General features: G+C 74.0%; 56 protein-coding genes and 3 pseudogenes. 23 read left to right on the forward strand and 36 right to left on the reverse strand.

Translation table 11 applies throughout. The features are described from left to right. The 3 genes and pseudogenes from ABZV78_RS14105 to ABZV78_RS14115 all read left to right on the forward strand — a co-directional run. The coding region (locus tag ABZV78_RS14105) for a hypothetical protein (protein WP_355638522.1) at nt 1–210 on the forward strand (210 nt) is incomplete at its 5' end. Nucleotides 211–224: 14 nt separating this feature from the next. Further along, nucleotides 225–515, forward strand: coding sequence for a BON domain-containing protein (locus tag ABZV78_RS14110; protein WP_355638524.1), 291 nt, complete (start codon nt 225–227; stop codon nt 513–515). Nucleotides 516–646: 131 nt separating this feature from the next. Continuing rightward, nucleotides 647–2103, forward strand: a pseudogene (locus tag ABZV78_RS14115) (cellulase family glycosylhydrolase). Between the two features lie 42 nt (nt 2104–2145). On the opposite strand, the gene ABZV78_RS14120 reads toward ABZV78_RS14115, so the two are convergent. Beyond that, nucleotides 2146–3048: a diiron oxygenase gene (locus ABZV78_RS14120; protein WP_355638526.1), complete on the reverse strand. Its 903-nt coding sequence runs from the start codon at nt 3046–3048 to the stop codon at nt 2146–2148. Nucleotides 3049–3097: 49 nt separating this feature from the next. On the opposite strand from ABZV78_RS14120, the gene ABZV78_RS14125 reads away from it, so the two are divergent. The 4 genes from ABZV78_RS14125 to ABZV78_RS14140 all read left to right on the forward strand — a co-directional run bounded on the left by ABZV78_RS14125 (nt 3098) and on the right by ABZV78_RS14140 (nt 5590). Continuing rightward, nucleotides 3098–3814: a TetR/AcrR family transcriptional regulator gene (locus ABZV78_RS14125; RefSeq protein WP_355638528.1), complete on the forward strand. Its 717-nt coding sequence runs from the start codon at nt 3098–3100 to the stop codon at nt 3812–3814. Further along, the gene (locus ABZV78_RS14130) at nt 3811–4086 is read left to right on the forward strand and encodes a DUF4873 domain-containing protein (protein WP_355638530.1); all 276 of its coding nucleotides are present in this window, start codon (nt 3811–3813) and stop codon (nt 4084–4086) included. The genes ABZV78_RS14125 and ABZV78_RS14130 overlap by 4 nt, the downstream gene beginning before the upstream one ends. A gap of 20 nt (nt 4087–4106) precedes the next feature. Beyond that, a complete protein-coding gene (locus ABZV78_RS14135; protein ID WP_355638532.1) occupies nt 4107–4742 on the forward strand; it encodes an ElyC/SanA/YdcF family protein in 636 nt (211 codons plus the stop codon). 83 nt (nt 4743–4825) lie between these two features. Further along, on the forward strand, nt 4826–5590 hold the full coding sequence (locus tag ABZV78_RS14140) for a glycosyltransferase family 2 protein (RefSeq protein ID WP_355638534.1): 765 nt from the start codon (nt 4826–4828) through the stop codon (nt 5588–5590). Here the strand turns inward: ABZV78_RS14140 and ABZV78_RS14145 are convergent. Continuing rightward, nucleotides 5550–6323 carry an SDR family oxidoreductase gene (locus tag ABZV78_RS14145; protein ID WP_355638536.1) on the reverse strand — a complete coding sequence of 258 codons (774 nt, stop codon included), beginning with the start codon at nt 6321–6323 and terminating at the stop codon, nt 5550–5552. The genes ABZV78_RS14140 and ABZV78_RS14145 overlap by 41 nt on opposite strands. Nucleotides 6324–6326: 3 nt before the next feature. Then, on the reverse strand, nt 6327–6449 hold the full coding sequence (locus tag ABZV78_RS14150; RefSeq protein WP_355638538.1) for a 50S ribosomal protein L36: 123 nt from the start codon (nt 6447–6449) through the stop codon (nt 6327–6329). Between the two features lie 440 nt (nt 6450–6889). On the opposite strand from ABZV78_RS14150, the gene ABZV78_RS14155 reads away from it, so the two are divergent. After that, entirely contained in the window at nt 6890–7453 is a 564-nt protein-coding gene (locus ABZV78_RS14155; RefSeq protein WP_355638540.1) for a GNAT family protein, read from the forward strand. Between the two features lie 62 nt (nt 7454–7515). Here the strand turns inward: ABZV78_RS14155 and ABZV78_RS14160 are convergent, their stop codons facing one another. Both ABZV78_RS14160 and ABZV78_RS14165 read right to left on the reverse strand, forming a co-directional pair. After that, a complete protein-coding gene (locus ABZV78_RS14160) occupies nt 7516–8055 on the reverse strand; it encodes a GNAT family N-acetyltransferase (protein WP_355638542.1) in 540 nt (179 codons plus the stop codon). A gap of 146 nt (nt 8056–8201) precedes the next feature. Next, nucleotides 8202–9185 carry an NAD(P)-dependent alcohol dehydrogenase gene (locus tag ABZV78_RS14165; protein WP_355638544.1) on the reverse strand — a complete coding sequence of 328 codons (984 nt, stop codon included), beginning with the start codon at nt 9183–9185 and terminating at the stop codon, nt 8202–8204. 65 nt (nt 9186–9250) lie between these two features. Here ABZV78_RS14165 and ABZV78_RS14170 point away from each other — a divergent pair. Then, nucleotides 9251–9349 (forward strand): annotated as a pseudogene (locus tag ABZV78_RS14170) (TetR/AcrR family transcriptional regulator); the annotation flags it as partial. Between the two features lie 21 nt (nt 9350–9370). Here the strand turns inward: ABZV78_RS14170 and ABZV78_RS14175 are convergent. Beyond that, nucleotides 9371–10261 (reverse strand): winged helix-turn-helix transcriptional regulator, encoded by an 891-nt coding sequence (locus ABZV78_RS14175; RefSeq protein ID WP_355638546.1) that lies wholly within the window; start codon nt 10259–10261, stop codon nt 9371–9373. Nucleotides 10262–10344: 83 nt separating this feature from the next. Here ABZV78_RS14175 and ABZV78_RS14180 point away from each other — a divergent pair, with 83 nt between their 5' ends. Next, nucleotides 10345–11607: an MFS transporter gene (locus ABZV78_RS14180; RefSeq protein WP_355638548.1), complete on the forward strand. Its 1263-nt coding sequence runs from the start codon at nt 10345–10347 to the stop codon at nt 11605–11607. Nucleotides 11608–11614: 7 nt separating this feature from the next. On the opposite strand, the gene ABZV78_RS14185 is transcribed toward ABZV78_RS14180, so the two are convergent. Beyond that, on the reverse strand, nt 11615–11986 hold the full coding sequence (locus ABZV78_RS14185) for a helix-turn-helix domain-containing protein (protein ID WP_355638550.1): 372 nt from the start codon (nt 11984–11986) through the stop codon (nt 11615–11617). 54 nt (nt 11987–12040) lie between these two features. Here ABZV78_RS14185 and ABZV78_RS14190 point away from each other — a divergent pair, with 54 nt between their 5' ends. After that, nucleotides 12041–12886, forward strand: a complete 846-nt coding sequence (locus ABZV78_RS14190) for an MBL fold metallo-hydrolase (RefSeq protein WP_355638552.1) — start codon at nt 12041–12043, stop codon at nt 12884–12886. A gap of 59 nt (nt 12887–12945) precedes the next feature. Here the strand turns inward: ABZV78_RS14190 and ABZV78_RS14195 are convergent, their stop codons facing one another. From ABZV78_RS14195 to ABZV78_RS14210, 4 genes are all read right to left on the reverse strand, one after another. Further along, entirely contained in the window at nt 12946–14019 is a 1074-nt protein-coding gene (locus ABZV78_RS14195; protein WP_355638554.1) for a DUF4037 domain-containing protein, read from the reverse strand. Between the two features lie 67 nt (nt 14020–14086). Continuing rightward, a complete protein-coding gene (locus ABZV78_RS14200; RefSeq protein ID WP_355638556.1) occupies nt 14087–14596 on the reverse strand; it encodes a hypothetical protein in 510 nt (169 codons plus the stop codon). A gap of 44 nt (nt 14597–14640) precedes the next feature. Continuing rightward, nucleotides 14641–15498, reverse strand: coding sequence for a haloalkane dehalogenase (locus ABZV78_RS14205; protein WP_355638557.1), 858 nt, complete (start codon nt 15496–15498; stop codon nt 14641–14643). A 17-nt stretch (nt 15499–15515) separates the two neighbouring features. Next, complete coding sequence (locus ABZV78_RS14210; protein ID WP_355638559.1) at nt 15516–15977, reverse strand: MarR family transcriptional regulator; 462 nt, start codon at nt 15975–15977, stop codon at nt 15516–15518. 90 nt (nt 15978–16067) lie between these two features. Between ABZV78_RS14210 and ABZV78_RS14215 the strand changes: the two genes are divergently transcribed. Further along, on the forward strand, nt 16068–16991 hold the full coding sequence (locus tag ABZV78_RS14215) for a 5'-3' exonuclease (protein ID WP_355638561.1): 924 nt from the start codon (nt 16068–16070) through the stop codon (nt 16989–16991). 10 nt (nt 16992–17001) lie between these two features. Here the strand turns inward: ABZV78_RS14215 and ABZV78_RS14220 are convergent, their stop codons facing one another. Both ABZV78_RS14220 and ABZV78_RS14225 read right to left on the reverse strand, forming a co-directional pair. Beyond that, a complete protein-coding gene (locus ABZV78_RS14220) occupies nt 17002–17886 on the reverse strand; it encodes an MHYT domain-containing protein (protein ID WP_355638563.1) in 885 nt (294 codons plus the stop codon). 136 nt (nt 17887–18022) lie between these two features. After that, nucleotides 18023–20824 carry a DEAD/DEAH box helicase gene (locus tag ABZV78_RS14225; protein WP_355638565.1) on the reverse strand — a complete coding sequence of 934 codons (2802 nt, stop codon included), beginning with the start codon at nt 20822–20824 and terminating at the stop codon, nt 18023–18025. Nucleotides 20825–20901: 77 nt separating this feature from the next. On the opposite strand from ABZV78_RS14225, the gene ABZV78_RS14230 reads away from it, so the two are divergent. Next, the gene (locus ABZV78_RS14230) at nt 20902–21675 is read left to right on the forward strand and encodes an HAD-IA family hydrolase (protein WP_355638567.1); all 774 of its coding nucleotides are present in this window, start codon (nt 20902–20904) and stop codon (nt 21673–21675) included. Between the two features lie 90 nt (nt 21676–21765). After that, complete coding sequence (locus ABZV78_RS14235) at nt 21766–22731, forward strand: EamA family transporter (protein WP_355638569.1); 966 nt, start codon at nt 21766–21768, stop codon at nt 22729–22731. Here the strand turns inward: ABZV78_RS14235 and ABZV78_RS14240 are convergent. The 3 genes from ABZV78_RS14240 to ABZV78_RS14250 all read right to left on the reverse strand — a co-directional run bounded on the left by ABZV78_RS14240 (nt 22694) and on the right by ABZV78_RS14250 (nt 25564). Beyond that, the gene (locus ABZV78_RS14240; RefSeq protein WP_355638571.1) at nt 22694–23620 is read right to left on the reverse strand and encodes a diacylglycerol kinase; all 927 of its coding nucleotides are present in this window, start codon (nt 23618–23620) and stop codon (nt 22694–22696) included. The genes ABZV78_RS14235 and ABZV78_RS14240 overlap by 38 nt on opposite strands. 60 nt (nt 23621–23680) lie before the next feature. Next, nucleotides 23681–24724, reverse strand: a complete 1044-nt coding sequence (locus ABZV78_RS14245; protein ID WP_355638573.1) for a zinc-dependent alcohol dehydrogenase family protein — start codon at nt 24722–24724, stop codon at nt 23681–23683. A 138-nt stretch (nt 24725–24862) separates the two neighbouring features. After that, entirely contained in the window at nt 24863–25564 is a 702-nt protein-coding gene (locus ABZV78_RS14250) for a hypothetical protein (protein WP_355638575.1), read from the reverse strand. 192 nt (nt 25565–25756) lie between these two features. Here ABZV78_RS14250 and ABZV78_RS14255 point away from each other — a divergent pair, with 192 nt between their 5' ends. Then, entirely contained in the window at nt 25757–26305 is a 549-nt protein-coding gene (locus tag ABZV78_RS14255) for a hypothetical protein (RefSeq protein ID WP_355638577.1), read from the forward strand. A gap of 5 nt (nt 26306–26310) precedes the next feature. Here the strand turns inward: ABZV78_RS14255 and ABZV78_RS14260 are convergent, their stop codons facing one another. Together ABZV78_RS14260 and ABZV78_RS14265 are read right to left on the reverse strand one after the other, a co-directional pair. After that, nucleotides 26311–28362 carry a glycogen debranching N-terminal domain-containing protein gene (locus ABZV78_RS14260; RefSeq protein ID WP_355638579.1) on the reverse strand — a complete coding sequence of 684 codons (2052 nt, stop codon included), beginning with the start codon at nt 28360–28362 and terminating at the stop codon, nt 26311–26313. Further along, complete coding sequence (locus tag ABZV78_RS14265; RefSeq protein WP_355638580.1) at nt 28359–28736, reverse strand: SCP2 sterol-binding domain-containing protein; 378 nt, start codon at nt 28734–28736, stop codon at nt 28359–28361. Before ABZV78_RS14265 ends, ABZV78_RS14260 begins: the two co-directional genes overlap by 4 nt. Nucleotides 28737–28900: 164 nt before the next feature. On the opposite strand from ABZV78_RS14265, the gene ABZV78_RS14270 reads away from it, so the two are divergent. Further along, nucleotides 28901–29785, forward strand: coding sequence for an ABC transporter substrate-binding protein (locus ABZV78_RS14270; protein WP_355638582.1), 885 nt, complete (start codon nt 28901–28903; stop codon nt 29783–29785). Between the two features lie 25 nt (nt 29786–29810). Here ABZV78_RS14270 and ABZV78_RS14275 read toward each other — a convergent pair whose 3' ends face one another. The 6 genes from ABZV78_RS14275 to ABZV78_RS14300 all read right to left on the reverse strand — a co-directional run bounded on the left by ABZV78_RS14275 (nt 29811) and on the right by ABZV78_RS14300 (nt 34034). After that, the gene (locus tag ABZV78_RS14275) at nt 29811–30206 is read right to left on the reverse strand and encodes a hypothetical protein (protein WP_355638583.1); all 396 of its coding nucleotides are present in this window, start codon (nt 30204–30206) and stop codon (nt 29811–29813) included. Between the two features lie 104 nt (nt 30207–30310). Then, on the reverse strand, nt 30311–31264 hold the full coding sequence (tatC, locus tag ABZV78_RS14280) for a twin-arginine translocase subunit TatC (protein ID WP_355638585.1): 954 nt from the start codon (nt 31262–31264) through the stop codon (nt 30311–30313). A 20-nt stretch (nt 31265–31284) separates the two neighbouring features. Beyond that, nucleotides 31285–31557, reverse strand: coding sequence for a Sec-independent protein translocase subunit TatA (gene tatA / locus ABZV78_RS14285; RefSeq protein WP_355638587.1), 273 nt, complete (start codon nt 31555–31557; stop codon nt 31285–31287). Between the two features lie 215 nt (nt 31558–31772). Next, nucleotides 31773–32021, reverse strand: a complete 249-nt coding sequence (locus tag ABZV78_RS14290; protein WP_355638588.1) for a hypothetical protein — start codon at nt 32019–32021, stop codon at nt 31773–31775. Nucleotides 32022–32031: 10 nt separating this feature from the next. Next, a complete protein-coding gene (locus ABZV78_RS14295) occupies nt 32032–33039 on the reverse strand; it encodes a YafY family protein (RefSeq protein WP_355638590.1) in 1008 nt (335 codons plus the stop codon). Next, nucleotides 33036–34034, reverse strand: coding sequence for a WYL domain-containing protein (locus tag ABZV78_RS14300; protein WP_355638591.1), 999 nt, complete (start codon nt 34032–34034; stop codon nt 33036–33038). Before ABZV78_RS14300 ends, ABZV78_RS14295 begins: the two co-directional genes overlap by 4 nt. 148 nt (nt 34035–34182) lie before the next feature. Here ABZV78_RS14300 and ABZV78_RS14305 point away from each other — a divergent pair, with 148 nt between their 5' ends. Beyond that, a complete protein-coding gene (locus ABZV78_RS14305) occupies nt 34183–35190 on the forward strand; it encodes a cation diffusion facilitator family transporter (RefSeq protein ID WP_355638593.1) in 1008 nt (335 codons plus the stop codon). Nucleotides 35191–35248: 58 nt separating this feature from the next. Next, nucleotides 35249–36334, forward strand: a complete 1086-nt coding sequence (locus tag ABZV78_RS14310) for a DUF3866 family protein (protein WP_355638595.1) — start codon at nt 35249–35251, stop codon at nt 36332–36334. A gap of 88 nt (nt 36335–36422) precedes the next feature. Here the strand turns inward: ABZV78_RS14310 and ABZV78_RS14315 are convergent, their stop codons facing one another. Together ABZV78_RS14315 and pafA are read right to left on the reverse strand one after the other, a co-directional pair. After that, a complete protein-coding gene (locus ABZV78_RS14315) occupies nt 36423–36644 on the reverse strand; it encodes a hypothetical protein (protein ID WP_355638597.1) in 222 nt (73 codons plus the stop codon). Between the two features lie 62 nt (nt 36645–36706). Then, nucleotides 36707–38065, reverse strand: coding sequence for a Pup--protein ligase (pafA, locus tag ABZV78_RS14320; protein WP_355638599.1), 1359 nt, complete (start codon nt 38063–38065; stop codon nt 36707–36709). A gap of 118 nt (nt 38066–38183) precedes the next feature. Between pafA and rfbB the strand changes: the two genes are divergently transcribed. Continuing rightward, a complete protein-coding gene (gene rfbB, locus ABZV78_RS14325; RefSeq protein ID WP_355638600.1) occupies nt 38184–39161 on the forward strand; it encodes a dTDP-glucose 4,6-dehydratase in 978 nt (325 codons plus the stop codon). Between the two features lie 21 nt (nt 39162–39182). Here rfbB and prcA read toward each other — a convergent pair whose 3' ends face one another. The 6 genes from prcA to arc all read right to left on the reverse strand — a co-directional run bounded on the left by prcA (nt 39183) and on the right by arc (nt 46190). After that, nucleotides 39183–40019 carry a proteasome subunit alpha gene (gene prcA / locus ABZV78_RS14330; protein ID WP_355638601.1) on the reverse strand — a complete coding sequence of 279 codons (837 nt, stop codon included), beginning with the start codon at nt 40017–40019 and terminating at the stop codon, nt 39183–39185. A gap of 63 nt (nt 40020–40082) precedes the next feature. Next, entirely contained in the window at nt 40083–40922 is an 840-nt protein-coding gene (gene prcB / locus ABZV78_RS14335; RefSeq protein WP_355638602.1) for a proteasome subunit beta, read from the reverse strand. Nucleotides 40923–41062: 140 nt separating this feature from the next. Continuing rightward, nucleotides 41063–42211, reverse strand: coding sequence for a transposase (locus ABZV78_RS14340; protein ID WP_355638604.1), 1149 nt, complete (start codon nt 42209–42211; stop codon nt 41063–41065). 185 nt (nt 42212–42396) lie between these two features. Beyond that, nucleotides 42397–42603, reverse strand: coding sequence for a ubiquitin-like protein Pup (locus ABZV78_RS14345; protein ID WP_046562769.1), 207 nt, complete (start codon nt 42601–42603; stop codon nt 42397–42399). A 107-nt stretch (nt 42604–42710) separates the two neighbouring features. Beyond that, on the reverse strand, nt 42711–44228 hold the full coding sequence (gene dop / locus ABZV78_RS14350; RefSeq protein ID WP_355638606.1) for a depupylase/deamidase Dop: 1518 nt from the start codon (nt 44226–44228) through the stop codon (nt 42711–42713). Between the two features lie 180 nt (nt 44229–44408). Continuing rightward, on the reverse strand, nt 44409–46190 hold the full coding sequence (gene arc, locus ABZV78_RS14355; RefSeq protein ID WP_355638608.1) for a proteasome ATPase: 1782 nt from the start codon (nt 46188–46190) through the stop codon (nt 44409–44411). A gap of 177 nt (nt 46191–46367) precedes the next feature. On the opposite strand from arc, the gene ABZV78_RS14360 reads away from it, so the two are divergent. Then, nucleotides 46368–46661 (forward strand): ferredoxin, encoded by a 294-nt coding sequence (locus tag ABZV78_RS14360; protein ID WP_355638610.1) that lies wholly within the window; start codon nt 46368–46370, stop codon nt 46659–46661. Between the two features lie 51 nt (nt 46662–46712). Here ABZV78_RS14360 and ABZV78_RS14365 read toward each other — a convergent pair whose 3' ends face one another. The 3 genes from ABZV78_RS14365 to ABZV78_RS14375 all read right to left on the reverse strand — a co-directional run bounded on the left by ABZV78_RS14365 (nt 46713) and on the right by ABZV78_RS14375 (nt 49464). Further along, the gene (locus ABZV78_RS14365; protein ID WP_355638612.1) at nt 46713–47285 is read right to left on the reverse strand and encodes a hypothetical protein; all 573 of its coding nucleotides are present in this window, start codon (nt 47283–47285) and stop codon (nt 46713–46715) included. Between the two features lie 167 nt (nt 47286–47452). Beyond that, a complete protein-coding gene (locus ABZV78_RS14370) occupies nt 47453–48409 on the reverse strand; it encodes a tRNA (adenine-N1)-methyltransferase (protein ID WP_355638614.1) in 957 nt (318 codons plus the stop codon). Further along, complete coding sequence (locus tag ABZV78_RS14375) at nt 48406–49464, reverse strand: M50 family metallopeptidase (RefSeq protein ID WP_355638622.1); 1059 nt, start codon at nt 49462–49464, stop codon at nt 48406–48408. Before ABZV78_RS14375 ends, ABZV78_RS14370 begins: the two co-directional genes overlap by 4 nt. A gap of 165 nt (nt 49465–49629) precedes the next feature. Here ABZV78_RS14375 and ABZV78_RS14380 point away from each other — a divergent pair, with 165 nt between their 5' ends. The 3 genes from ABZV78_RS14380 to ABZV78_RS14390 all read left to right on the forward strand — a co-directional run bounded on the left by ABZV78_RS14380 (nt 49630) and on the right by ABZV78_RS14390 (nt 52518). After that, nucleotides 49630–50535, forward strand: a complete 906-nt coding sequence (locus ABZV78_RS14380; protein WP_355638616.1) for a PD-(D/E)XK nuclease family protein — start codon at nt 49630–49632, stop codon at nt 50533–50535. 77 nt (nt 50536–50612) lie between these two features. Next, nucleotides 50613–51806 (forward strand): sensor histidine kinase, encoded by a 1194-nt coding sequence (locus tag ABZV78_RS14385; protein WP_355638618.1) that lies wholly within the window; start codon nt 50613–50615, stop codon nt 51804–51806. Nucleotides 51807–51834: 28 nt separating this feature from the next. Beyond that, the gene (locus ABZV78_RS14390; protein WP_355638620.1) at nt 51835–52518 is read left to right on the forward strand and encodes a response regulator transcription factor; all 684 of its coding nucleotides are present in this window, start codon (nt 51835–51837) and stop codon (nt 52516–52518) included. Between the two features lie 5 nt (nt 52519–52523). Here the strand turns inward: ABZV78_RS14390 and ABZV78_RS14395 are convergent. Further along, nucleotides 52524–53092, reverse strand: a pseudogene (locus ABZV78_RS14395) (amylo-alpha-1,6-glucosidase); the annotation flags it as partial.

A 53092-nucleotide genomic window follows, 5' to 3' on the forward strand; every position in this document is an offset into this window, starting at 1 on the left:
TGGCAGGCCGACGTGAACGCCGCGATCAACATCCTGCACCGAGCCGGCGACCCCGACATCGCCCTGCACACCCCGCACCACAAGGTGAAGCAGATCCTGCAGGACAGGACCGATCGCCACCGGACCAGACTGCCGGTCCAGGACTCCAGCCCAGCCACCACCGGGCGGAGAGCGAACCATCCGAACCGCTCAACGATGAGCAACAAGTAGGAAGCAGCCCGCAGATGGTGATGTCCTGGCCGTACCCCGACTTCCCGGCCGCCGGGGACGGGCCCGCGCCGGACGGCGCGGACGTGCGGCTCGCCGCGCTCGTGGCGCAGCGGTTGAGCATCGACTGGACCACCCGGCGGCAGCAGATCACCGTGACGGTGCAGAACCGGGTGGTGATCCTGGCCGGGATGGTGGCGGACCCGGAGACCCGCCGGGTGGCCGGCGAGCTGGCCTGGGACGTGTCCGGGGTGTTCGACGTCTGCAACGCGCTGCGGCTGCGCCCCGGGCGGCGCCGCGACCGCTGAGCGGTTGCATTGATCAGCGTCCACCTCTATCCTCGGCGTGGGAGCGCTCCCGAGGCTGCCGCGTCGGACTTTCCGGGCGAGTTCACGACGGGCACCGTCCAACCTCCACCCACCAGATCGGACGATCCCGCATGTTCTCGATCCCCCGCCCGTCCCGGCGGCACCTCCTCGTGGGCGGCGCCGTCGGCGCGCTCGCCCTGGCCGCGACGGCAGTCCTGCCGTCGACGAACGCGATGGCGGCGACCGGCTGCGCCGTCACCTACACCACCAACTCCTGGCAGGGCGGCTTCACCGCCACCGTCACCGTGCGGAACCTCGGTGACCCGGTGACCAACTGGACCCTGGGCTTCGGCTTTCCCGACGCCGGGCAGCGGGTCGTCCAGGGCTGGTCGGCGACCTGGCAGCAGAGCGGCAGCGCGGTCACCGCACAGAGCATGAGCTACAACGGCTCCCTCGGCACCGGAGCGAGCACCACCATCGGCTTCAACGGCTCCTGGACCGGCGCCAACCCGGCCCCGACGGCGTTCACCCTCAACGGCACGGCCTGCACCGGCGGGACCACCACGCCCACCACGCCGCCACCGACCACCACTCCCCCGCCCACCACCCCGCCCCCGACCACCCCGCCCCCGACCACCCCGCCGCCCACCGGCACCACCCCCGTGGCGATCAACGGCCAGCTCCGGGTCTGCGGGGTAAACCTCTGCAACCGGTACGGCCGGCCGATCCAGCTGCGCGGCATGGTTCCCACGGATTGCAGTGGTTCGCCAACTGCTACAACGACTCCTCGCTCGACGCGCTGGCCGACGACTGGCGGGCCGACCTGTTCCGCATCTCGATGTACGTGCAGGAGCAGGGCTACGAGACCAACCCGACCGGCTTCACCAACCAGGTCAACACCCTGGTGGACAAGGCGAGCGCGCGCGGCCTGTACGCGCTGATCGACTTCCACACGCTGACCCCGGGCGACCCGATGTACAACCTGGAGCGGGCGAAGACCTTCTTCGCCGCGGTCTCGGCCCGCAACGCCGCGAAGACCAACGTGATCTACGAGATCACCAACGAGCCGAACGGCGTGAGCTGGTCGACCATCAGGAACTACGCCGAGCAGGTCATTCCCGTGATCCGGGCGAACGACCCGGACGCCGTGGTCGTCGTCGGCACCCGGGGCTGGTCGTCGCTGGGCGTGTCGGAGGGTGGCAACTCCGACGAGATCGTCAACAACCCGGTCCGGGCCGACAACATCATGTACACGTTCCACTTCTACGCCGCGTCTAAGGACAACTACCGCAACGAGGTGCAGCGGGCGGCCACCCGGCTGCCGCTGTTCGTCACCGAGTTCGGCACGGTGACCTACACCGGTGACGGCGCGGTCGACACGGCCAGCAGCACCGCATGGCTCGACCTGCTCGACCGGCTGAAGATCAGCTACGCCAACTGGACGTACTCCGACGCGAGCGAGGGCAGCGCGGCGTTCCGGCCGGGCACCTGCTCCGGCGGCAGCTACGCCGGCACGTCCGTGCTCACCGACTCCGGCAACTTCATGCGCAACCGCATCCGCACCCCGGACAACTTCCCCACGTCCTGACCGGCGCGACCGGCGGCGGCTCCCCGGGCGGGCCGCCGTCGGTCAGTCCCCCAGGAGGCCGGAGCGGCTCCAGAGCAGCCGGCCCGGCCCGGCGATCAGCCCCAACGCGGTCAGGTGCTCGGCGATGCGCTGGGCGGACCAGCGCAGGGTGGCCTGCCAGTGCGGGTTGGCCCGGGCCGCAGCCCGTCCGACCGCCGGCGGGATGCCGACCGCCGCGTACGCCCGGGGGTGGACCAGGCGGCGGGTGATCGAGTACGCGGCCCGCCCGATCACCAGCCGCGCGTAGGCCAGCGCGACAGGGCCGGCCGTCTCGACCTGACGGGCCAGCTCGTCCCGGGCGAAACGCACGTGCCGGGCCTCCTCGACCACGTGGATCCGGGACACCATCCGGATCAGCGGCTGGATCGACTCGTCGGCCATGGCCTCCCGCTGGAACGCGTCGAGGATCTCCTCGGCGATGAGGATGGCCGCGTACATCCGCGGGCCGGTGGCGGTGGCCTTGAGCCAGCGCCCGAGCAGGTGGTCGAACGGGTCGGCCCGGTAGACCGGGCAGCCCATACCCTCGATGAGCCGGCCGAACATGATGGAGTGACGGCACTCGTCGGCGACCTCGGTGAGCGCGTACTGGGCGTGCCGGCTGGTCGGGTCGGCGTCGTAGTAGTGCCGGATGAGCATCTGCATGAGGATCGTCTCGAACCACAGTCCGGCGCTCGCCGCGCTGGCCACCTCGTGCTTGGTCAGCTCGATCCGCTGCTCCTCGCTCAACCCCTCCCACAGCGGCGTGCCGTAGAGGCTGCTGCGCTGCGGCGGCATCCAGTAGGCCCCCGGGACGGGCGGCGCCGACCAGTCGATGTCGACGACGGGGTCGTAGCTCGTGCGCACCGAGGCGGCGAGCAGGCGGGTGGCCACCGCCTCGCGCGGGAATCCGGCCGGCGTCCCCTCCATGGCCCCTCCACAGTTGACGTAACTTCGAGTAACTGTTACGAGTGGTAGCATGCGACGCACTTCCAGGGATGTCAATGCCCCGGACGCCCCGCCCGAGCCGCCACCGGCCCGGCGTGCGGACCGGCGGGACCGCTGGGCGGGCCACCGCGAGCAGCGGCGGCAGGAGCTGATCGGGGCCGCCGTGCAGGCGCTGCTGCGGCACGGCCCGACGGTCGACATGGACCAGGTGGCCGCCACGGCCGGGGTCAGCAAGCCGGTGCTCTACCGCTACTTCGCCGACAAGGCGCAGCTCTGGCTGGCCGTCAGCGAGGTGGTGGCGGCCCGGGTCGTCGACGCCGTCGCCCCCGCCGTCGAGCGGGTCCGCGAGGAGCGCGCGCTGGTCGAGGCGACCATCGACGCCTACCTGAGCGTCATCGAGTCCGAGCCGACGCTCTACCGGTTCCTGCTGCACGAGTCCGGACATCCCGGCATCCAGCAGGTGGTGGCCGGCACCAGCCGGCAGGTGGCCACCGGCCTGGCCCGGGTCATCGGCGACCGGCTGCGCGCGCTCGGGCTCGACGCCGGTCCCGCCGAACCCTGGGCGTACGGGCTGGTCGGATTCGTGCAGGCGGTCGGCGACTGGTGGGCCACGCACGGCCAGCCGATCCGCCGGGCCGCCCTCACCGACTACCTGACCACCCTGCTCTGGAGTGGCATCGAGGGAGTGCGGCGCGGCGCCGACCTGCCCCACGAGCTGACCCGCGCGCACGAGCGGATCGCGCCGTGAGCTGGCAGGGGCCGGCGGAGATCGCCGGCACGGAGGTCCGGCTGCACGCCGGCGGGCGCTGGGAGCCGGTCGACGGGCGCTACCACTGGGCCGGGCGGATCGAGCCGGAGCCCCGGCTGCTGCGGCTGCTCCGCTCCGGCCGCCGCGACGTGGAGGTGCGGATCGGCGAGCGGGTCGCCCGGGGCCGGCTCGCCGAGGCCGACCCGTGGGGCGGGGTACGGATCACCGGCGTGGGCGAGCCGCCCTGGCCACCCGGTGTGGACGAGGACTGAGCCGGCGTACCGTCGGTGGGATGACGCCGACCGCCACCGTGCTGCTGGTGTTCGGCCGCGGGGTGGTCGCGGACGACGACGGCTACCGGCTCAGCGCGGAGAGCGCCGCCCGGGCCCGGGCCGCCATCGGGTACGTCCACGCGCACGCGGCCGAGTTCCGGCGGGCCGCCGGGGCGCGGGTGGTGTTCACCGGCGGCTGGCCGCACGGCCCCGCCGGGGCGCCGGGCCCGCCGGCCGGGTGCCGGGAGGGCGAGCTGATGCTGGCCCTGGCCCGCGCCGCCGGCCTCGACGGATACGCCCGGCTGCACGCCGAGACCCGGTCGCGGACCACCCTGCAGAACCTGGCGCACACCGTCCAGGACGGACTGCTCGCCGGGCCGGCCCACACCCCGGCCCGGCCGCTTGGGCTGGTCTCCCACCCGTGGCACCTGCCCCGGATCCGCTTCCTCGCCGGCAAGGTCCTCGGGCTCTCCGGCGCGGCGCTGGTGGACGTGCCGGTGACCGGGCCCGACCCGGTGCCCGCCGGCCGCGAGCGGGCGACCCGGGCGGTCAGCCGGCTGTGTTACCTCGGTCTGCGCACGCCGGAGTCGTTGCTGCGCCGGGAACGTGGCCTGGCCCGCTCGGCGGAGCGCGTGGCCGGCCTGTTCCGGCGCTGACCGGATTCGCCGGCCCGCGCGAGGGGTAAGGACGGTCGTCGATCGGCTCCGGCGGGCGGGGCCGGGTCACCCCGGGAGGTTCCGTGATCGTGCTGGTGCCGGTGTACCGACCCAAGGACCGCCTGCCGCGGCTCGTCGACGACCTGGCCGCCGCGCTGCCCGCGGCGCACGTGGTGGTCGTCGACGACGGCAGCGGCCCGACCGCGGCCGAGGTGCTCGCGGCGGCCCGGGACCGGGGCGCCACCGTGCTGCGCCGCCGGATCAACCGGGGCAAGGGAATCGTGCTGAAGACCGGCTTCCGGTACGCCGCGATCCACCACCCGGGGCGCGACGTGGTGTGCGTGGACGCCGACGGGCAACACCTGATCCCCGACGTGGTGCGGGTCGCCGACCGGATGCGCGACACCGGCACGCTAACGCTGGGCGTGCGCCGGTTCGACGGCGAGGTGCCGCTGCGCAGCCGGTTCGGCAACGCGGCGACCCGCGCCGCGTTCCACCTCGCCACCGGCCGGCGCGTCGAGGACACCCAGACCGGCCTGCGGGCGTACCCGGCGGCGCTGCTCGGCTGGCTCGGGACCGTTCCGGGCGAGCGGTTCGAGTACGAGATGAACGTGCTGCTCCACGCGGCCCGGGCGGGAGGGCCAATCACGCAGGTCGGCATCGCCACCCGCTACCAGGCCGGCAACGCCTCGTCGCACTTCTCGTCGCTGACCGACTCGGCCCGGATCTACCGGCCGCTGGTCCGGTTCGCCGCCGCCCGGCTGTTCGCGGCGGACCGCCACTCCGGTGACCCGGCGCCGGACGTGGTCACGTCGTCGCATCCCAGACCTGCGACTCGAACTCCCTGAGCTGTGGCCGGAGCTCCTCCGGGTAGGCCGTCCGGAACGGATGCCGGTCGGCGGGGATCACCTTGACCAGCTCGTCGACCATCTCCCGCGGGTCGCGCTGGTGCTCCAGGTAGTCGCCGAAGTCGGGCCGGTCGAGCAGGGCGGTCGAGGGGTCCCACCACTGGAACATCGCCTCGACCCCGGTGTCGTTGTACCCGGTCCGGTAGGGGCCGGGGTTGACGACGGCGACCCGGACCCCGCGCGGCTCCAGCTCGCCCTTCATGGCCCAGGCCAGCGCCTCGATGGCGTGCTTGGTGGCGGCGTAGACGCCGATCCAGGGCCGGGTCCGGATCCCCACCGCGGAGGACACCCAGACGACCTTGCCCGCGCCGCGCTCCAGCATGGGCGGCACCAGGTCCTGCGTGAGGTGCAGGTGCCCGAAGACATTCACCTCGAAGGACCGGCGGACCCGGTCCATCGGGATCTCCACCACCGCCCCCGCCTCCTGGACGCCGGCGTTGAGCACCAGGACGTCCACCCGGTGGCGCCGGGCGTACGCCCGGTCGGCCGGGTCGGTGACGTCGAGCTTGATCGCGTCGATGGTCACCCCGGCGCGGTCCGCCTCGGCGCGCAGCTCGCGTACCTGCGACCAGATCTCGGCGCCGGCGATGACGTGGTGGCCGGCCCGGGCCAGGCCGAGCGCGGCACCCCGACCGAGGCCGCTGCCGGCCCCGGTGATCAGGATGTCGGCCACCCGTCAGCCCTGCCGGGCCTTCTGTCGGGGATCCGCCTTGTTGAGCACGAAGATCTTGCCCCGGCGGCGTACCACGATCGAGTTGGCCTTGCGCTTCAGCGCGCGCAGGGAGCTTCGGACCTTCATCCCGTTCCTCCGTTCCCGCTGGTTCCGTTCCGGCTCGCGTACCCGTCGGGGCCAGGGTCATGCGCGGGAGCCGTGGTGGGGACGCCGCGCACGGCGGGTGCGCCCGCGGCGTGCTCGCCGGCGAGGCGCCTTCGACGGCGCCCTCGGAGACGAGATAGACGACCGCGAATCGATGCGGTCCGAGTCGGAGTCTAGGTCGCGGGGGCGGGGCCGACAACAACTTCCGGAAATGGTCGGGCCGGGTGCCGGCCCGGATCCGGTCAGGCCGGGAACAGATCGGCGAGGAAGCCCTCGGCATCGACGTCCGGTGCGGCGGGCGCCCGGCGCAGCGGGGCGTCCACGTGGGACCGCGGTCGTGCCCACCACCGGTCGGGATCACCTCGCGCCGGCACGGGGGGCTACAGTACATAACAAACGTTCGGTACGCACACTGGAGCGACATGTTCTCCCTTCCCCTCACCGACCGCGCCGCCCTGCACCCGCTCGCGCCGTGGCAGGCGGCGGAGTTCGCCGACTTCGTGGCGCGCACCCGCACCCACCTCGCGCCCTGGCTGCCCTGGGCGCACACCGTCACCGACACCGACTCCGCCCGCGCCTTCCTCCAGCGCTACGCCGACGCCCAGGCCCGCGACGCCGGCTCGATCCACGGCCTCCGGCTGGACGGGAAGCTGGTCGGCGGCACCCTGTTCCGCACCTTCGACGCCACGGCCGGGGTGTGCGAGATCGGGGTCTGGCTCGCACCGGAGGCCGAGGGGCACGGGCTGGTGACCCGGGCCGCCGAGCAGATGATCGACTGGGCGCTCGGCGAGCGCGGCCTGGCCCGGGTGGAATGGCGGACCGTGCCGCACAACGCGCGCAGCCGGGCGGTGGCGCGGCGGCTCGGCATGACCCGGGAGGGCGTGCTGCGCGGCGCGTTCCCCTTCCTCGGCGAGCGGCTCGACATCGAGGTCTGGTCGCTGCTCGCCACCGAGTGGCGAACCGCCCGGACGCCCACCGACGCCTAGCGCGGTGACCACACAGGTTCGCCGGGTTGGATGCCGCGAAGTTGGTGCCGTCGAGCACGAGGTCAAGCAGACGGCGTGACCGGGGACCGCATGCCGAGCCACTGCTCGGCGTCCCAGGCCTGGAACCGCTCCACCTCGGTGAACCCCAGCTTCGCCGCGAGGCGCATCGAGCCGACGTTGGCGGTCTGGGTGGTGAGCACCACCGGCTCGCCGGGAAGGACGCCGTCGAACCAGTCGAGTGCCGCCGCGCACGCCTCGGCGGCGTACCCGAACCCCCACGCCCGCGGCAGGAACAGGTAGCCGAGATCGGCCTTCCCCACGGCAGCCGGGCGACGGTGCCCCGTCGCTCTCCTGAGCAGGATCTGGCCGATCATCGCCCCGTCGAGATCGACGACGAAACTCCCGGGCCACCGCTCGGGCGCCCCGGGCATCTCGCGCTCAAGCTCGTCACGCGGGCGGGGGCCGCCGAGGTAGGTGTGCACCTCTGGCGACGCCATCAGCTCGATGAACGCCGCACGGTCCCGGGCCTCGGACTCACGGAGCACGAGCCTCGCGGTCCGGATCGGCTCAGGCGGCCAGGCGACGGGTCCGAGCTCGGTCATGTCGGCCAGCTAATCAGCCGACTCGGCAGCGATCAAGACTCGCGGACCGGTCAATCCACCGGCCCGGGCCCGCCGACTCGGCGAACCTGTGTGGTCACCGCACCAGGCGCGGCCCAGCCGATCAGGTAGGGATGGTGGCGAGCACGTCAGACGGTGATGACGACTTTCGCCCGCGCGTGCTCACCTTCGAGGTACCGGATCGCCTGGGGCACCTCGTGGAGCGGATAGGTCCGGTCGATGACCGGGGTGAGGCGGCCGGCCTCGGCGTGGGCGCGGAGCGTGTCGAGGTGCTGCCGACCGGGTGCCGCCGCGAGTGTGACGATGCGGTGTCGGACGAAGGGTGCCAGCAGCCGCCCGCGCGCGATGAGCCAGACCGGTCCGACGAGGCTGCCGCCGCGGTACACGCCCCCGCCCGAGAGCACCAGCGTCCCGGTCGGGGTCAGCACCCGCCGGAGCGCGGTGAGTGAGCGGTTGCCGACCAGGTCGAACACGACGTCGTGAGGGCGGGGGTCGCGGGCGAAGTCGTCGCGGGTGTAGTCGACGACGTGGTCGGCGCCGAGCGAGCGGACCAGGTCCACGTTGCGGGTGCTGCACACCCCGGTCACCGTCGCGCCGAGTGCCTTGGCCAACTGGACCGCGAGGGTGCCGACGCCGCCGGAGGCGCCGTTGACGAGAACGCGGTGGCCGGGCACCACCCGCCCGACGTCACGCAGTCCCATGAGCGCGGTGATACCGGCCAGCGGAAGGGCGGCCGCCTGCTGCGGCGTCAGGTTCGCCGGCTTCGCCGCGACCAGTGCCTCGGGCACGCACACGTACTCGGCGAACGCGCCGTTGGCCTCGCCGAGGTCGCCGAAGACGGCGTCGCCCGGGCGCACCTGTCGAACGTCGGCGCCAACGGCCTCGACCCGGCCGGCGAAGTCCCGGCCACGGACGCGCGCCCGGGGCCCAGGCCGGCCCATCGCCAACCGCGCCAGCCATGGATCGCCGCGCATGGCATGCCAGTCGTACGCGTTGAGCGCGGCGGCCTCCACCCGCACGAGCACCTCGTTGGCGGCCGGCACCGGCGTGTCGATCTCCGCGAGCGTGAGCGTTTCCGGCGGGCCGTATCGGTCCTGGACGATCGCCTTCATCTTTCCTCCCGGTGTACGGCGTACACCTCACGATAGGTGTACGCCGTACACCCGTCAAGGGCGTCATGGGTGTCGTGCCGATGGCCCTCTACAAGCACCTGTCCGACAAGGACGAACCGCTCGACGGCATGACCGACGTGGTCGTCGGCGAGATCGATCCACCGCCGTCGTGATCGGGCGTACGGCTAAGCCGCCCCGGCGGCGGTGCGGCGGCGCACCTCGGCCAGCATCTCGTCGACCGAGCCGGCCGGGTCGGTGACCGGGAACTGCACCGCGCGCACCACCGCCTCCGGGTCCAGCAGCAGGGTGAGCCGCTTGAACCGGGCCACGCCGCCGGTCCGGAAGGTGGGCAGCAGCAGGCCGGCGGCGAGCCGGCCGTCCTCGTCGGAGAGCAGCGGGTACGGCAGCCGGGCGTGCGCGGCGAAGGCGGCGAGCTGGTCGGGGCGCTGGGTGCTCACCCCCCGCACCTCCGCCCCGGCCGCGCGGAACAGCGGGTGCCGGTCGGCGTACGTGCGCGACTCCAGCGTGCACCCGACGGCCCCGGGGATCTCGCCCCAGTCCGGCGGCAAGGCGGGGGCCTCCGGCGCGAACGCTCCGGGGAAGAGGTAGAGCACGGTCCACCGCCCGGGCGCCGCCGGCGGCTCCGCGCCGCCGTCGTGCCGGGGCAGGGTCATCGGGGGTACGCGCCGGCCGACCAGCCGGTGCACCCGACGTGCCTCGGCGGAGTCCTCGTCGGCGGTCGCGGTCAGCGCGCCGTCGCCCATCACGTGCCGGGTGCCCCAGTCCTGGAGGGCGACCAGCACCGGCAGCAGCGCCTCCCCCTTGGCCGTGAGCAGGTAGTCGTGCCGCGGGGGGTGCGCCGAGTAGGGCTCGCGGCGCAGCACGCCGTGCGCGACCAGCCCGGCGAGCCGCTCGGTGAGCGCCCGCCGGCTGACGCCCAGCTCGCGCTGCAACCCGTCGAACCGGGTCGTGCCGCCGGCGATCTCACGCACGATCAGGACCGTCCACCAGTCACCCAGCACGCCGAGCGCCTGCGCGATGCCGCAGTCGGCGTCGCCGAGGTCCGCCCGTCTCACATCCCACCTCCCGCTCGCTCAGCGACCTCGACTATAGTCCGTTCCAGATTGGAACTCACTGGCTCGGATCGGGGGTTGGCGGCATGTCCGTCGGGCAGGGGGCCGGAGTGTTCTGGCGCTGGTGGGCCGCCGGCACCACCAGCTCGGTGGGGTCGGCGGTCGGTGCCGTCGCGTTGCCGCTCACCGCGCTGACCGTGCTGGACGCGTCCGCGTTCGAGATGGGCCTGGTCGCCGCCGCCAGCTACGTCGCCTGGCTGGTGATCGGGCTGCCCGCCGGCGTGATCGTGCAGCGGCTGCCGCTGCGCGGCGCGCAGGTCGGCGCCGACCTGGCGCGGGCCCTCGCGGTGGCCTCCGTGCCGCTCGCCTGGTGGTGGGGCCGGCTCACGGTGGCCCAGCTGGTCGTCGTGGCGCTGGTGGTCAGCTTCGCCAACGTGCTGTTCGACGTCGCCAACGCCACCTTCCTGCCGGCCATCGTCGGCCGCGACCAGCTGCACGCCCGCAACAGCCTCACCTCGGCCACCCACGCCGCCACCCAGCTCAGCGGCCCGTCCCTGGGCGGCGTGGCGGTGCAGGCCCTCGGCGCGGTGCCGGCCGTGCTGGTCGACGCGGCCAGCTACCTGGTCTCCGCGGCGCTGCTCGGGTCGCTGCCCGCTCGCCGGGTCGACGCCCCGGACCACTGGCCCCCGGTCCGCGCCATGATCGGCGAGGGCTGGCGGTACGTCACCCGCCACCCGGTGATGGGACCGGCCATGTGGACGGCCACCGCGGTCAACTTCGTCTGCGGAGCGCAGCTCGCCGTCTACCCGCTCTACCTGGTCCGGGAACTGCACGCCCCGGCCGCGTTGGTCGGCGTGCTGCTCGCGGTCGAGGGCGTCGGTTCGCTGGTCGGCGCGGCCCTGACCCCGTGGATCACCGGGCGGTGGGGCACCGCCCGGTCGCTGGTCGTCGCCAGCCTGGTGGCGGTCGGTGGCGCGTTCCTGGTGCCGCTGGGCGCGGGCTGGCCGGCGTACCTCGCGTTCGCGGCCGGCAACGTGGTCTTCGCCGGTGGCGTGGTGGTGCTCAGCGTGACCACCCGCACCTACCGGCAGACCGCCAGTCCGCCCGACCTGCTCTCCCGGGTGATGGCCACGGTCCGTTTCGTCTCCTGGGGCGCCATCCCGGTGGGCGGGCTGCTCGCCGGGGCGCTCGCCGGGCTGGCCGGTGCCCGGGTCACCCTGTTCTGCTTCGCGACGGCCACCGTGCTGGCTCCCCTGGCCCTGCTGCTGTCCCCGGTACGCCGCCTGCGCGACCTGACCGACCTGCGGGTCGGCGAGCCGATCGCCCCGGAGACCGTCGCCGCGCGGTGACCCCCCGCTACCCGACCTCCGCCGCACCCCAGTCCCACATGGCCCGGAGCACCGGCAGCAGCGTCCGGCGCCGCTCGGTGAGCGTGTAGGTCACCCGGGGCGGCCAGGACGCGGTCCGTTGGCGGGCGACCACACCGGCCGCGGTCAGCTGGACCAGGCGATCGGTCAGCACCTTGTCCGACAGCGCCGGCAACGCGTGCGCCAGGTCGCTGAACGAGTGCGGACCCCGGGCGACCGCGCCGATCACCAGGGCGGTCCAGCGGCCGCGCAGCGCGGCCAGGGTGACCTCCAGCGGGCAGGACGGATCGGGTCGGGCGTCCGGGCCGGAACAGAGCCGGCGCAGGTCCACCCCGTCGTGGCCAACCGTTTGGTGAGTCACGAGACCGCCTCCTAGCGTTCGGCACGGCCGTTCGTCGCCAGCTCAGGGGGAACCATGCGCATCCACCATCTCAACTGCGGCTCCATGCGGGAGGTCGCCCCGCCGTCCGATCCGGACGGCGCGCTCCGGCCGTTGCCCGCAGTCTGCCACTGCCTGCTCGTCGAGACCGACTCCGCCGGCCTGGTGCTCGTCGAGACCGGTTACGGCACGCTCGACGTCCGGGACCCGCAGCGGCGGCTCGGGCCGGACTTCCTGGCGTGGGCCCAGCCCGTCCTCGACCCGGAGGAGACCGCGGTCCACCAGCTCCAGCGGCTCGGATACGCGCCGGACGACGTACGCCACGTCGTGGTGACCCACCTGCACCGGGACCACACCGGCGGGCTGGCCGACTTCCCGCACGCGCGGGTGCACCTGCACGAGGCCGAACACCGCGCCGCCACGGTCGTCGGCCACGACCGTTACCTGCCGGCGCACTGGGCGCACGACCCGAGCTGGGTCACCTACTCCGGCGACGACGGGGAGCGCTGGCTGGGATTCGACGGGGTCCAGCAGCTCGCCGGCCTGCCGCCGGAGGTCCTGCTGGTGCCGCTGGCCGGGCACACCCCGGGACACGTCGCCGTGGCGGTGCGACGCCCCACCGGCGCCGGCTCGGCGTGGCTGCTCCACGCCGGTGACACCTACTTCTACCGCGGGGAGGTCCAGCCGGGGCTGCCGCCGACCCCGCCGGCGTTCGACGCCCTGCAGGCGTCCGTCGAGACGGACCGTCCGCTGCGGCTGCGCAACGTGGACCGGCTCCGGGCCCTCCTCGCCGAGCAGCCGGACCAGGTCGACGTCATCTCCGCGCACGATCCGTGGGAGTTCGCGCGGCACCGGCAGGACGCTCCGGCGAGCCTCGCCTGACGGCCGGGCGGCCGGCGGCGGATCCGGCGCGGGTTCGTCGCCGGCCGGACCGTCGGCGCTCAGTCCGGGAGGACGGCCGCGGCGACCCGACGGGCCCGCGCCGGGCGGGTGAGCACGTCGACGTTGTCGAGGTACTGGTCCACCGCGCCGACCGGCGGGCGGGCGCGCAGCGCCGGGTCGGCGATCGCGGCGCGCAGGGCGGTGGTGAACCGCTCGGCGTGCAGGACCAGGAACGGCCGGTCGTGGAACCGCCGGGCGGCCGGGTCGACCGGCGCGGCCAGTCCGGTGTCGTTGGTCCAGGCCGCCACAATCTCCAGCGCCCGGACGAGCCCGGCCTGCCGCCGGGGCCACCCGTCCGGCCCGAGGGCGGTGGTCAGCGCGTCCACCACCGGCGCCGCGGCCGGCAGCGCGGCGAAGACCGAGCCGAGCCATTTCGCGTACGGGGGCCAGCGGCGGTGCAGCAGCAGGCCGAGGCGCATCAGGTCACGGGCCAGCCCGGCGGCCACCACCCGGCTGCCCAGCTCGTCGCCGACCTCGGCGCAGCGGCCGGCCAGGTGCTCGGCCTGGCCGATCCGCTGCCATCCGGCCGCCAGCACGTGCCGCCAGACATCCTCCGGGTACCAGGCCAGCCGGGCCCGGACGGCGGTGAGCGCCCCGTCCAGCCCGTCGTGGAACACCGCCCCGCCGGTCAGCTCGGCGAGCCGCTGGGTGGGCGCGGCGAGCCAGTCGGCCACCGTCATCCCGGCCTGCGGATCCCCGCCCAGCCGGTCGCGCAGCCACGCCCCCAGCTCGTCGACGCTCACCCCGTTCCGCTCCCCGTCTGCGCGGGCCACGCCGAGCCGGACCGTCGGGCCGCCGGTGAACCGGGTCGGCCAGCCGAGGAACTCGGTCGGCAGCTCCGCGTCGAGGACGGCCCGCACGGGCGCCACCTCGTCCGCCGCGGCGACGAAGAGCTGGGTGCGCGGCCCCCAGTCGTGGTCGGTCGACCGGGGCGTGTCCAGGCCGAGCAGCTCCGAGCCACCGTCGAGCAGCCCGGCCGCGTAGCGCAGGCCGGGCAGCCGGCGGGCCAGCAGCGGGGCGACCACCTCGTCGTGGAACTGGTGCGCCAGGGTCAGGCCGGGTACGAACGTCACCCCGCCAGTCTGCGCACCGTACGCCCACCGCGCCCCCCGGTTTCGGCCCGACGGCGACGTCCGACGGTCAGTCCCACCAACTGGCGACCGCGAGCCGGCGACGCGCCGCCGCCAGGTAGAACTCCCGCAGCGCCAGGAGTTGGCCGCGCAGGTACGCCCGCGGGTCCCTGTCGACCGTCGGCAGCCCGAGGCGAGCCGTCGCCACGGCGGGCTCGGCCGGCACGGCAGCCAGCACGACCGCCGGGTCCGCCGCCGCGAGCAGCGCGGACACCTCGGCGACACCATCGGGATCCAGCGAGGTGACCGGCTGCTCCCACACTGCGTCAGGCCAGTCGCGGTACGCCGGACTGATCTCCGCGTCGCCGTCGAGCGCCCGGCGAAGCGCGGCGACGGTCGCCGGGCCGGCCGCGCTCAGTTCGGCGGCGCGGCGTAGCGCAGCCGGCGACCAGCCGAGGTCCAGGTGATCCGCCGCCGGCAGCAGCCGGAACGAGCAGAGCCGGTCCAGCTCCTCGGTGGAACGGCGGCAGGAGGTGAGCTGGTCGGCGGAGAGTCGCGCGAGCTGCTGAGTGACGGCCACGCCCTCCACTCTTCCCGCCGCCACCGTCGCCCACCGCCCCCGGGTCAGCGGAGGTGGTGGCGGTCCGCCCAGGGGGAGACGGCGGCGGCGATCTCGTCGGGGCGGTCCTCCGGCGCGTGGTGCCCGGCCGGCCCGCAGGCGACCGTCTCCAGCGCCGCCATGTTCCGCGCGCACCACTCGGCCAGCTCCGGGGTGATCAGCAGGGTCGGTGAGCCCTCGAAGGTCAGCAGCAGCTTCGGCACCTCGGCGCTGGCGGCCAGCCACCGGTCGTACGCCTCGATCCGGGCGACCAGCTCGGCCGGCTCGCCACCGAGCGGCATCTGCCGCGCCCAGGCCAGCAGCGGCCGCCGGCTCTCCCGGGTCGGGTAGGGCGCCAGGTAGGTCTTCAGGTCCTCCTCGCCGACCGGCTGGAGGACCCCGCCGGTGAACGCCTGTCGGACCAGCAGGTCCTGGTCGAGCACGAGCTGCTCGCCGACGCCCGGCGTGCGGATCGCCTCGGAGCGGGCCCGGGCCTGCGGCGAGAGGTCACTCCACGCCATGGGCTTGACCATGGTCTCCAGGAACGCCACGCCGCGCACCCGGTCGGGGTGCCGGGCCGCCCAGTCGAAGGCGAGCGCGCCGCCCCAGTCGTGGCCGACCAGAACCACCCGGTCCAGGTCGAGGGCGTCGAACCAGGCGTCCAGGTAGCGGGCGTGGTCGGCGAAGAGGTAGGGCGAGTCGGGCTTGCCGGAGCGGCCCATGCCGATCAGGTCGGGCGCGAGCAGCCGGCCCGCGCCGATCCCGGGCAGCACGTTGCGCCAGGTGTGTGACGAGCCGGGGTTGCCGTGCAGGAACACGAACGCCGGCCCGGCGCCGCTCTCCTCGTGGTGGATGGTCGAGTCCAGTACGCGCGTCTCGGGCATGTCCCGGCGCTCCTTCGTCAGTCGGGTGGGTCGAGCGGGGTCTCCAGCAGGGTGGTCAGCTCGCGGACGAACCCGGCCGTACGCGGGTCGTCCCGGCCGCCGAGCGGGGCGAGCAGCCGGTCGAGCAGGGCCTGGACGGTGTCGATCGCCGGGCGGACCGCCTCGCGGCCCCGGTCGGTCAGGGTGAGCCGGACGGCGCGGGTGTCGGCCGGGTCGCGCTCGCGCCGGACCAGCCCGTCGGCCTCCAGGGACCGGGCCAGCTTCGACACGTAGAGCGGCTCCAGGCCGGTGTGGTCGGCCAGCTCGCGCTGGCTCGGGTGCAGGCCGGCGCGGCGCATCCCGTGCAGCGAGGAGAGCAGCACGTACTGCGCGTGGGTGAGGCCGAGCGGCGCGAGCGCCCGGTCGACCGCCACCCGCCAGCGCATCGCCAGCCGCCACACCAGGTGGCCGGGGCTGGGGCCGATCGGCGTTCCACTCATGCCGGAAACAATACATGTACATGATGTACATGGCTAGTATCTTGCCGGCGCGTCCCCCACCTCGTCGGTGGGCTGTGCCAGGCTGTCGGCGTGGCACACCGACCCCCGATCCTGCTGATCGACTCCCCGAGCCTCTACTTCCGCGCCTACTTCGGCATCCCCGAATCGGCGGCGAAGACGGACGACGGCCAGCCGGTCAACGCCGTCCGCGGCTTCCTCGACATGCTGGCCCAACTGGTCCGCACCCGGCGGCCGGACCGGATGGTCTGCGCGCTCGACCACGACTGGCGACCGGCGTGGCGGGTGGAGCTGCTGCCGTCGTACAAGGCGCACCGGGTGGCGCCGCAGGGCGGCGAGGTGGTGCCGGACACCCTCTCCCCGCAGGTGCCGATGATCCTCGAGGTGCTCGACGCGCTCGGCATTCCGGCGGTCGGCGCCACCGGCTACGAGGCCGACGACGTGCTCGGCACCCTCTCGGTGACCCAGCCCGGCCCGGCAGAGGTGGTCTCGGGCGACCGCGACCTGTTCCAGCTCGTCGACGACGCCCGCCAGGTGCGCCTGCTCTACGTCGGCCGGGGCGTGGCCAAGCTCGACGACTGCGACGACGCCGCGGTCCGCGCCCGCTACGGCGTCCCCGCCGACCGCTACGCCGACTTCGCCGCGCTGCGCGGCGACCCCAGCGACGGCCTGCCCGGGGTGCCCGGGGTGGGCGAGAAGACCGCCGCCCGCCTCATCGAGCGCTACGACGGCCTGCCCGGCATCCTCGCCGCGCTGGACGACCCCGGCTCCGGCTTCGCCCCCGGGCTGCGCACCAAGCTCAACGCGGCCCGGGACTACCTGGCCGTCGCGCCCAAGGTGGTCCGGGTGGCCACCGACGTGCCGCTGCCCGAGCTGGCCACCGCGTTGCCGACCGCGCCGGCCGACCCGGACCGGCTGCTGGAGCTGGCCCAGCGATGGAACCTGGCCGGCTCGTGCCGGCGCCTGGTGGACGCGCTCGCCACCGCCCGCGCCTGACCGAAGGCGGTCAGCGGCGGCCGGCGTCCCGGCGGGACGGGAACGGGGTGCCCGGCTGGCCGAGGGTGGACCGGCCGCGCAGGCCCACCGGGTCCGGAGCCGGCTCGGCCGCCGCGACCGGCGCCGCGTCGTCCCACCGCGCGTCCAGGAAGGCGGTCCCGACCCGGTCGTCCTCGGTGGGCGCGGCGAGCAGCGCGTAGACCAGGCCCACCACGCCGAAGATCACGGCCAGGATGATCGGCACGAGCAGGCTGCTCACCTCGGCGCCGGCCAGGTCGCCGCGCGGCTGGTGCGGATGCACCGACAGCGCGCTCATCCCGGTGAAGTGCATCCCGTTCACGGCGATGCCCATGACCAGCGCGGAGGCGGCGATGGCCACGCCCCGGCGGACGGTCATCGACAGCCAGAGCGCCACGCTGGCGGCGACCACCGCGATGACCACCGACAGCGCCACCCGGACCCGGTCGTAGCCGAGGGTGCCGTCGAGCCGCATGGCGGCCATGCCGGTGTAGTGCATGGCGGCCACCCCGAGGCCGGTGAACAGGCCGCCGGCGAGCAGCCGGGCGGCGGACAGCCGGCCGGTGCCCACGACGGCCAGGCCGATGCCGACCGCGGCCATCGCGATCGCGGTGCTGGCGGCGGTCAGCGGCACGTCGTAGCGGATCCGGGTGCCCGCGACGGCGAAGCCGAGCATCGCCATGAAGTGCATGGCCCAGATCGCCGTACCGCCCAGCGCCCAGGCGGCGAGGAAGCCCCACCAGACCCGCTGGCCCGCCCCGGTCGCGGTCCGGATCCGCCCGGCGCAGACCAGGCCGAGTACCGAGCCGAGCACGGACAGTGCATAACTGAGCGCGGGGGTGATCCACCCGTACTCAAAGTGACTTATCTCCGCCATGGCGGCCTTCCCTCAATGAGTCATCGGCGCGTACCCAACGCCCATCATCCATGATCGGACAAGCCGTGAGCAGGCATGACAGCAACGCGACAGAGCGAGGCGTCGTCCGCCGGGGGGCAACTACCGTCCGTGATGGTCAGGCGGCGGCGTGGTACGCCAGCACGCCCCGGTTGACCGCCGCGATCGCCTGCCGCGCGGTGGAGCGCAGCTCGCTGGAGGCGCCGCCGGAGTCGGCGAGCTGGCCGAGCAGGTCGACCACCTGGCGGGCCCAGCGGACGAAGTCGCCGGCCGGCATCTCGCCGTCGATCTGGTGCCCGCTGGCGAGCACCTTCGCGAGGGCCTCGCCGCGCGCCCAGCGGTAGATCGGCCAGGCGAAGCCAAGGTCGGGCTCGCGGGTGACCGCCAGGCCGCGGGACGCCTCGTCCGCCTCGATGTCGCCCCACAGCTTCAGCGTCTCGTCGACCGCGTCGACCACCGCGCCGCGCGGCAGGGAGGCCCGCTCGTCGACGTCCCGGCGGGCCTCGAAGACCACCACCGAGACGGCGGCGGCCAGTTCGGCCGGGGAGAGCCCGTCCCACACCCTGCGGCGCAGGCACTCGGCGACCAGCAGGTCGGCCTCGGTCCAGATCCGGCCGAGCATCCGGCCGGCGTCGGTCACCTCGCCGTCGGCGGAGAGGTAACCGCGCGCGGTCAGCAGCGCGACAATCCGGTCGAAGGTGCGGGCCAGCGAACCGGTCCGCCCGGCCACCCGCTGCCGCAGCTCCTCGGTGTCGCGCTCCAGGCGGCGGCGCCGCTCGGCCCAGCGGGCGTGCTCCTCCCGGTCGGGGCAGGCGTGGCAGGGGTGCCGGCGCAGCTCGGTGCGGAGCTGGCTGAGCCGGTGGTCCTCGCCGACCGCCTGCCGGGAGCGCCCACCACGGCGGCCGCCGTGCCGGTCCAGCCCGATGTCGCTGACCTCGGCGGCCAGGTCACGCCGGGCCCCCGGCGAGCGGTGGTTGAAGTGCTTGGGCACCCGGATCCGGGCGAGCACCTCGGCCGGGGTGGTGAAGTCGCCGGGGCTGACCCGCCCGGCCCACCGGTCCTGGGTGAGCACCAGCGGGCGGGGCTCGCCGAAACCGCCGGTGGCCGGGTCGAGCACCACCGCGAGGCCGGCCCGCCGGCCGGACGGCACCCGGATCACGTCGCCCACCCGCAGCCGCTCCAGCGAGGCGACGGCCGCCGCCTTGCGCTGGGTCTGCCCCTGCCGGGCGATGGCCCGCTCCCGGTCGGCGATGGCCACCCGCAGGGCGAAGTATTCGTCGAAGTCGCCCTGGTGGCAGGCCGCCTCCGCGCCGTACGCCTCGATGGTCTCGGTGTTGCGCTGCACCTGCCGGGCCAGGCCGACCACCGACCGGTCCGCCTGGAACTGCGCGAACGAGGACTCCAGCAGGGCCCGGGCCGGCTCCGCGCCGACGGTGCCGACCAGGTTGACCGCCATGTTGTAGGAGGGCCGGAAGCTGGACCGCAGCGGGTAGGTGCGGGTGGAGGCGAGGCCGGCGACGTGCCGGGGGTCGGTCTCCGGCGACCAGACCACCACGGCGTGCCCCTCGACGTCGATGCCGCGCCGGCCGGCCCGCCCGGTGAGCTGCGTGTATTCCCCCGGGGTGAGGTCGACGTGCGCCTCGCCGTTGAACTTGACCAGCCGCTCCAGCACCACGCAGCGGGCCGGCATGTTGATGCCCAGGGCGAGGGTCTCGGTGGCGAAGACCGCCTTGACCAGGCCGCGGACGAACAGCTCCTCGACGACCTCCTTGAACGCGGGCAGCATGCCGGCGTGGTGGGCGGCGAGCCCGCGCTCCAACCCGTCGAGCCACTCCCAGTAGCCCAGCACGGTCAGGTCCTCGCCGGGGATGGCGGTGATCCGCGACTCGACCACCTGGCGGATCTCGGCGCGCTCCTCGGGCGAGGTCAGCCGCAGCCCGGCCGCGAGGCACTGCTGGACGGCCGCCTGGCAGCCGGCCCGGCTGAAGATGAACAGGATCGCCGGGAGCAGGTTCTCCCGGTCCAGCCGCTCGACGATGTCGGGGCGCATCGGGCCGCGCCAGCGGGGGCCGCGCCGGCCCGCGCCGGGTCCGGCGCTGCGCCCCTCCCCCAGCTCCAGCCGGCGGACCGTGTCCCGGGTGTAGCGCAGCAGCTCGGGGTGGACGTCGTGCTTGCGGGCCGCGTCGGCGTCGTGGAACAGGTCGAACATCCGCTTGCCGACCAGCATGTGCTGCCAGAGCGGCACCGGGCGGTGCTCGCTGACCACCACGGCGGTCTCTCCGCGCACGGTGACGAGCCAGTCGGCGAACTCCTCGGCGTTGGAGACCGTAGCCGAGAGCGACACGAGGGTGACCGAGGCGGGCAGGTGGATGATCACCTCTTCCCAGACGCCGCCACGGAACCGGTCGGCCAGGTAGTGCACCTCGTCCATCACCACGTAGGCCAGGCCCTCGAGGGTGGCCGAGCCGGCGTAGAGCATGTTTCGCAGCACCTCGGTGGTCATCACCACCACGGGCGCGTCGCCGTTGATCGCGTTGTCGCCGGTGAGCAGGCCGACCTGCTCGGCGCCGTAGCGGTCGACCAGGTCGTGGTACTTCTGGTTGGACAGCGCCTTGATCGGCGTGGTGTAGAAGCACTTGCGCCGGGTGGTCGGCCCCCCGCCGCCGTCGGCCGCCGCCGGCTTCCCGGGCGTGCCCCGCAGGGCCAGGTGTACGGCGAACTCGCCCACCACGGTCTTGCCGGCGCCGGTGGGCGCGCAGACCAGCACGCCGCTGCCCCGCTCCAGGGCCTCGCACGCCTCGCGCTGGAAGTCGTCGAGGTCGAACCCCAGATCGCGGGCGAATTCGTCCAGGGCCGGGAAGGCGGAGGCCTGCGCGGCCCGGCGGCGCGCCGCGGCGTACCGCTCGGCGGGGCTCGACATGTCCTCAAGATTAATCGGTGCGACCGACGGCCACCGGCCAAGGCCGTCCGGCAGGTGGGTCGGAGCGGGTCGGTAGGGTGCACGACGTGCCGGATCATGCCGAACCGCCCCGAGTCTCGAGCGGCGCCGACGACGCCGTCCGCCCGAGCCCGTCCCGTCGCCCCGTGGAGGCGGTGCTCTTCGACTTCCACGGCACCCTCGCCCAGGTGGAGGAGCCCCGAGAGTGGGTACTCGCCGCCGGGGCGGCCTGCGGGGTCGAGCTGGACCGGGTCCGGGCCACGGCGCTGGCCGACCGGCTGCTCACCGCCGGCCGGGCGGGCGGGCCGCTGCCGGCCCGGGTGCCGCCCCGGCTGGCCGAGCTCTGGGCCGACCGGGATCTCTACCCGCACGCCCACCGGGGCGCCTACACGGGGCTGGCCGAGACGGTGGACGCCGGCATCGACGGGTTCGCCGACGCGCTCTACGAGCGGCTGCTCGTCCCGGAGGGCTGGGTGCCCTACCCGGACACCGAGCCGGTGCTGGGCGCGCTCCGGGACGCCGGGGTGAAGGTCGCGGTGGTCAGCAACATCGGTTTCGACCTCCGGCCGCTGTTCGCCGCCTGGAAGCTGGACGGCCTGATCGACGCCTGGGCCCTGTCGTACGAGGTGGGGCGCTGCAAGCCGGACCCGGGCATCTTCCTGCGGGCGTGCGGGATGCTCGGCGTCGACCCGGAGCGCACGCTCATGGTGGGCGACAGCCCCGCCGACGCGGGGGCGGCGGCGGCCGGCTGCGAGGTGCTGGTGCTGCCCTGCGCCGACCCGGGCCGGCCGAACGGGCTGGGCGCCGTGCTCGACCTGGCCCTCCGCAACTGACCGCACCGGTCGGCGACGGCCGGAGCGGCACGCCCGGACACCGGGCGGCCCGGCGGCACCACCGCTGACCAGCGGCGCTAGCGTAACGGCATGACGTCCGACCGCTCCTTTCGTCCCCGGCTGACCGGACGGCTCTCCGGCGGCCGGCTCGGCGCGGTCGGGCTGGTGCTCGGCGGGGCGCTGTCGGTGCAGTTCGGCTCGGCGGTGGCCGCGCTGCTGTTCCCGCGTACCGGGGTGGCCGGGGCGGTCACCCTGCGGCTGACCATCGGCGCGCTGCTGATGCTGGTCGTGTGTCGCCCGCGGCTGCGCGGGCACGGTCGGGGCGACTGGGCGGCCGTGGTCGCCTTCGGGTTGGCCCTGGCCGGCATGAACTCGATCTTCTACCAGGCGATCGAGCGGATCCCGCTCGGACCGGCGGTGACCCTGGAGGTGCTCGGCCCGCTGGCGCTGTCCGTGGTCACCGCCCGCCGGCTGGCCGCCTGGTGCTGGGCCGGGCTGGCGCTGGCCGGGGTGGCCCTGCTCGGCCAGGGCGGGTTCGACCGGCTGGATCCGGTCGGCGCCGGGCTGGCGCTGGTCGCGGGCGCGCTGTGGGCGGCGTACATCGTCTGCTCGGCCCGGGTCGGCGGGCGGTTCCCCCGGGCCGACGGGCTGGCCCTGGCGCTCGCGGTGGCCGCGCTGGTCACCCTGCCGATCGGGCTGGTCGGCTCGGGCGGCCGGTTGTGGCACCCGGCGGTGCTGGGGCTCGGCACCGGGCTGGCCCTGCTCGCCTCGGTGCTGCCGTACACGCTGGAGCTGCTGGCGCTGCGGCGGCTGCCCACGGCGACCTTCGCCGTGCTCATGAGCCTCGGGCCGGCGATCGCCGCGCTGGCCGGGTGGCTGGTGCTCGGCCAGGCGCTGCACCCGGTGGAGGTGCTCGCCATCGCCCTGGTGATCGCCGCGAGCATCGGCGCGGTACGGGCCGGCGCCCCGGCCGCCACGCCGCCGCCGGCCGGGCCGGGCGCCGAGGGCGGCGCGCTGGTCAGCGCAGCAGCCGCACCGCCGCCGGCACCGCGCTGACCCGCACCGGGAGGTCGAACGCCCGCTCCCCGTCGACGTACGTGGTGATGCCCTCGGCGTCCAGTTCGACGGTGCGGGCCCGGTAGCTGCGGACCAGCGGGTGGGTGACGTGGGTGCCCTGGTAGATGCGGGGCTTGACCCGCATCAGCGTGCGCCGGTCGAAGCGGCCGCCCACCACGACGTCCAGCAGGCCGTCGGTCGGGTCGGCGTCCGGGCAGATCCGCATGCCGCCGCCGTAGCTGGCCCCGTTGCCGACCGCGACCAGCACCGCGTCCACCTCCTGCTCCACGCCGTCGAGGCGCAGCCGGTAGCGGCGCGGCCGCAGCCGGGCCAGCTCGACCAGGATGGCCAGGTCGTAGCGGCGCGGGCCGCGGGGCCAGCGCATCCGGTTGGCCCGCTCGTTGACGATCGCGTCGAAGCCGGCGGCCAGCACGGCGCCGTACCAGCGGTCGCCGCCCCCGGGGGTGGTCAGCCGGGCCAGGTCGACCGGGCGGGTGCGGCCGGCGCGCAGCGCGTCGGCGATCACCTCGACCGCGGCGAGGGGGTCGGCCGGGAAGCCGGTGTCCACGGCGAAGTCGTTGCCGGTGCCGGCGGGGACCGGTCCGAACGGCACCGTCGTGCCGGCCACCGCCTGCAACGCCCGGTGCACGGTGCCGTCCCCGCCGACGGCGACGAGCGCCCCGGCGCCGTCGGCGACCGCGGCGCGGCACGCCGCCTCCGCCTCCTCCGGGCTACCCGCCCGCAGCAGCTCGACCGGCCGGCCGGCGTCGCCCAGCCGCTCCAGCAGCCGGGGCAGCAGGCCACGGTGCCGCCCCCGGCCGGCGGTCGGGTTGGCGAGCACGGCCACCGGGCCGGGCGGGACAAGATCGTGCGCGGTCACGGCGAGCACCGTACGGCACGAGCCACGCCGCTCACCAGGGGCGACACCCCTACTCGCGGCCGGCGCGGCTCAGAAGGTGATGCGCACCTTCAGCGCGGTCCGTTCGTCCATGGCCCGGTAGCCGTCCGGCACCCCGTCGAGGGTCACCGACCGGTCGAAGACCGGGGACGGGTCGATGGTGCCCGCCAGCACGTCGGCCAGCAGTTCCGGGATGTACGCCCGGGCCGGCGCGACGCCGCCGGCGAGGGTCACGTTGCGGTGGAACATCTGCCGGATGTCCACGCCGGCGCTGCCGCCGTGCGGGACGCCCACGTAGCCGACCGCGCCGCCGTCGCGGGCGATGGAGATCGCGGTCCGCATCGACTCCTCGGTGCCGACCGCCTCCAGCACGGCGTGCGCGCCCTGCCCCTTGGTCAGCTCCCGCACCGCGGCGATCGCCGCCTCGCCCCGCTCGGCGACCACGTCGGTGGCCCCGAAGGAACGGGCGATGTCGGTGCGGTCGGTGTGCCGGCCCAGCGCGATGATCTGCTCCGCGCCGAGCCGCTTCGCGGCGAGCACCCCGCAGAGCCCGACCGCGCCGTCACCGACCACGGCGACGGTGGCGCCGGGGCGGACCCGGGCGGCGAGGGCGGCGTGGTGGCCGGTGGCCAGCACGTCGGAGAGCGCCAGCAGCGCGGTGAGCAGCCGCTCGTCACCAGCCGCCTCGGCGGGCAGCTTCACCAGGGTGCCGTCGGCGTGCGGGACCCGGACGGCCTCCCCCTGGCCGCCGTCGGAGCCGACGGAACCCCAGAAGCCGCCGTGCGGGCAGGAGGTGTGCAGCCCCTCGCGGCAGAAGTCGCAGGTGCCGTCGGACCAGACGAACGGCGCCACCACCAGGTCGCCGACCCGCACCGAGCCGACCTCGGCGCCGACGGCCTCGACCACGCCGAGGAACTCGTGCCCGATGCGCTGCCCCGGCTCCCGCTGGGCGACCCCCCGGTACGCCCACAGGTCGCTGCCGCAGATGCAGGCCAGCACGGTGCGGACGACGGCGTCGGTGGGGTTGCGGACGGCGGCGTCCGGCACCTCCTCGACCCGGACGTCGTTCGGGCCGTGGATCACGGTGGCGCGCATGGGTGAGGTCCTCCCGGTGGCGGGGCGCGGGCGCCGGGCCGGTGCGGCCGGCGGCGGGGCGGGCGGCCCCGGGCGAACACTAGACCGCCCGGGACGCGCCGCGAACCCGCTTTCCCACCGCGTGGCGGGGCTCACCGGTCAGCGCACGACGAGTCGCCTCGTCGCCGGGGCGACGCCGTCGCCCTTCACCTTCAGCGTCCAGTTGCCGACGCCGCCGAGCGCCACGACCGCCTCCGCCTTGCCGTTGGGCTCCACCTTGACCTCGGCGGCCCGCTTGCCGTCCGGGTTGAGCACGTACAGGGTCCGGGCGCTGGTGGTCTTGTTCGTCACCCGGAAGTCGATCTTCTCGCCGGGCTCGGCGATCAGCCCGTCGGCGCCGGTGATCCCGGCCGCCGTCAACTGGATGGCCACCTGCCGGTCGTACGCCGTCTCGGCGGCGGCGCTGGCCACGGTGCCGTCGTCGGAGACGGTGATCCGGGTCCGCACGCCGTCGCCCTGCCCACCGGGCCGGCAGGCGACGTCGTAGAGGCCGGTGGCGAGGGTGGCGCTCAGGGCGCGGCTCTTCCCCGGCGCGACGTCCGACGCCTCGGCGACCACCTTGGTGAACCCCTCGCCCTCCCGGCCGTAGACGTACACCTTGGTGCTCTGCTGGCCCCGGTTGGTCACCGCGAAGGTGACCGCGCCCGGGGTGAAAAGGGTGGTGGCGACCTCGCAACTGGTGTCGGTGGCGGTCACCGGGACCTCGCCGCCCTTCGGGGCGGGGTCGTCGTCACCGCAGGCGGTGAGGGCGGCGGTGGCGCAGATCGCGGCCACGACGGCGGCGGCGGTACGGCTCTTCATCGGCTCTCCGGAGCGGAGGTCAGCGCGCTGACCAGAACGGGCGCCGACAACCGCCCCTGGCACACCGCCCGGGGGGACTTTCGGCGAAGTCAGGAGAGTCTAAGCGCGCCCGCCGTCCTGGCAAGAGCAGCGGTTGCCGCGACCGGCGACACGGGGTCGACGGCCGCCGGTCCGGCTGCCATGATGCGCGGCGTGACCACGACTCCCGCGACGCCGGGCGCCGCCGAGACCGTCTCCGGCGACGCGCCCTCCCCCACCGCCCAGCGTCGCGCCACCGCCGTCGTCCCCGCCCTGCTCGGCCTGATCCTGCTGGTCGGCGCCCACACCCGACCGTGGGTCACGGTCAGCCCCGGCCTGGACCCGGTGGACCGGATGTTCGGCATCGGCACCGGGCCGGCCCCGACCCGCACGTACGCCCTCACCGAGCTGCCGGCCGCGCAGGTGGCCCTCTACGTGGGCTGGCTGCTGCTGGTGGCGCTGTTCGTGACGGCCTGGACCCGGCCGGCCTGGCGGGACGGGCTGCGCCCAGTCACCGGGCTGGTCTTCCTCATCGTGGCCGCACTGACCTTCGTGGCGAGCATGGTGGCGCTGCGAACCGCCGGCTACGGCGACGGCCCTCAGCCCGACAGCACCTACCGGGCCGGCACGTGGCTGGCACTGCTCGCCGCGTTCCTTCTGGTCCGAGGGGTGGCGGTGCTGCTCACCCCCGAGGGTGGACGGAACCGCCGGTCCCGGCGCTGAGGCGGTCAGTGGTCGACGTGAGCCAGCCCGCTGCCGATCACGTCCCGCCGACCCCACCGGCCCGGCACGTCGAGCAGTTCCACCCGGCCGAACCGGGCCGGCACCCGCGGCGCCATCAGCAGGTGCTCGCCGGCCGCCTCCAGGCCGAGCAGGGCGCGCAGCAGCAGGAACGGGGCAGCCGTCGCCATCGCCTGCGGGCTGTTCGCGGTCGGATAGCCGACCGGATACTCGGTCAGCTCGCGGGGATAGCCGGCGAACGCCTCGGGCAACCGGCCGTGGAAGAAGCGGGAGGCGTCCACCAGTGCCTCGGCGACCCGCCCCGCCTCCTCGGCGAAGCCGTACCGGCGCAGGCCCCAGGTGATCAACGCGTTGTCGAACGGCCACACCGCGCCGACGTGGTAGCCGAGCGGGTTGTACCGCTCCTGTTCGGTGGCCAGGCTGCGGATCCCCCAGCCGGAGAAGAGCCGGGGCCCGACCAGGTGGGCGGCCACCTGCGCCGCCCGCTCCGCCGGGACGATGCCGCTCCAGAGCAGGTGGCCCATGTTGGACGCCAGCGCGTCGACCTGCCGGCCGTCGCCGTCCAGGGCGAGCGCGTAGTAGCCCCGGTCGGCGATCCAGAAGTCTCGGTCGAAGCGTTCCCGTAGCGCGGCCGCCTCCCGCTCCAGCCGGTCGGCGTACGCCGGGTCGCCCCAGAACTCCCGGGCCATCCGCGCACCGCGCAGCTTCGCGTCGTAGGCGTAGCCCTGGAGCTCGCAGGTGGCCAGCGGCGGGCCGGGCAGCCGTCCGTCGGCGTAGCAGATCGCCTCCGGCGAGTCCTTCCAGCTCTGGTTCGCCACCCCGGAGCGCTCGTTGCGCCGCAGGTACCGGACGTAGCCGTCGCCGAGCAGGTCGCCGTACTCGTCGATCCAGCGCAGGGCCGCCCGGGCCTCGTCCTCGAACTCCCGCACCAGGTCGACGTCGCCGGTCCACCGCTCGTACTCGTCGAGCAGGATCACGTAGAGCGGGGTGGCGTCGGCGGTGCCGTAGTACGGGGACTCTGGGCGCTCCTCGAAGGCCACCAACTCCCCGTAGCGGAACTCGCGGAGGATCTTGCCGGGCTCCTCGTCACGGAAGTCGTCGAGCACCGCACCCTGGTCGATGCCGAGCATCCGCACCGTCGCGGAGGCCAGCTCGGAGGCGATCGGCAGCGCCATGAAGCTGGTCAGAATGCTGTCCCGGCCCGTGATGGTCGCCGCCCAGGGCAGACCGGCGGCCGGCATCACCTGGTCGGGCAGGGTCAGCGGCGAGTAGCGCAGCGCCGCCAGGTCCACCAGGCTGCTCCGGTAGGTGTCGGTCAGCGCCTCCCAGTCGCAGCTGAGCTGCGGCGTCCGGGACAGCCACCCGGCCAGGTCCTGCTGCCGTTGCTCGGCCCCGGCCCGGGGCCGCCGCTCCAACCGCTCCCGGACGTCCACCCCGTCGGGGCGCAGCACCAGCGCCCGCACCCGCAGGGTCGTCGTCCAGGTCTGCTTGGGCGCCAGCCGCACCGTCCAGGTGAGACCCTGCTCGTCCACCCGCACCGGTTCGCTGCTGGTGACCACCGTCTCCCGGTGGAACCTCTCCCGCTGGTAGCCGAGGCGCAGCCCGCGCTCTTCGCACCGCTGGTAGAGCCGTCCCGGCGGCGTGCGCTCCGTGGCGACGGCGATGAGCGGCGCGAAGTCGCTGTCCACGTCGAGCCGGACGGTGAATTCCTCCGGTGCGTGGTGGTGGTTGAACACCGTCAGGCGCTCCTCGAAGGCGCCGCCGGTGATCGTGCGCTCCCGGATCACCGAGGTCCTGGCGTCCACGTAGTGGGTCGGGGCCCCCGGGACCAGGAAGAACCGCAGGTGGAGGTAGTCCCGCACGACGGTGGAGAGCGCACTCAACCGGTCGCCGTTCAGGGAGAGCCGCCACAGCGACAGGAACCGGGTGTCGAAGTCGAAGAAGCCGACCGGGTTGGCCAGGGTCGCCTCGATGTCGCCGTTGTCCTCGCTGAGCACGAAGACGTTGCCGTCCAGCACGCGGACCAGGTTCGGGTTCATCCGGGCGCCTCACGCCGACCGGCGACGGCCCGCGGGTGCCGCGCCCCGGGCGGCGCCGGGAAGAGCCGCTCCAGCAGCACCACGAACCGGAAGTGCCCCTCGGCGGTGATGTCGTTGCGCAGCCAGGCCGGCAGCGGCTTGGCCTCACCCCGGGCCATCAGGACGAAGAAGTCCCGCCGGGTTCGGATCACCGTGTCGGCGTCCCGCGCGCGGCGGTCCACCGCGATCCGCCCGTCCGAAATGGTCAGGTGCCAGACGTGGAGCGCGCCGTCCTCCTCCAGCTCGAACCGGATCGAGCCGGCGGTGCGCCGCAGCAACCGCTCGGGGGCCTGCCGGGCGAGCTGCGCGAAGAACGCCTCGATCGGATCGGACACCGCACCGCCTCCCCGGAGAGGGCCGTCACGCCGCCGGCACCGCTGCGGGGCGGGCCGCGACGACGGACGCGTCCGCACCGCCTCGGGCGCCGCCCCAGACTAACGCCGGGCCAGGGCCCGGACCCGGGGATCGGGGGAACTGCGGAGGCCGGCAGGATGGCGGGATGCGGGTGGTCTCCCTCCTCCCCTCGGCCACCGAGATCGTCTACGCCCTGGGGCTCGGCGACGAACTGGTCGGGGTCACCTTCGAGTGCGCGGTGCCACCCGAGTACCGGGCCGGCACCGCGGTCGTGGTGGGTGGCCGGGACACCCGGGGGATGAGCCCCGGCGAGATCGACGCGTACGTCAGGAGTCAACTGGCCGCCGGCGCGGACCTCTACACCCTGCACGCCGGCGCGCTGGCCGGCCTCGACCCGGATCTGATCCTCACCCAGGACCTGTGCCGGGTCTGCGCCCTGCCGTCGGGCCGGGTCGCGGACGCCGTCGACCACCTCGGCTGCCGGGCGGAGGTGCTGTCGCTCGACCCGTACACCCTGGCGGACGTGCTGGGCACGATCCTGGCGGTCGGCGCGGCGGCCCGGGTGCCCGACCGGGCGGAGGCTCTGGTGGACGCGCTGCGGGCGCGGCTCGCGGCGGTCCGGGCGGCGGTGGCCGGCCGGCCCCGGCGGCGGGTCGCCGTGGTGGAGTGGGTGGACCCGCCGTTCGGCGCCGGGCACTGGATCCCCGACCTCGTCGAGACCGCCGGCGGCGAGCCGGTGGCGACCCACCCCGGGGCCCGGTCCACGCCGACCACCTGGGCCGCGCTGCAGGCCGCCCGGCCCGAGGTGGTGCTGGTCGCGCCGTGTGGCTTCCATCTGGACGGGGCCGCCGCGCAGGCCGCCGGGGTGGCCGCGCGGTTCCCCGGGGCGGAGGTGTGGGCGCTCGACGCGGACGGGCTGATCGTGCGGGCCGGCCCGCGCCTGGTCGACGGCGCCGAGGCGATCGCGGCGATCCTGCACCCGGACGCCGTGCCGGCCCCGCCGCCGGACGCGGCCCGCCGGGTGGCCTGACCGGCGGCCCGCACGACGGGCGGGGTCAGGCGGCGCGGCCGGCCGGGTGGCCGTCGCGGCCGAGCGGGGCGAGCCGGCGCCAGCGGGGCAGCTCGGTCACCACGGTGGCCGCCGCCAACACGGTCACCGCGACCGCGACCGGCCACGGCCAGGCCGCCCCGGCCCCGAGCACTGCGGCGACCAGTTGCAGCAGCACCAGCGCGACGGTGACCAGCCCGGGCACCGGCACGATCACCTGCCGCTTGTCGCCGGGGGTGGCGAACACGGTGGGCAGGCCGACCAGCAACACCACCGAGGCGATCGCCAGCACCACGGAGTGCCGTCCGAGGGCCCACGGGGTGGCGACCCAGGCGACCAGTTCGGTCAGGAAGCGCAGCGCCGAAGGCAGGTCGGGACGTCCCGCCCGGTCGTTGTCGATCACGGTCGCCAGTATGCCGAGCCGCCGGGCCCCACGGCGTCCCGGAACCCGCGAACGCCGCCCCCGTGGCGGGGACGGCGTTCGCGTCGGTGCTCGGGACGGACCGGTCAGGTCATGTCGTCGTAGCGGCGTTCGATCGGCGCCGGGGCGGCGACCGGCTCAGGTGCCCCGATCGGCGCGCTCGCCTCCACCCCGCCGGCCGCGCCGACCGGCTCGACGGACAGGTCCAGCGGCGACACCTCGTCGTCGGCGACGTCCGAGTAGAGCTCCCGGCCCCGCCCCCGCCGCCGGTCGTTGATGAAGGCCACCGCCACCGCGCCGAAGTAGAGCGCGGAGAGGCAGATCGCCAGCGCGGTCATGCCGAACGGGTCGGGCGTCGGCGTGACCACCGCGGAGAACGCGAAGAACACGAAGATCGCCACCCGCCACCAGCTCAGCAGGCGCTTCGCGCTTGCCAGCCCGACGAAGTTGAGCATCAGCACGATCAGCGGGAACTCGAACGCCACCCCGAACAGCAGGATCAGGTTCGTGACGAACGAGATGTAGCGGGTGACCTCGAGGTTGGTCGCGATGTCGTCACCGGAGACGTTGAGCAGGAACTCGAGCCCCTTGGTGGTGACGAAGAACGCCAGCACCGCGCCGGCCGCGAACAGCGGCGCGGCCAGCGCCGTGAAGATGTACGCGTACCGCCGCTCGTGCCGGTGCAGACCCGGCGCGATGAACGCCCAGAGCTGGTAGAGCCAGACCGGCGCGGCGATGACCAGACCGACCCAGAGGCCGATCTTCAGGTTCAGCAGGAAGACGTCCGCGACGCCGAGCTGCACGAACAGGCACTTGCCGGTTTCCGGGTCGATCGACTGCGGCAGGTCGCAGTACGGCTTCGAGAGCAGGATCCGGACCGGCGTGGCCAGCCAGATGCCGAAACCGAAACCGACCAGGATCGCCAGCGACGCGCGGAACAGCCGGGTACGCAGTTCCCGGACGTGCTCGATGAGCGTCATCGAGCCGTCGGCGGCCTGCTCGAACTTGCTCGGGCCGCGCTTCTTCAACCCGAAGGCCACGGTGGTGGAGCCCTCTCGGGTCAGTTCTCGCGGACGCGCTGCACCGGGTCGACCGGCTGCTGCTGCGGCTGCGGGGTGACCTGCTGCTGCGGCGGGAGCGGCTGGTAGCCGGACTGCGCGTCGGCCTTCTCGGCCAGGTCACGGTCGTCGTCGTGCAGGCTCTTGGTCTCGGCCTTGATGATCCGCAGCGAGCGGCCCAGCGAGCGGGCCGCGTCGGGGAGCCGCTTCGCGCCGAAGAGCAGGATCAGCACGACCACGAGTACGGCGATGTGCCACGGCTTGAGGGCACCCATGGGAAGCTCCAGTCGCTCTGTGTCGGTGAGGGTGGTCGGAGCCCATCGTACGTGCGTCGAAGGCGGTTGCCACCCTGCCGGGCCCCCGGTTGCGGGCCTGGTCGGTGAAGTCTCGGCCAACCCGGAGTGTCCCGTCAACCACCCACGGGGGCGCAATCGTGCGCGGATCCGGCCGGGAACGCGCAGCTACCGAACAGCGGACCGACCGCCGTCGATCACTTCCCGCGCCTGGCCTTGATCAACGTCATCCGTTCCTGCGCCACGCCCACCCGCTCCTGGAGCGACTCGGCCCGCGCCTGGAGCTCCTCGGCGGCGGACCGCAGCGACTCCGCCTCGGCCTGACGCCGTTGCAGGGCCAGCGCCGTGCGGCGCAGCCGGGGCAGCCGCGCCAGCACCGGCCGGACCGCCAGGGCCAGCACGAGCAGCGCGAACAGCACGACCCCGAGCACGATCCACGTCACCACGGCGGTCAGCCTACTGGGTGACCGCGCCCACCGCCGGATCGGCGCGGTCGGCCGGGGTGGCGTACGCGTCGAGCGCGGCGGCCGCCTGCGCCCGCACCTGCTCGGCCAGCTCGGTCGGCGCGACCACCGTCACGTCCGGCCCCAGCCCGAGCACGAACCGGCGGGCCCAGCCCAGGTCAGTGACCCGCAGCGACACCAGCCACTGCTCGCCGTCGGCCTCGACCCGCTCGCACGGGTAGTACTCGGTGATCCACCGCTCGCCCCGGCCGATCCGCAGGGTGATCAGCGGCAGGTCCGGCGAGGGGCGGAACACCCCGTCGCTGAGGTCGTGCGGGCGCGCCTGCGGCGGCACCACGGCCTGCTCCGCCAGCTCGGTGACCGCGTCGATCCGGTCGGCCCGGAACAGCCGGACCGCCTCGGCCCGACGGCACCACGCCTCCACGTACGCCCGGCCGCCGACCATCAGCATCCGCAGCGGGTCGATGGTCCGCTCGGTGGTCTCGTCGCGCGCCGCGGTGTAGTAGGTGATCCGCAGCGCCCGGCCGCGCTCCACGGCGGCCCGCAGCTCGCGGACCCGGGCCGTGTCGCCGGGCAGCCGCACCTCGACGGGGGCGCCGGCCAGGTCGCCGGCGGCGCTCTCGATCTTGGCGAGGGCCCGCTCGACCGCCTCCCGGTTGGCCACCCCGGGCGTCTCGGCGAGCATCCGCAGCGCCACCACCAGGGCCAGCGCCTCGTCCGGGGTGAGCCGGAGCGGGCGGTCGATGCCGGCGTCGTAGGTGATGGTCACCCGGTCGCCGTCGAACGCCATGTCGATCAGGTCACCGGGGCCGTAACCGGGCAGCCCGCACACCCAGAGCAGCTCCAGGTCCTCACGGAGCTGCTTCTCGGTCACCCCCAGGTCGTGCGCCGCCTCGGCGATCTCGATGCCGGGGCGGGCCAGCAGGTAGGGCACCAGGTTGAGCAGCCGGGCCAGCCGGTCCGCCGAGGCGCGGCCGCCGCGGGCCGCCGGGCGGGTCACCGGGCACCCCCGGCCACGGCCAGGTCGTCGTGGCGGGCGGCGATCTCCTTCAGCCGCTGGATGACCGCCTCGCGGACCTCCGGCGGCTCCAGCACCCGCACGTCCGGGCCGTAGCCGACGATCTGGCCCGCCAGGTAGTCGGCGTCGGCGTACGGCAGGACCAGGCGGTCACCGTCCGGCCCGGCGTGGCTCTCCACCGCCCAGCGGCGCAGCCCCGCGGCGCGGCCGGGCGCGACCAGCACGGTGGCCCGGCCGGTCCGCTCCACCGGCCCGGACCAGCGGGCCACGTGGCTGATGAGGTCCACCCCGGCGGGCGGCTCGTACGCCTCGGGCTGGCCGGTCACCCGGACCGCGCCCACCACGCGGGAGAGCCGGAAGCAGCGGGTCGCCGCCCGGTCCAGGTCGTGCCCGACCACGTACCAGCGGCCCCGCCAGCAGACCACGCCCCACGGCTGGAGCCGGCGGCGGGTCGGGGCGTCCCGGTCGGGCACCCGGTAGTCGAAGTTGACCTCGCGCCGGTCCCGCGCGGCGGCGGTCAGCGGCGCGAACGCCGGGTCGACCGTGACCATCGGCTCCAGGCCCAGCGTGGCCTGCGGGTCGACGTCGATGCCGGCGGCGCGCAGCTTCGCCAGCCCCGACGAGGCGGCGGCGGCCAGGCCGGCGTGCTGCCACAGCCGCGCCGCGATGCCCACGGCGGCGGCCTCGTCCGGCTCGAGGGGGATGTCGGGCAGGGCGTACTCGCGGGGCGCGATCCGGTAGCCCGGCTCGGCGTCGAAGACGCTGGCCGTGCCGGTCTCCAGCGGCACCCCGAGCTCCCGCAGCTCGGCCTTGTCCCGCTCGAACTTGCGCTGGAACGCCTCGTGGTCCTTGGCGTCGTCCGGATCGTGCTCGTAGCCGGGCACGGTCGCGGCGATCTGCGCGGCGGTCAGGAACCGTCGCGTGGACAGCAGGCAGATCACCAGGTTGACCAGGCGTTCGGTACGGGTCCGCGACACGTGGGAAACGCTAGCAGCCCGCACGTCCGCAGCGCGCACCCGCGCGGGCGCGGCGCGCGGGAGTCCCGCCGCGGAGGCGATCCCCGCCACACCGTCCGGGGCCCGCGTCGCTCGGGCGGCCGGCCGACGGCGGCCATAGGGTGAGCGCATGGCGGAGGCGGAAGTCAAGAGCGAGAGCGTCGGCACGGTCGTGGTGGCCGGCGCGGCGAACCTCGCCATCGCGGTCGCCAAGCTGGTCGCGGGCCTGATCTCCGGTTCCGCGGCGATGCTCTCCGAGGCCGCCCACTCGGTGGCCGACACCACCACCGAGGTGCTGCTCTACCTGGCGCTGCGCCGCGGGGCGCGGCCCGCCGACACCCGGCACCCCTTCGGGTACGGCAAGGAGAGCTACGTCTGGGCGTTCCTCGCCGCGCTGTTCACCTTCGTGGTCGGCGCCGGCTTCGCCATCACCCACGGCGTCACCACGATCCTCGTGCACGAGCACACCGGCAACTACCTGACCTCGTACATAGTCCTGGCGATCTCCTTCGCCATCGAGTCGGTGTCGCTGGCCCGGGCGGTCCGGCAGGTCCGCAGGGAGTCCCGGCGCTGGCGGGCCACCCCGCGCCGCTACCTGCGGCTGACCGCCGACACCACCGTCAAGGCGGTCTTCCTGGAGGACACCGCCGCCCTGATCGGCCTGCTGCTCGCCGCCGCCGGCCTCACGCTGTCGCACCTCACCGGCGACGAGCTCTACGACGGCGTCGCCTCGATCCTCATCGGCGCGCTGCTGCTGGTGGTCGCCGGCATCCTGGCCCGCAGCAACATCTCGCTGCTGGTCGGCCGGGCGGTGTCCGACCGGGTGCACCGCCAGATCGAGCACGAGCTGGCCGGGCTGCCCGCCGTGGACCGCGTCGACACCCTCATGACCATGTTCCTCGGACCCGAGGAGATCCTGGTCGCCGCCAAGGTCGACTTCCAGGACGACGCCACCGGCGCCGACATCGAGGCCGCCGCCGACGAGGCCGAGCGGCGGCTCACCGACAGGTTCCCGGAGATCGGGTACGTCTTCCTCGACCCGACCCGGTCGAGGCGCGGCCGCGACGGGCACCGGGCCCGGACCACCCAGGACGAGGACGAGCGGGCGGTGGACCAGGAGCCGGGCGGGGTGCCCTGACCGGCGGGCCGCCGACCCGGCCGCACCCCGGCCCGTCGCCGGCCGATAGCGTGCCGGCATGGTGCGATGGCGGTCCGGCACGGTCACGGCGGTACGGCGGCGGTGGGCCGGCGCCGTGGAACTCGACGTCGACCTGCCCGACGGCGACCGGATGCGCGCCCTGGCCTACCCGGCGCTGGTCGGCGACCCGGAGCCCGGCGACCGGGTGCTGCTCAACGCCGGCGCGCTGCTGATGGGCCTCGGCACCGGCGGGTACGCCCTCGTCGTCGCCCTGCCCGACCGGCTGCCCGCCGACCCGCCGCAGGCCGCCGACACCCGCGCCGCCGGGCACCTCGTCAAGGCCCGCTACACCCCGCTGCAGCCGATCCTGCTCGGCGTGGACGAGGAGGCCTCCCCGCACCACGAGCGGCTGGCCGCCGCCGAGTCCGTCGACGGGATGCCGGTGGTCACCGCCGACCTGCACTCCGCGCTGCCGGCGATCCTGGCCGGCGTCCACGCCGACGCCCCGGACGCCCGGGTGGCCTACCTGCTCACCGACGGCGGGGCGTTGCCGGCCTGGTTCTCCCGCACCCTCGCCGGGCTCGCCGGCCACCTCGCCGGCACGGTCAGCGTGGGCCAGGCGTTCGGCGGTGACCTGGAGGCCAGCACCCTGCACAGCGGCCTGCTCGCCGCGCGGCACGTGCTCGGCGCCGACGTCGCGATCGTCGCCCAGGGCCCCGGCAACCTCGGCACCGGCACCCGCTGGGGCTTCTCCGGGGTGGCCGTCGGCGAGGCGGTCAACGCGGTGGCCACGCTGGGCGGGCGGCCGGTCGGCTCGCTGCGCGTCTCCGACGCCGACCCCCGCCCCCGGCACCGCGGCGTCTCCCACCACAGCCTCACCGCGTACGGCCGGGTCGCCCTGGCCCCCGCGGAGCTGGTCGTGCCGGACGGCCTCGATCCGGCCCTCGCTGCCGAGGTCGCGGCGGCGCTGGCCCCGCTCGCGGCGCGGCACCGGATCGTCACCGTGCCCACCGACGGCCTGGACGCGGCGCTGCGGGCGAGCCCGGTCGGCCTGTCGACGATGGGACGCGGGCTCGACGGCGACCACGTCTACTTCCTTGCCGCGGCCGCCGCCGGCCGGCACGCGGCCCGCCTGCTCGGCTGAGGAGGTCAGCGCGCCCTGTAGCCGTGCGCGGCGGCCCGGGTGTAACCCGCCGGGGCGGTGCGCAACTCCCCCGCTGCGGTTGCGGCGGTCAGCCGGCCAGGAGGATCAGCGCCAGCCAGGCGCCCACGATCAACACCAGCGCCGCGGCCAGCACCCAGGTCGGCACGGTGTACTCGCCGCGGCGGTTGCGCTCGACCTCGGCCCGGATCTTCTCTCGGCGCCGGTCGAGCCAGTTGAGCTTCTCGGTCCCGCTGTCGCGGCCGGGGCGCGTCTCGCCGCCGGAGCGGCCGGAAGGTTCGGAAGTGTCCATGGCGACGCCAGCGTACCCGTGGGCCGGCGGCCGGCGCCCGCGGCACCGGCCGCCCACCCGCGTCACATGCTCGCGATGAGCCGCTCCACCCGCTCGTCGTACGCCCGGAACGGGTCCTTGCACAGCACCGTGCGCTGCGCCTGGTCGTTCAGCTTCAGGTGCACCCAGTCCACGGTGAAGTCGCGCCGCTTCTCCTGGGCGTGCCGGATGAACTCGCCGCGCAGCCGCGCCCGGGTGGTCTGCGGCGGGGTCTCCTTCGCCTCGAAGATCTCCGGGTCGGTGGCCACCCGGTCCACCTCGCCGCGCCGCTCCAGCAGCCCATAGAGGCCCCGGCCGCGCCGCAGGTCGTGGTAGGCCAGGTCCATCTGCGCCACCCGCGGGTGCGACAGCGGCAGGTCGTGCTTGCGCTGGTAACGCTCGATCAGCCGCAGCTTCGTCACCCAGTCGATCTCCCGGGCCACCGGGTCCAGGTCACCGGTCTCCACCGCCCGCAGCACCCGACCCCACAGTTCCACCACCCGCTTGGCGGTCTGGTCCCCGCCCCGGCGCTCCACGAACTCCGTCGCCTTCGCCAGGTATTCCTGCTGGATCTCCAGCGCCGAGACCTCCTTGCCGGAGGCCAGCCGCACCTTCCGCCGGCCCGTGATGTCGTGCGACACCTCGCGGATCGCCCGGATCGGGTTCTCCAGCGACAGGTCCCGCATCACCACCCCGGCCTCGATCATCCGCAGCACGATGTCGGCCGTGCCGACCTTCAGCAGCGTGGTGACCTCGTTCATGTTCGAGTCGCCGACGATCACGTGCAGCCGCCGGTAGCGCTCGGCGTCGGCGTGCGGCTCGTCCCGGGTGTTGATGATCGGCCGGCTCCGGGTGGTCGCCGAGGAGACGCCCTCCCAGATGTGCTCGGCCCGCTGGGACAGGCAGTAGACCGCGCCGCGCGGCGTCTGGAGCACCTTGCCGGCACCGCAGATCAACTGCCGGGTGACCAGGAACGGGATCAGCACGTCGGCCAGCCGGCCGAACTCGCCGTGCCGGGACACCAGGTAGTTCTCGTGGCAGCCGTACGAGTTGCCGGCCGAGTCGGTGTTGTTCTTGAACAGGTAGATCTCGCCCGCGATGCCCTCGTCGTGCAGCCGCTTCTCCGCGTCGACGAGCAGCCCCTCCAGGATCCGCTCCCCCGCCCGGTCGTGGGCCACCAGGTCGGTCACCGAGTCGCACTCCGGCGTCGCGTACTCCGGGTGCGAGCCCACGTCGAGGTAGAGGCGGGCTCCGTTGCGCAGGAACACGTTGCTCGACCGGCCCCACGACACCACCCGCCGGAACAGGTACCGCGCGACCTCGTCGGGGGACAGTCGGCGTTGCCCGCGATAGGTGCAGGTGACGCCGTACTCGGTTTCGAGGCCGAAGATTCGCCGCTCCATGATGTGACATTAGCCGCCCGGGGCCCCAGATGGGCAGCGCTCAACCCAGCGGTCTCATCCGCACCGCGCCCGGCATTCCCCGCGTTCGCACATCCCAGCGCCGGGTACGGTCCCAGCCGTGAGGATCCTCGTCACCGGCGGCGCCGGCTTCATCGGGTCCGCGTACGTCCGGCGGCTGCTCACCGGCGCCGAGCCGGACCTCCCCGCGGACACCGTCACCGTGCTCGACGCCTGGACCTACGCCGCCACCGAGGGCGCCCTGGACCCGGTCCGCGCCGACCCGAGGCTGCGGGTCGTCCGCGGCGACATCCGCGACGCCGCCCTGGTCGACGCCACCGTCGCCGGCCACGACGTCGTCGTGCACTTCGCCGCCGAGTCGCACGTGGACCGCTCCATCACCGCCGCCGCCGACTTCGTCACCACCAACGTGGTGGGCACCCAGACCCTGCTCGACGCGGCCCTGCGCCACGGCGTGCGCCGCTTCGTCCAGGTCTCCACCGACGAGGTGTACGGCTCCATCGCCACCGGCGCCTGGACCGAGCAGGCCCCGCTCGACCCCAGCTCCCCGTACTCGGCCAGCAAGGCCGCCGGCGACCTGCTGGCGCTGGCCTACCACCGCACCCACGGCCTCGACGTGGTGGTCACCCGCGGCGCCAACACCTACGGGCCCTACCAGTACCCCGAGAAGATCATCCCGCTGTTCGTCACCAACCTGCTCGACGGGCACGACGTGCCCCTCTACGGCGACGGCGGCAACGTCCGGGACTGGCTGCACGTCGACGACCACTGCCACGGCGTCGCGCTGGCCCAGGCGCGCGGCCGCGCCGGCGGGATCTACCACCTCGGCGGCGGCGCCGAACTCACCAACCGCGACCTCACCGGCCGGCTGCTCGCCGCCTGCGGCGCCGGCTGGGAGCGGGTCCGGCCGGTCGCCGACCGCAAGGGCCACGACCGCCGGTACGCCCTCGACACCACCACCACCCGCCGCGAGCTGGGCTGGACCCCGACGGTCGACCTCGACGCCGGGCTGGCCGCGACCGTCGACTGGTACCGGGACAACCGCGCCTGGTGGACGCCGCTCAAGCCGCACCGCTGAGGCGCGACCGCGGGGGCCGCGTCACTCGCCGGGCTGCTCCTCCTGCGGCTGGCCCTCCAGGTCGGCCGAGCCCGCCGACGTGGTCGGCTTCTTCGCCTCCTCGGTCGGCACCGTCGGGGTCTTCGCCCGCCCCGGCGCCGGCGCGGTGTCCGCGCCCGCCTCGCCGTCCAGCAGAGCGGTCAGCGCCGCGCCGGTGATCCGCCGGAACTTCCGGCCCACCCGGCGCCGGTCCAGGACCGCCACCTCCAGCTGGTTGGCGGCGATCGTGCGGGCCGCCCCGCCCTCGCCGCCGACGCTGCTCAGCGCCTTGACCGCCGCCCGGACCGCCTCCGACAGCGACATCTCCGGCCGGTGCTCGTTCTTCAGCACCCCGGTGATCGCCTCGGCCTGACCACCCATCGCCATCCGGCCCGGCTCGTCGTTGACCGACCCGTCGTAGGTCAGCCGGTAGAGCGAGTCGTCCTCCGGGGTGGCGCCCACCTCGGCCACGCAGATCTCCACCTCGAACGGCTTCGACTGCTCGGTGAAGATCGCGCCCAGCGTCTGCGCGAACGCGTTCGCCAGGCCCAGCCCGGTCACGTCCCGGCGGTCGTAGCTCAGGCCGTTGAGGTCGGCCATCCGCACCCCGGCCCGGCGCAGGTTCTCGAACTCGTTGTAGCGGCCCACCGCGGCGAAGCCGATCCGGTCGTAGATCTCACTGACCTTGTGCAGGGTGCTGGACAGGTTCTCCGCGACGAAGAGCACCCCGCCCTCGTAGCTCAGGACGACCGCGCTGCGGCCCCGGGCGATGCCCTTGCGGGCCAGCTCGGAGCGGTCGCGCATGATCTGCTCGGGCGAGGCGTAGAACTGCATGGCCACGGCGGCGGTTCTCCTTCGGGCGCTGTGCTGCGGACTGCTGACTCAGGTGCGGTGGGAGCGGGGTCAGCCGCCCGGGTTCTCCATCCGGCCGGACACCACGCTCTCCGCGATCGCCGCGGTCTCGGCGTCGGTGAGCCGGTGGGTGCCCTCGGCCGTCGCGGTCATCACCACCGGGTAGATCCGGCGGGTCAGGTCCGGGCCACCGGTCGCGGTGTCGTCGTCGGCCGCGTCGTAGAGCGCCTCGACGGCCAGCCGGGTCGCGTCGTCGATCGACAGGCCCGCCCGGAACCGCTTCTTCAGCGCGGACTTGGCGAACAGCGAACCGGAGCCGATGGCGTCATAGCCGGTCTCCTCGTAGGGACCGCCGGTCACGTCGAAGCTGAAGATCCGCCCGGCCCGGGCCGGGTCGGCGGCGGCCAGGTCGAATCCGGCGAAGAGGGGGATCACGGCGAGGCCCTGCATGGCGGCGCCCAGGTTGCCGCGGATCATCGAGGCCAGCCGGTTGGCCTTGCCGTCGAGCGAGAGCATCGCGCCCTCGATCTTCTCGTAGTGCTCCAGCTCCACCTGGAACAGTCGCATCAGCTCGATGCCGATGCCCGCGGTGCCCGCGATGCCGACCAGCGAGTACGCGTCGGCCGGGTGCACCTTCTCGATGTCCCGCTGGGCGATCAGGTTGCCCATCGTGGCGCGCCGGTCGCCGGCCATCACCACGCCACCGCTGGCCGAGATGGCCACGATGGTCGTCGCGTGCGGCGCCATGTCGGCGGCCATGCCGGGCGGCAGCGGCCGACGACCGGGCAGCATCTCGGGGGCCACCTTGCTCAGGAACGCTGTGAAGGAGGACGTCCCCGCGTTGGTGAACGCATCTGGTAGACGCCCGGATGGATCGAAGCCCGCTGCCACGTGGTTCCTCTCAGGTAATTGATCGCCCTGGCCAGCCTCGGAGCATTCTCGCAGAACTGGCCAGGACCACCGTTGCAGGTCAGCTTCTCAACCCTGAAGGGTCGAGCTTGCGGCTGTGGATTTCGTGCTGGCTGCACGGGTCACGCCGCGTTCGGCAGGCTGGCGGCTGCCCAGTCCGCGACACCGCGAGCAGCGATGTTGCGGGCTGCGTTCACGTCGGCGTGCTCAGCGAAACCGCACGACGTGCACCGGAAGGTGGATTGGTTGGGGCGGTTGGCCTTCGCGATATGCCCGCAGGAGGAGCAAGCCTGCGAGGTGTACGCCGGATCAACGTGGACGACCCCGATCCCGGCCCGCGCCGCCTTGTAGGCGATCAAACGGTCGAGCTGGTCGAACGCCCACGAGTGCAGTGTGACCCGCTGGGGCCGTCGGAGCCGTACCCGGTCGCGGATGCCCGTAAGGTCTTCCAGGGCAATCCCGCAGCCGGTGCGTTCGGCCTCGGTCACGATCTGCTTGGCGATGCAGTGGTTGGTGTCGGCCGCGAACCGTGCCTCCTTCCGTCGGCGAGCCTTCAACAACCGCTTGGCCGACTTGGTACCTATACGCTGAAGCTTGGTTCGCAGCCGCTGGTTGCGGTGCCTGACCCGGCTCAACTTCTTACCGCAGTGCCGAGTTCCGTCGTTGACGGTGGCGATGTTCGCGATACCCAGGTCCACGCCCAGAAACCCGTCAGGCTCCTTGACTTCGACATCACCAATGTCGCAGGTGGCGTACAGAAACCACTTGCCGTCACGGTGCACAAGGTCCGACTCGCCCCGTCGGTGGGCCACGAGGGTTATGTATTGCTGCGGGGAGCACCCGAACCGCACTCGCATCAACCGGCCATTTACTGACCAGATCGACACGGTGCGCTCGGCAAGCTGCCAGGACAGGCAGCGGTCGTCGAACGGCTGCGCAGCGTCGCGCCGAAACTGGATCGGCTTCGACTCGGCTCTGACGCGACGCTTCGACCCGGGCTTGCCAAGGTTGCCGGCCCGGATGTTGGCCCTCAGGGTGGCGTATGCGCCAGCGACCTTACGAGAAACCTGGATCGCGGGCTGAGCAGACAGACCCAGCGCCTTCAACCGGCCATAAGTGAGTCGCTGGAGCTCCCGCTTCGCGAAAATCCGCCGCTGGAACGCCTCAACCGAGGCGAGGTTCGCGCCGTCGTTACACAACTCCAGCGTCGAGGAAAGCGCCGCCTCCTGGACGGCGTCCGGGTACAGCCGAACCTGGACGACGATCTTCACGTCGACACCCTACCTCGCTGCCCGTCGGCCAACTATGGTCACAGCCGCGCGTCGCCGGGTCGTCCGGCGCAGCGTCCCCTCGACGTAATCCAGGACTAGATCGAGACCAGAAACGTCAAGGCTCGTTCGTCGCCGGCGGCGCTACAGGCGGGCATACTCAACTCACACCAAGCCGGACATTCAGCCTATTCGCCCCCTTTCTGCACGTACCCCCTCACGAACTCTTCTGCGTTCTCCTCCAGGACGGAGTCGATCTCGTCGAGCAGGTCGTCGACGTCCTCGGTGATCTCGGCGTGCCGCTCGGCAACCTCGGGGTTGGCCTGCGCGGTGACCTCCTCGACCTCCTCGTGCGACTTGCCGGACTGGGTCTGCCCGCCTTCTTGGGTCGCCATGGTGTGCCCTCCTCCACGATCGCCTGCGATCAACTTACCTCGCGCAGACGACGAAAAGCCCGTCGCGCGCCGGGTTCCGGCACGGGACGGGCCTTCCGGCATCCGGCTCAGCCGCCGGTCAGCATCTCCAGCAGGTCCTTGGCGCTCTCGCAGCGGTCGAAGAGCTGCCCGACGTGCGTGCGGGTGCCCCGCTCGGGCTCCATCATCGGCACCCGGACCAGCGACTCCCGGCCCACGTCGAAGATGACCGAGTCCCAGCTCGCGGCGACCACCTCCGAGGCGTACTGGGCGAGGCAGCGACCCCGGAAGTAGGCCCGGGTGTCCTCCGGCGGCTCGGTCATGGCCGAGCGGGTCTGCTCGTCGGTCAGCAGGGTCTTCATCGAGCCCCGCTGCACCAGGCGGTGGTAGAGGCCCTTCTCCGGCCGCACGTCGGAGTATTGAAGGTCGACCAGCTGGAGCTTGTGCGAGCCCCAGCCGAGCTTCTCCCGCTCCCGGTAGCCCTCCAGCAGCCGCAGCTTGGCCACCCAGTCCAGCTCGTCGGCGCAGAGGAAGGCGTCCCGGCCGAGCCGGTCCAGCACGCTCTCCCAGCGGTCGAGGACGTCGGCGGTCTGCGCGTCCACGTCGCTGCCGTAGCGGTCGTCCACGAAGGACCGGACCCGCTCCAGGTACGCCCACTGCACGTCCAGGGCGGTCAGCTTGCGGCCGTCGCGCAGCCGCATCAGGTGCTTGAGCCCCGGGTCGTGGCTGACCGCGCGCAGCTCGCTGACCGGGTCGGCGATGCCCAGGTCGGGGCCGAGCGCCTTCTCCTCGATCATGGTGAGGATCAGCGCGGTGGTGCCGACCTTCAGGTAGGTGGAGATCTCGGAGAGGTTGGCGTCGCCGATGATGACGTGCAGCCGGCGGTACTTGTCGGCGTCCGCGTGCGGCTCGTCGCGGGTGTTGATGATGGGCCGCTTCAGGGTGGTCTCCAGCCCCACCTCGACCTCGAAGAAGTCGGCGCGCTGGGAGATCTGGAAGCCGCTCTGGCCGCCGTCCTGGCCGATGCCGACCCGGCCGGCGCCGCAGACGATCTGCCGGGTGACGAAGAACGGCGTCAGGTACGCCACGATGTCGGCGAACGGGGTCTGCCGCCGCATCAGGTAGTTCTCGTGGGAGCCGTAGCTGGCGCCCTTGTTGTCGGTGTTGTTCTTGTAGAGGTGGATCGGGTGGGTGCCCGGGATGGTGGCGGCCCGCTTGGACGCCTCGGCCATCACCCGCTCCCCGGCCTTGTCCCAGCGCACCACGTCGAGGGGGTTGGTCACCTCGGGCGTGGAGTATTCCGGGTGGGCGTGGTCGACGTAGAGCCGGGCGCCGTTGGTGAGTATGACGTTGGCCAGCCCGAGGTCCTCGTCGGCGAGCGCCTCGGCCGGGTCGTAGGCCGCCCCGGAGTAGGTGAAGCCGCGGGCGTCGCGCAGCGGCGACTCCTCCTCGTAGTCCCAGCGGGCCCGGCCGCCCCGGTTGAGTTCCGGTCGTGCCCCGTAGGCGTTGACCACCTGCGAGGAGGTGACCATCGGGTTGGCCCCGGCCTGGCCGGGCACGGAGATGCCGTACTCGACCTCGGTGCCCATGATCCGTCTGACGCTCATCGACCTGCCCGCTCCGCTCGCCCGTCCCGGTCCCCCGTCACGTCGAGCGTAGTCGCCGTCACGCGGGATGGGGGCGTGGCGGCCCGGGGCGTGGCGGTGTGGCGGCGCACGGCGGCGCCGGACGCGGACGCGCGGAGGCCCGCGGCGCGGTGCGCAGCGGGCCTCCGTCGTGCCGTCTGGCTACAGGTACTGGCCGGTGTTGCTGGCGGTCTCGATGGACCGGCCGGCCTCGGCGCCCTTGCCGCCGGAGACGAGCGTGCGGATGTAGACGATCCGCTCGCCCTTCTTGCCGGAGATGCGGGCCCAGTCGTCGGGGTTGGTGGTGTTGGGCAGGTCCTCGTTCTCGCGGAACTCGTCGACGCAGGCGTCGAGGAGGTGCTGGAGCCGCAACCCCTTGCGCCCGGAGGTGAGGAACTCCTTGATGGCCATCTTCTTGCCCCGGTCGACGATGTTCTGGATCATCGCGCCGGAGTTGAAGTCCTTGAAGTAGAGGACTTCCTTGTCACCGTTGGCGTAGGTGACCTCGAGGAAGCGGTTCTCCTCGGTCTCCGAGTACATCCGCAGCACGACCGCGTCGATCATCGCCGCCACGGTGGCCTGCGAGTCGCCGCCGTGCTCGGCCAGGTCGTCCGCGTGCAGCGGCAGGCCGGAGAGGATGTACTTGGAGAAGATGTCCTTGGCCGCCTCGGCGTCCGGCCGCTCGATCTTGATCTTCACGTCGAGCCGGCCGGGGCGCAGGATCGCCGGGTCGATCATGTCTTCCCGGTTGGAGGCGCCGATGACGATGACGTTCTCCAGGCCCTCCACGCCGTCGATCTCGCTGAGCAGCTGCGGGACGATGGTGTTCTCGACGTCGGAGGAGACGCCGGAGCCGCGGGTGCGGAAGACGGAGTCCATCTCGTCGAAGAACACGATCACCGGGGTGCCCTCGCCGGCCTTCTCCCGCGCCCGCTGGAAGATCAGCCGGATGTGCCGCTCGGTCTCGCCGACGTACTTGTTGAGCAGCTCGGGGCCCTTGATGTTGAGGAAGAAGCTGGTGTGCTTCTCCTCGCCCCGCCGTTCGGCGATCTTCTTGGCCAGGGAGTTGGCCACCGCCTTGGCGATCAGCGTCTTGCCGCAGCCGGGCGGGCCGTAGAGCAGGATGCCCTTCGGCGGCCGGAGCTGGTGCTCGCGGAACAGGTCGGCGTGCAGGAAGGGCAGCTCGACCGCGTCGCGGATCTGCTCGATCTGGGAGTGGAGGCCGCCGATGTCGGTGTAGTCGACGTCGGGCACCTCCTCCAGGACGAGCTCCTCGACCTCGCTCTTCGGGATCCGCTCGTACGCGTACGCCGAGCGGGGCTCGATCATGAGCGAGTCGCCGGCCCGGATCGGCGAACCGATCAGGGTCTCGGCGAGGTGCACGATCCGCTCCTCGTCGGAGTGCGAGACGACCAGCGCCCGGTCACCCGGCGCGCCGTCGGGACCCGCGAGGATCTCCTTGAGCATCACGACCTCGCCGACCCGCTCGTAGCCGAACGCGTCGACGATGTTGAGCGCGTCGTTGAGCAGGACCTCCTGGCCGCGCCGCAGCTCGTCGACCTCCAGCGAGGGCGAGACGGCAACCCGGAGCTTGCGGCCACCGGTGAAGACGTCCACCGTGCCGTCGTCGTGCTTCGCCAGGAAGACGCCGTAGCCACTCGGCGGCTGGGCGAGGCGGTCGATCTCCTCCTTGAGCGTCACGATCTGCGCGCGAGCCTCCTTGAGGGTGCTCACGAGCCGTTCGTTGTTCTCGGTCAGCCGCGCCAACTGTGCCTGGGTGGCCGCCAGCCGCTCCTCGAGCTGCCGGACGTGTCGGGGGCTTTCGGTCAACTTGCGCCGCACCAGGGCGAGTTCCTCTTGAAGGAACGCAACCTGCGTGGAGAGATCGTGGGCCTCCTTCTCCCACCGTGCGGCGCGCGAGTCCGCGTCGTCGCTGCGTGCCACGTCCCACCTCCCCGGGGGGCTTGAACGTTCTGAGCTAACACTAGCCGCTATGAGCCCGATTCGGTCCTCCGCAACGCGCTCGTCACCGAAGCTTGATCGCCAAGGGCTGGTCGACGGGCGGGTACGGGCGTTCGGGTACCGTCGGAGCGTGGGACGGGAGAACATGGGGGGTGCTTCGTGACCGACGTCGCGACGGACCAGCTGCAGGTCTGGGTCGACCAGGACCTGTGCACGGGTGACGGGCTGTGCGTCCAGTACGCGCCGGAGGTCTTCGAGTTCGACGTCGACGGCCTGGCGTACGTCAAGGGGCCCGACGGCGAGCTGCGGCTGACCCCGGGCGCCCGGGTGGACGTGCCGGAGCACCTGCGCCTCGAAGTGATCGACTCGGCGAAGGAGTGCCCGGGCGAGTGCATCCACGTGGTGCGCGCCAGCGACGGCGCCGAGGTGGCCGGCCCGGAGGCGGAGGACTGACCTGACGCACGCGGCGGGCCGGGGACGCATGGTCCCCGGCCCCCGGCGTCTCTAGAGCAGGGGGCGGCCGACGACGGAGGCGACCAGCCGGGCGAACTCCTCCAGCCGGGCGATCTGTCCGGCGCCGCCGTCGTCGAGGGTCTTGCCGAAGCGCAGCGCGTCGTGCCGGGGCGCGCCGGCCATCTCGTCGCTGGGCGGCGCCTCGTCCAGCGAGCTGAGCAGCAGGTAGACGTCGATGCTGTCGACCCGGACCTCGCCGTTGTCGGCGCGGGTGAGCCGCCGCCGGCAGCCGACCTCGGTGACGGTGGAGACCGGCACCACCCGCAGCGAGGAGGTCATCGAGCCGGGTGGCCCCTCCCCCGGCGGGACGTCCTCGCCGTGCCAGAGCACCAGCCGGCTGCCGTCGCAGACGACGACCTCCTGCCACACCCCGTTCACCTCGTTGACGAAGCGTTCCAGGGTGAAGCCGAGCACGGAGGCGCCGCGCAGCACCCCGCCGAGGGCGTCCAGGGCGATGTCCGGGTCGCGCAGGTAGGCCCGGGCGGCCGACTCCAGGTCGGCGTAGGGCGACCAGTCGGGGAAGACGGCGGGCAGGTCGCCGTTGCCGTAGCCGGGGCTGCTCATGCCGCCGCCTCCCGGCCCGCGCGCCGCCGCCGGTCCGGACCGCCGGGACAGGTGCGGCGCCCGCCGCGTGCCCCGATCCGCTCGCTCATGCCACCGTCTCCACCCGCTCGGTGTCGTCCCCACCGGGACCCATGATCCGCCCGCTCCAACCCGCCCACGCGGCGGGGTCACGCCCGGTCCGGCTCCTCGGCGCCGGCGGCCGTCTGGCGGGCCGCCTCGGCCGCGCGCAGCGCGTCCCGGCGCAGGGCGTACGCCTCGGCGCCCTTGCTGGGCTTGCGCCGCCGCGGCGGGGCGGTGACCCCGGGGGCGAGCTTGCGCGCGGAGACCAGGAAGGCGGTGTGCGCGATCATGCGGTGGTCGGGCCGGACCGCGAGCCCTTCGGCGTGCCAGTCCCGCACCAGCGACTCCCAGGCGCGCGGCTCGGTCCAGCCGCCCCGCTCGCGCAGCGCCTCGACCAGCTCGGAGAGCTGCGGCGTGGTGGCCACGTAGCCGATCAGCACGCCGCCGGGAACCAGCGCCCGCTCGACCATGTCGAGCATCTCCCAGGGGGTGAGCATGTCCAGGATGATCCGGTCGAAACCGGTCTCGGTGCACTCGGCGACGTCCCCGACGTGCAGCCGCCAGGCGGGGTGCGGGCCGTTGAAGAACGCCTCGACGTTGCGCCGGGCGATCTGGGCGAAGTCGTCGCGCACCTCGAACGAGTGCAGCTCGCCCTCGGTGCCGACGGCCCGCAGCAGCGAGCAGGAGAGCGCGCCGGAGCCGGCGCCGGCCTCCAGGACCTTCGCACCGGGGAAGATGTCGCCCATGGCGACGATCTGCGCCGAGTCCTTCGGGTAGATCACCTGGGCGCCGCGCGGCATGGAGAGCACGTAGTCCGACAACAGCGGCCGCAGGGCCAGGAACGCGGTGCCGCCGCCGGCGGTGGTGACCACACTGCCGTCGGGGAGGCCGATCAGGGTGTCGTGCTTGAGGATCCCGCGGTGGGTGTGGAACTCCTTGCCGGGCTCCAGCGTCACGGTGTGCATCCGGCCCTTCGGGTCGGTCAGCTGGACCCGGTCGCCGGGTCGGAACGGCCCCCGGTGGACCGGGGGCAGCGCCGGGACGGTGGAGGTATCTGCGGTCACGTGTTCGTCTTCCGTTTGGGTTCCAGGAGCTGGGCGAGATCCGCGATGTGCAGGACGCCGACCACATCTTCGCCTGCCGTCACGACGTACTGCGCGCCCGGGTGGGTGCGCACCGTCTCCAGCACCCGCTCGCCGTCCGCGCCGACCGGCAGCGTGGGCACGCTGTCCAGGCCGCGGGCCACCGCGTCCACCGCGAGCCACGGCCGCCGTTCCGCGGGTACGGCGGCGACGCGGGCCGGGTCGACCAGGGCCACCGGGCGGCCGGCGGCGTCGACCACGGTGAGCGCGGCGTCGGGGGTGGCCCCCTCGGCGCGGCGGCGCTGCGCCTCGGCCAGCGGGGTGCCGGTGGGCACCGGCAGCACCGGGCGGGCCAGCCGGGCCAGGTCGACCAGCGGCAGGCGGCGGCCGATCCGGGCCATCCGGATGGACTGGCCGGCGCCGCGCCACAGGGTCACCGCGACCAGCAGCATCAGCGGCAGGGCGAGCGGGGCGAGCGCCCGGCGCAAGGTGAGCAGCACCACCAGGGCCACGGTGGCGAGCGCCACGGCCCGGCCGATCCAGCCGGCCACCTCGGTGCCCCGGTGCCGGTCCCGGGTGACCGCCCAGACCGCGGCGCGCAGCGCCCGACCCCCGTCCAGGGGCAGCCCGGGCAGGCTGTTGAAGACGGCGACCACGACGTTGCTGACCGCGAGCTGGAAGGCGAGCTGGTGGGCGAGGGTGCCGGCGGGCAGGGCCAGGGTGGCGGCGACCGCCCCGGCGCCGAGCACCGCGGAGACGGCCGGGCCGGCGAGGGAGACCAGCAGGTCGACCTTGGGGCTGGGGGCGTCCCGGTCCATCTCGGTGTAGCCGCCGAGCAGCTCCAGGGTGATCCCGCGCACACCGATGCCGTAGCGCCGGGCGGTCAGCGCGTGCCCCAGCTCGTGCAGGAGCACCGAGCCGAGCAGGGAGACCACGAAGCCGAGGCCGACCAGATAGCCGCCGAGGTGGCCGAGGTCGAGCTGGCGGCGGGCCAGCGCGGCGTAGAGCACGGTGACGACCACGGTGAGCAGCAGCATCGAGGCGTCGACGCGCAGCGGCACCCCGAAGACCCGGCCGAGGGTCAGCCCCGGCCGGCGCGACGGTCGGGTCCGCTGCTCCACCGGGTCGATGCTACGCGGCGCCGATCATGCTCCGGTGCGGCGACGGGCGCCCTGTCACACCGGTGCCCTAACCTTCCGGGCATGACGGCGGAACCGGTGATCGACACCCAGCACGGCCCGACCGCACCACCCACGGTGCGGGCGTCGCTGTCGCCGTCGCGGGCGGCCGACTTCAAGACCTGCCCGCTGCTCTACCGGTTCCGCAGCATCGACCGGCTGCCGGAGCGCCCGACCGTGGAGCAGGTCCGGGGCACGCTGGTGCACGCCGTGCTGGAGCGGCTGTTCGACCTGCCGGCGGGGGCCCGCACCCCGGAGGCGGCCGGCGACCTGGTCGCCCCGCAGTGGGACCGGCTGGTCACCGAGCAGCCCGAGCTGGCCGCACTGTTCGCCGAGGGCGACACGGCCGGGGTCGACGGGTTCCTCCGCTCGGCCGCCGGGCTGCTGGAGGGCTACTTCGCGGTCGAGGACCCGCGCCGGCTGGAGCCGGCCGAGCGGGAGGCGCTGATCTCCGCGGTGGTCGACGACGAGCTGCTCATCCGGGGCTACCTCGACCGGCTCGACGTGGCGCCCGACGGCGCGCTGCGGGTGGTCGACTACAAGACCGGCGGCGCCCCGCGCGAGGCGTTCGAGGCGCGGGCGCTGTTCCAGCTGAAGTTCTACGCCCTGGTGCTGTGGCGGACCCGGGGGGTGGTGCCGCGGGTGCTGCGGCTGCTCTACCTCAAGGACGCCGAGGTGTGCGACTACTCCCCCGACGCCGATGAGCTGCTGCGCTTCGAGCGCACGGTGGTGGCGCTCTGGCAGGCCATCGAGCAGGCCACCGTCCGGCAGGACTTCCGCCCCCGGCCCAGCCGGCTGTGCGACTGGTGCAGCCACCAGGCGCTCTGCCCGAGCTTCGGCGGCACCCCGCCGCCGTTCCCGGTGGCCGGCCCGGCCGACCCGCTCACCGACGCCCGGTCCCGCCCGGCCGCCCCCGGCGCGGACGAGTGACCCTCCTCCTCGCGGAGGAGACCGGGTTCGGCATCTGCGACGACCGGCCGGTGCCGGGCGGCGGATAGCGTCGGAGCATGACCAACCGGCTGCGCGCGTGGGCGCGGGACCGGCCGCTGGCCGTGGACGCCGCAACGGCCGTCGCGCTGGCGCTGGTGGACGCGGCGTTCCTGCTGCTGACCCCGCGGGAGCTGCGGCCCGAGCAGCTCTGGGCGGCGCTGGGCTGGAGTGTGCTCTGCGCCGCCCCGGTGGCGGTCCGCCGCCTCGCCCCGTGGCCGGCGATGGGCGCGGCGGTGGCCACGCTGGCCGTGCCGGTGCTGTTCCAGATCGCGCCCACCACCCAGGGGCTGACCTTCGTGGTGCTCACCTACACCATGGCGGCGCACCGGCCGCTGCGCCCGGCCGCCCTCGCCGCGCTGCTGCTCTGGGTGCCGGTGGTGCTGGCGAACGTGGTCGCGCCGCTGGACGGGGTGCTCGACATGGGCCCCGGCGTGCTGGTGCTCAACAACCTGCTCACCGGCTCGGTGGCGTACGCGGTGGGCCGGGCGGTGCAGGCCCGCCGGCAGTCCACCCGGATGCTGCGCGAGCGGGCCCGGATCGCCGAGGCCACCCAGCGGTCGCTGGCCGAGCAGGCGGTCGCCGACGAGCGGCGCCGGATCGCCCGGGAACTGCACGACGTGGTGGCCCACCATGTCAGCGTGATGGGTGTGCTGGCCACCGGGGCGCGCCGGGTGCTGCGCCGGGACCCGGACGCGGCGGACGACGCGATGGCCACGGTCGAGGAGACCGGCCGGGCGACCCTGCGGGAGCTGCGCCGGCTGCTGGACGTGCTGCGCACCGACGCCGAACCGGCCGCCGAGCTGACCCCGCAGCCGGGGCTGACCGGCATCGAGATCCTGGTCGAGCAGGTCCGCGACGCCGGGCTGCCGGTCACGCTGCGGGTCGACGGCACGCCCGGGCCGATGGAGGACGGGGTGGCGCTGACCGTCTACCGGATCGTGCAGGAGGCGCTGACCAACGCGCTCAAGCACGCCGGCCGAGCCACCGCGCTGGTCCGGCTCACCGTGACCGACGGCTTCCTGGCGGTGGAGGTCACCGACACCGGGCGCGGCCCGACGCCGGCGGCCGACCGGATCGGGCACGGGTTGGTCGGCATGCGGGAGCGGGTCGCCCTCTACGGTGGGGTCCTGCGGACCGGCCCCCGGCCGGGCGGCGGATTCCGGGTGTACGCGCGGATCCCGCTGGAGTCGGCCGGGGCGGTCCCGGCGTGACCGGCGCCCGGCCGAACGAGGGAGACCGATGACCGACAGCACCGCCGGCAGACCGGTGCGGATCCTGCTCGCCGACGACCAGCCGCTGCTGCGTACCGGCTTCCGGATGGTGCTGGGCACCGAGGACGACCTGGACATCGTGGCCGAGGCCGGCGACGGGGTGGAGGCGGTGGAGCTGTCCCGGCGGTTGCTGCCGGACGTGGTGCTGATGGACATCCGGATGCCGCGGATGGACGGGGTGGCGGCCACCCGGGCGATCGTGGACGCCCGGCTGCCGGTGCGGGTGCTCATCCTCACCACCTTCGACCTGGACGAGTACGTGGTCGGTGCGCTGCGCGCCGGGGCCAGCGGCTTCCTGGCCAAGGACGTGCCGGCCGAGGACCTGGTCACCGCGATCCGGACGGTGGCCGCCGGGGAGGCGGTGGTGGCGCCGCGGATCCTGCGCCGGCTGCTGGACCGCTTCGCCGACGTGCTGCCCGATCCGGCGGCCACCCCGCCGAAGGCGTTGAACGCGCTGACCGAGCGGGAGCGGCAGGTGCTCGTGCAGGTGGCGCGCGGGTTGTCCAACGCCGAGATCGCCCGGGAGCTGTCGGTGAGCGAGACCACCGTGAAGACCCACGTCGGGCACGTGCTGACCAAGCTGGGGCTGCGCGACCGGGTGCAGGCGGTGGTGTTGGCGTACGAGACCGGCCTTGTCCGCCCGCAACGGTGATCTCGTCACGCGTCGCGCGGCGACGTGGCCAGGCTGGTCTGCCGGTCCGTCTGCGCGCCGCGCTGATCCACGCTGCCGATGGCGTCGACCCGGCCCCACCGCCCCGGGATGTCGAGCAGTTCGATGCGGCCGAACCGCTCGGGCAGCGCCGGCTCGACCACCAGATCGTCCCCGTACGGCTCGAGGCCGAGCAGAGTGCGCACCAGCAGCAGGGGTGCTCCGGTGGCTTCGGCCTGCGGACTGTTGGCCGTCGGGTACGGGACGGGGCCCCGGGTCGACCCGCGGTCGAAGCCGCCGAAGGCCTCCGGCAGCCGGCCCTGGAAGTGGTGCGACGCCTCGATGATCCCCTCGGCGATGCGTCCCAACTCACGGGTGAAGCCGTAGCGGCGCAGCCCCCAGGCGATCAAGGAGTTGTCGGAGGGCCAGACCGTGCCGACGTGGTACCCCAGGGGGTTGTAGCGGCCTTCCCCGTCGGCCAGGGTGCGTACTCCCCAGCCGGAGAAGAGTCGGGGGCCGAGCAGGTGTTCGGCGATCCTGGCCGCGCGGGGTTCCTCGACGATGCCGCTCCACAGCA

Origin of the sequence: Micromonospora sp. NPDC004540 (genome assembly GCF_040610095.1) — a bacterium.
GTDB lineage: Bacteria > Actinomycetota > Actinomycetes > Mycobacteriales > Micromonosporaceae > Micromonospora.

Bases quoted from the DNA above. Each gene is read 5' to 3' on its own strand.
- ABZV78_RS14110 (WP_355638524.1), top strand. From the start codon at position 225: ATGGTGATGTCCTGGCCGTACCCCGACTTCCCGGCCGCCGGGGACGGG.
- ABZV78_RS14120 (WP_355638526.1), bottom strand. From the start codon at position 3,048: ATGGAGGGGACGCCGGCCGGATTCCCGCGCGAGGCGGTGGCCACCCGC.
- ABZV78_RS14125 (WP_355638528.1), top strand. From the start codon at position 3,098: ATGCGACGCACTTCCAGGGATGTCAATGCCCCGGACGCCCCGCCCGAG.
- ABZV78_RS14135 (WP_355638532.1), top strand. From the start codon at position 4,107: ATGACGCCGACCGCCACCGTGCTGCTGGTGTTCGGCCGCGGGGTGGTC.
- ABZV78_RS14150 (WP_355638538.1), bottom strand. From the start codon at position 6,449: ATGAAGGTCCGAAGCTCCCTGCGCGCGCTGAAGCGCAAGGCCAACTCG.
- ABZV78_RS14155 (WP_355638540.1), top strand. From the start codon at position 6,890: ATGTTCTCCCTTCCCCTCACCGACCGCGCCGCCCTGCACCCGCTCGCG.
- ABZV78_RS14160 (WP_355638542.1), bottom strand. From the start codon at position 8,055: ATGACCGAGCTCGGACCCGTCGCCTGGCCGCCTGAGCCGATCCGGACC.
- ABZV78_RS14165 (WP_355638544.1), bottom strand. From the start codon at position 9,185: ATGAAGGCGATCGTCCAGGACCGATACGGCCCGCCGGAAACGCTCACG.
- ABZV78_RS14180 (WP_355638548.1), top strand. From the start codon at position 10,345: ATGTCCGTCGGGCAGGGGGCCGGAGTGTTCTGGCGCTGGTGGGCCGCC.
- ABZV78_RS14190 (WP_355638552.1), top strand. From the start codon at position 12,041: ATGCGCATCCACCATCTCAACTGCGGCTCCATGCGGGAGGTCGCCCCG.
- ABZV78_RS14205 (WP_355638557.1), bottom strand. From the start codon at position 15,498: ATGCCCGAGACGCGCGTACTGGACTCGACCATCCACCACGAGGAGAGC.
- ABZV78_RS14210 (WP_355638559.1), bottom strand. From the start codon at position 15,977: ATGAGTGGAACGCCGATCGGCCCCAGCCCCGGCCACCTGGTGTGGCGG.
- ABZV78_RS14220 (WP_355638563.1), bottom strand. From the start codon at position 17,886: ATGGCGGAGATAAGTCACTTTGAGTACGGGTGGATCACCCCCGCGCTC.
- ABZV78_RS14225 (WP_355638565.1), bottom strand. From the start codon at position 20,824: ATGTCGAGCCCCGCCGAGCGGTACGCCGCGGCGCGCCGCCGGGCCGCG.
- ABZV78_RS14235 (WP_355638569.1), top strand. From the start codon at position 21,766: ATGACGTCCGACCGCTCCTTTCGTCCCCGGCTGACCGGACGGCTCTCC.
- ABZV78_RS14245 (WP_355638573.1), bottom strand. From the start codon at position 24,724: ATGCGCGCCACCGTGATCCACGGCCCGAACGACGTCCGGGTCGAGGAG.
- ABZV78_RS14250 (WP_355638575.1), bottom strand. From the start codon at position 25,564: ATGAAGAGCCGTACCGCCGCCGCCGTCGTGGCCGCGATCTGCGCCACC.
- ABZV78_RS14260 (WP_355638579.1), bottom strand. From the start codon at position 28,362: ATGAACCCGAACCTGGTCCGCGTGCTGGACGGCAACGTCTTCGTGCTC.
- ABZV78_RS14270 (WP_355638582.1), top strand. From the start codon at position 28,901: ATGCGGGTGGTCTCCCTCCTCCCCTCGGCCACCGAGATCGTCTACGCC.
- tatA (WP_355638587.1), bottom strand. From the start codon at position 31,557: ATGGGTGCCCTCAAGCCGTGGCACATCGCCGTACTCGTGGTCGTGCTG.
- ABZV78_RS14305 (WP_355638593.1), top strand. From the start codon at position 34,183: ATGGCGGAGGCGGAAGTCAAGAGCGAGAGCGTCGGCACGGTCGTGGTG.
- ABZV78_RS14310 (WP_355638595.1), top strand. From the start codon at position 35,249: ATGGTGCGATGGCGGTCCGGCACGGTCACGGCGGTACGGCGGCGGTGG.
- ABZV78_RS14315 (WP_355638597.1), bottom strand. From the start codon at position 36,644: ATGGACACTTCCGAACCTTCCGGCCGCTCCGGCGGCGAGACGCGCCCC.
- pafA (WP_355638599.1), bottom strand. From the start codon at position 38,065: ATGGAGCGGCGAATCTTCGGCCTCGAAACCGAGTACGGCGTCACCTGC.
- ABZV78_RS14345 (WP_046562769.1), bottom strand. From the start codon at position 42,603: ATGGCGACCCAAGAAGGCGGGCAGACCCAGTCCGGCAAGTCGCACGAG.
- dop (WP_355638606.1), bottom strand. From the start codon at position 44,228: ATGAGCGTCAGACGGATCATGGGCACCGAGGTCGAGTACGGCATCTCC.
- ABZV78_RS14365 (WP_355638612.1), bottom strand. From the start codon at position 47,285: ATGAGCAGCCCCGGCTACGGCAACGGCGACCTGCCCGCCGTCTTCCCC.
- ABZV78_RS14375 (WP_355638622.1), bottom strand. From the start codon at position 49,464: ATGCTGCTGCTCACCGTGGTCGTCACCGTGCTCTACGCCGCGCTGGCC.
- ABZV78_RS14380 (WP_355638616.1), top strand. From the start codon at position 49,630: ATGACGGCGGAACCGGTGATCGACACCCAGCACGGCCCGACCGCACCA.
- ABZV78_RS14385 (WP_355638618.1), top strand. From the start codon at position 50,613: ATGACCAACCGGCTGCGCGCGTGGGCGCGGGACCGGCCGCTGGCCGTG.
- ABZV78_RS14390 (WP_355638620.1), top strand. From the start codon at position 51,835: ATGACCGACAGCACCGCCGGCAGACCGGTGCGGATCCTGCTCGCCGAC.